Below are 55,627 nucleotides of genomic sequence, written 5' to 3'. Positions count from 1 at the left end.
ACGCCTGGGTTCGTGACAGCGGCCCGACCTTCGTCATCAATAACTATGGTGAAGTGCGCGGTGTGAACTGGGATTTCAACGCTTGGGGCGGTTTCGATGGCGGCCTGTATGCACCGTGGAACCGCGATTCGCAGGTCGGCGGCAAGATCCTCGAGATCGAACGCAGCCCGCGTTACCGCACCGAAGGTTTCGTGCTCGAAGGCGGTTCGATTCATGTCGACGGCGAAGGCACGCTGATCACCACCGAAGAATGCCTGCTCAACCGCAATCGCAACCCGCACCTGAGCCGCGAAGAAATCGAAGCCGTACTCAGCGACAATCTGTCTGTGGACAAGATCATCTGGTTGCCGGATGGCTTGTTCAACGATGAAACTGACGGCCATGTGGATAACTTCTGCTGCTACGTGCGTCCGGGCGAAGTGCTGCTGGCGTGGACCGATGATCCGCAGGATCCGAACTACCCGCGCTGCCAGGCCGCAATGAAAGTGCTGCAAAGCAGCACCGACGCCAAGGGCCGCCCGTTCACGGTGCACAAAATGCCGATTCCGGGGCCGCTGTACGCGACCGAAGAAGAGTGTGCCGGCGTCGATGCGGTGGACGGTTCGCAGGAGCGCAATCCTTCCGTGCGTCTGGCTGGTTCCTACGTGAACTTCCTGATCGTCAACGGCGGCATCATCGCGCCGAGCTTCGACGACCCGATGGATGCCCCGGCCAGGGAAATCCTGCAGAAGCTGTTTCCGCAGCACGAAGTCGTGATGGTGCCGGGCCGTGAACTGTTACTGGGTGGCGGCAATATTCACTGCCTTACCCAACAGCAGCCAGCGCCGCACAAAGAGTGAGTTGAGTCGTAACAGCTTGAGTTGATTCACAAATCAGCCAGGCAATGATTAGCTCGCTCAGCATCAAAGCAAGCCCGCGGCCCGTCAGGACCGCGGGCTTGTTTGTATCCGCCGGTCGACATTCGGGTCGCCTTGGCATACCTCTTGTATTGCTCCTGATGCACTAGGGAGGGCGGGGAACTTCAACAGTTCTGTCACAAACCTTGGATAACGTAGCCGCTCACGAACGGGGAGAGAGCGCTGAAATGAACGCCGAAATGAACGTAATCAGCGAGCGGACTGTGCATCCCATGGCCGTCAACGGCGAATCGCTCCAGCTTGTCGCGCACTGGTTGAAGTCCAATGGAACGCGTCAGATCAGACAACCTGATCCGCGCCGGATGATGATCGAGCGCTACCCCGCTGGCCTGTTCAGCGAGGCCGAGCTGGAAGCCTTGTGGGATGTGATGGAAGGATAAGAACAATAGGGATTGGTAAAAGCGCTGCCGGGATGGCGGCGCTTTTTTTGCCTGATTTTTATCCACAGGTATTCAAAGGTGGGAGCGAGCCTGCTCGCGAAGGCATCAGCACTGCCAATGACATTGTTGACTGATCCAGCGCTTCGCGAGCAGGCTCGCTCCCACAGTTCAAACTCCCTGTTTAATCCGTTTTTTCTGCAACCGCCGAGCAAAAAAATTACGTTTCTTAGACGTTTTTCGCCTATTTAAAGACGATTCTTGAAATTGACACACAGTTCAGGGCGCGGCTACGATTCGGCCCAACGCCTGTGGCTAACCGCCATGACTCAAAATAAGGAGCAGGCCCGCCATGACGTTAACGTCGGCGGGCTTTTTTGTTTCGGGGTGAATACAAGAGTGCAGAAAGCGCCGTTTCAGCCGTTCGACACAGCGCGTTTCAACCCGTAATAAGGAAAACAAAATGTTGAACAAGCGAATCAGTCTGATCGCACTGGGGATGTTGAGTGCTACACAGGCCATGGCTAACGACCAGGCCGAATCCAAGGGTTTCGTTGAAGACAGCAGCCTGAAAGTGCTGCTGCGCAACGCCTACATCAATCGTGATTACAAAGACGGTAACAAGGACAAGGCCGAATGGGGCCAAGCGGCCATCGGTACGTTCTCGTCGGGCTTCACTCAAGGCACCGTCGGTGTCGGCGTGGACGCTTTCGGTCTGTACGCATTGCGCCTGGACGGCGGCAAGGGCCGTAGCGGCGCCGGCGGCATCGATTTTTTCAGACAGGAAAATGATGGTCGCGCGAACCACGACATCGCCAAGGGCGGTGCTGCGATCAAGTTCCGAGTGTCCAATACCGTACTGACCTACGGCGACCAGATGCCGGCCCTGCCGGTGCTGAGCTACGACAACGTGCGTCTGCTGCCGGAAAGCTATACCGGTACGTTGATCACTTCCCGTGAAATCCAAGGCCTGGAATTGAATGCCGGTCGTTTCACCGCCGAGTCGCGCAAGAGCGATGAAGGCCGCGACAGCGGCGGTCTCAAGTCGATCAACGTGTTGGGCGGCAGCTATCAGTTCACCGAACACTTCAAAGGCGCGCTGTATGCGTCCGACGTTGAAGACGTCTTGAAGAAACAGTACGTGAACGCCAACTACGTGATCCCGTTCAACAAGGATCAGTCCCTGACCCTGGATTTCAACGGCTATCGCACCAAGCTGGACAGCTCCTATGTCCGCGAAAACGGTGTAACTGGCGACGACAACAAGATCTGGAGCCTGGCAGCCACCTTCGCCACTGGCCCGCACTCGTTCACCGTGGCGCATCAGCGTTCCACTGGCGACAGCAACTTGGGCTACGCCTATGGCGGCTATCAGAAAGACCAGGGTCGTGTCGGCGACGGCGGTAACTCCATCTACCTGGCCAACTCCTACTGGTCTGACTTCAACGCCGAAGACGAACGCAGCTGGCAGCTGGGTTACGGCCTGGACTTTGGTTCGTTCGGCGTTCCGGGTCTGAGCTACAACTTCGCTTACGTGCGCGGCGACAACATCACCACGTCTACCAGCGAAGGCGGCACCGAGCGTGAGATCTTCAACCAGTTCAAGTACGTCGTGCAAAGTGGCCCGGCCAAAGACCTGAGCGTGAAGTTGCGCAGTTCGATCCTGCGCGTGTCGCAGAAATCCAGCGAGTACAACGTCAGCGGTAACGAACTGCGTGTATTCGTGGACTATCCGATCAATATCTTCTGATGATCGATCCGCTGTAAGAAAAATGAGAAAACCCCGATTCGTTCGGGGTTTTTTTTCGGCGGTTTTTCAGCGAAAACCGCAAATAACCGGTGTTCTTGTCATGTAAAAGTCGTTTTTCAAGCGCTGCAGATTCCGTTTCAAGCAGTGCTTCAAATGCCTGAAATTCTTTCTCATGGACGCAAATTCTCCACCCAATAGATTAGGGCGTTCAACGCAGCGGAGAATTTGGTAATGATCGTTTTGAACAGAGAAGTGGGCGAATCGCTACGGCGCGACAAGTTTGTCAACGTCCAGGGTGGTGACTTCAATCTCTACGGTCATTTTGCCGACTTCGTCAGACTGACCAAGAGTTGGGAAAACATGGAGCCTGACAGTTACTACGGTCAGGCCGAAGCCGGCATGCGTTATCGTCGTTACAGCGACTTTGAATACAACCCGAAAACCCGTGAGCTCAAGCAACTTGAGCATCGCGCTTACGTGCAATCGAAAGAGAACAACGCTTACGTCGGTGGCGTGGTACGACACTTTCAGGACTTTTCCGAAGAAGTGATCTCTTCGCCGGTGATGCGCAGCCTGATCGACACCGATTTCGAAGTGTACAAAAGTGTCCTGCCGGAAGAGTTGCACGATGAAATCTGGCAGTGCCAGATCCATCAGATCCGCATTGAGATCAAACCCGGCAAGCAGCTGGAAATCACCCCTGAAGGCATTCATTGCGACGGCTATCCGTTCAGCGGCGTGCACTTCTGGGGGCGCAATAATGTCGAGGGCGCTGAGAGTCGTTTGTACGACATTCATCAGCAACAGCTGGCGGCGACCACCTACGAGGAAATTCTCGATACCACCTACTTCCTCGATCGCGACATGCGCCATTACGTGACCCCGGCGCGCAACACCCACACCCATGCCATGGCGTACCGGCAGATTCTGGCGATTTCCTTCTCGCGGCCCGGGACCGCTTTCGACATTGTTCGCTAATCAGATCACCCCAATCGACGGCGTCGAGTGCTCGACGCCAGTGGTACTGCGCCGCGCCACCGCCAAGGATGCGCAACGCATGGAGCGCTTCTTCCGCCAGTTCGACGAAGTGTCGTTCTGCGAATGGCAGGACGCCAAATGCCTGCGCGGCGTGTTGATCCAGAAAACCACCACGGCGTACCTGGCTTTCGATGTCGAGGGCGAGATCGTCGGCGCGGTGCTCGGCGGCATGCTCGGCAGTCGCGGCACGATCAACCATCTGGCCGTGAGCCCGCGTTACCGCAGCCAGGGCGTGGGCCAGCGTTTGGTCGAAGCAGCGTCGTCCGACATGAAACGGGTCGGGGTGCTGCGGATGTTTCTGTTCGTCGACGATGCTAACCTCGCGGGCAAGCGATTCTGGACTGCCCAGGGTTTTTGCGAGCCTCACGGCGAACGAACATTTGAGAGGGATCTATGAATGAAAGGTCCGGCAGCGCGCCGCTGATGGCGACTCATCAGCCGTCGCGCACGTTTGCCGAAGCCAGCCCGGTGGTCGCCGGGTATTTCACCGTGTCGTTTGTCTTCGGGTTGATGGCGGTCAACGCCGGCCTGCCGATGTGGCTGCCGGTGGCGATGTGCTTGTTTGTCTATGCCGGCGCTTCGCAGTTCGCCGCGCTGGCGCTGATCTCCAGCGGCGCATCGCTGACCACCATTGTGCTGACCACTTTCCTGATCAATGCGCGGCACATGCTGATGTCGGTGTACATGGCCAAAGCCCTGCGTGCATTGGGCTTGAGCCGCATGGAGCGTTGGGCTTACGCCGGTGGCCTGACGGATGAATCCTTCGCCTTTCACAGCGTCAAGCTCGGCACGGGCGCACCGGTCAACGTGCGTTACCTGATCGGTTTCAATCTGTTCTGCCACACCTCGTGGGTGCTCGGCGGTTTGCTCGGTGCGGTCTGCGCGCAGTACGCGGCGCACTTGATCAAATATCAGCTCGATTACGCGCTGACCGCGATGATGCTCTACGTGCTGGTCTCGCTGTGCAACACGCGTAACAAATTGATTGCAGCCGCTGCTGCCGTGGTCTGCATGGGCGCGCTGAGCCTGATCGGCAGTTCGCCCTTCAACGTATTTATCGCCACGTTTGTGGGCTGCGGAGTGGGTGTATGCCTGACCAAACGTTCCTGATTCTGGTGGTGGTGCTGATGATGGCGGTGACCTTCCTGCCGCGCGCCTTGCCGCTGCAGATCAACACCGAACACTGGCCGCCGTTCGTGGCGCGCGCACTGGAATATTTGCCGGTGGCGATCGTCGCTGCGATCAGCCTCACGCCCCTGTTGATCAAGGACCGGCAGATCCAGCTCGATCGCCCGGAATTCTATGCCGCGATTCCGACGTTGCTATGTGCGTATTTCAGCAAAAACCTCTTTCTCAGTGTGGCGGTGGGGACGGCTGCGTACATTGCGCTCGGCTCGTTCATGTAGCGGCAGATCAACGACGTCGTTCAGCGCCTGGTGGGACAACTCCGGATTATTCACCGCCAGGCGTACTTCGAGGAAATCCTCGAAACCGGGAAAAATCGTCAGGCCGTTCTTCTGCGCCGCTTCACGCGAGACCATGCCGACCGCATCCATCTGCGTGATCAACGACAGCGTCAGGGTTTCGCTGCAGGAATAGACCATGCGCTGGCCGTTCTCGTGGTTGCCAAGCCCGGCGTCGAGAAAACGCAAAAAGCTGTGGGAATACGGACAATCTTCCGCAGGACGCACCTGAAACTTGTTGCCCAGCAAGGTCAGCGGATCGTTTTCCTGACCGCAATGCGCACCGACCACCTGCACCTGCACATCCGGCAGGACGATGCTCGGCAGCCCCGGCCGCTGCGGGCCGATCAGCACGGCAAGGTCGAAATCTTCGTTCTTCAGCTTGCTGAGGTTTTCCATCGACTCGGCGTAGCTGAACTCCATCTGATAATCGGGAAACACCTCGATCAGGCGTCCGATCATGCGTCGGTTGAAATCAGGCGACAGGGTGTTGTTCAACGCCACCTTCAACGTCCGCTGCCCTGGCACCTTCAGCGCTTCGACCTTTTCTTCCATCTGTCGCGTGGCGATCAACACTTTGTCGATGTAGGGCGTGAGCTCCGTGCCTTGCGGCGTCAGCGTCAGGCCTTTGTTGGAACGGCGAAACAAGCGGAAACCGAACTGCTCTTCGACCTTGTTCAACTGTGCGGCCAACGCCTGCACGGTCAGGCACGAATGCTCGGCTGCAGCCGACAACGAGCCGGTCTGCACGATGCGCATGAGGTTGCGTAAGGTTCTGCTATCCATGGGTAATGCCCTCTGAAGTGGGCTGGGTATTGTTGTTTACGAAACGACCGAAACGGCGCCATATGCCGGCTATATTCCTGCACCTGAGCATAGTTGTCGCGGATTTAGTAGCGAATTGATTTCCCCGCCGATGGCTGGAGGCTGACAGAGGATCGGGGTTTTTGGTGGGATGGGGGTGATGGAGATCAAAAAATGTGTGCAAGCAGTATGGATTTTTCAGTCTGCACGGTTGTTCATCAGTGTATTAATTTTGAGTAAATGTACAGATATGTACTAACCTCAAGGCATGATGATTTCTCTGGAGGCGGCCAAATGCCAACTTCATCTACTGCGTTAAACCCACGCGAACAACTCGACGCCCCCGAAGCCGGCCGCGTTGCGCTGAAGTTCTTCTTCAACCTCATGGAGCACTGGGGCTGCAATGCCGAGCAACAACGCACCCTGCTCGGTGGAGTCGGCAACACCACATTCTATAAATACAAACACCTGCCAAACACACGCTTGCCCCATGACACCCTCGAGCGCATCTCTTATCTGATGGGCATTCACAAGGCGCTGAGCATCATCTTCAGCAATAGCCGCGAGCGCGCCTACGATTGGGTCAGCAGCCCCAACACGGCGGCACCGTTCAACGGCAAAACCGCGCTGGATTACATGCTGGCAGGCCGGGTGGTCGATATCGCCGATGTACGCCGCTACCTCGACGGAGTGCGCGGTTGAAAGCGCCGGCGCCGGTGGATGTGCCATGGCCGCGGGCGTATCGCATCGTCAACAGCAGCTTCCCGCCGATTGCACTGTTCGAAGACGTGCTCGACGCCGAGGACCTCGAAGTTGCCTACGCCATCGAAGCACTGACCAATGATCGGCTGGTCGAACAGGCCGGCGTCCTTGCCCGCGTACGTCCCGAAGATCGCCTGTCCGGCCCCGGTTCCAGCCCGGTGATGGCCGCGTTCACTCACGTCGGCAAACGCAGCCGTTTCAGTGACGGCACCTTCGGCGTCTATTACGCCGCCAGCAGCCAGAGTGCGGCCATCGCTGAAACCTGTTTTCATCAGGAACGTTTCCTCGCCGCGACCCAGGAAGCCGATCTCGAATTGACCATGCGCACTTACGTCAATCAGGTGGTCAAGCCGCTGCATGACGTTCGCCAAGGTTTCGAATATTTGCATCAGCCCGATCCGGAAGCCTATGGGCCATCACAGGTATTTGCGCGACAGTTGCGCGACGCCGAGTCGTGGGGCTTGCTCTATAACAGCGTGCGATTGCCCGGGCATGAATGCGTTGCGGCGTTCCGTCCGCCTGCGGTATCGATTCCGAAGCAGGGCAAGCATTTGCGCTATGTTTGGAGCGCAAACGAGCAGAGGATTTCGTATGTGCTCGAGATCAGTCAGATATGAAACGCAAAAAGCCCTCGCATCCGCGAGGGCCTTGTGAGCTCCAAACGACAGAAACAACAAAGCCCCTGCATTTCTGCAGGGGCTTTGTTTTGTATGGTGCCGGCACCAGGAGTCGAACCCGGGACCTACTGATTACAAGTCAGTTGCTCTACCAACTGAGCTATACCGGCGTGTGGGCGACGATTATAGCGATTGGGTTGATCCTGTAAACCCCTGAATTCAGACTATTTTTGCATTCCGGAAAAATCAGGCCCTGCGCAAATTAATGCGCAGCTTTTGTACCTCAAGCGCAGTAAGGCATTTATGCAGGGCGTACGGTTGAGTCTGGGCATTCGGGACCCTGCAGTTATTCACTCGGCTAGCCCAATATTCGTCGGTTATGTCGTTTTGATTGGCAGCTTATGCACAACTGAGGGGCGCTAGGACTGCTTGGGCGGGGTTTTGTGAACCCATTCTCATCTAGTTCGCAAATCCCTGTTTTACCGGTTTTTATTTATGTGAACAAAAAATGACCAGTCTTGTTAAGTCGACGAAACATGCGCAGATATTGGATCCACGGAAAATCCATCAACAGAGTTATCCACAGGCTGTAACGTTTTAAGCGAGTTCGCCGAGCAGCAGTAAGTTACGCGGTGTGAGTGAGGTATCGCAAAAGGTGCCGAGGCGTACGACGTATCCCTGTTCTGCGAGGAAAAGCGCCCGATCCAGATTCAGCCAAAGCTCCAGCGGTCGTCGGAACAAACCGCGGAGCAATTCCAGGTTGCGCACTTCGGCCAACCGCTGCCAACCGGCGGCTTCGAGTGTCGACCAATCTGGCGAGCCGACTGTGGATAACTCCTTCAGTGCTGCCAGATCAAGACAATAGTCCGCAAACGGTTTATCCAGCCAAGCGCTGGGCAATGATGGGGTTGGCAGGTATTCATCGACGCCGCGCAGTTGCCGTTGCAGCAGGTCGAAAGCCAGGCGACGAGCCATCGATGTGTCGCGCTGACGTCGGACGCGCGCACCGGCGGTGACGGTTTCGCTCATCGGCAACGCCAGATCTTCCAGCGCCAGCTGTAGGAGCGATGCCGATCCGGCGCAGGACAAGGCCTGATATTCGTTACGACTGATGCGGTTGTAGCAGCACGGCGCGATCGCCATTTGCCGGCAACCTGCGGCACTGGCCAGTTGCATCAAGCGCACATGCAGATCACCGCACGCGTGGAGGGCGACGGGGGTTTGTCCAGCGTTCAATACGGCTGGGGCATCCGCTGCGAGTACATCCTGTTCGATATGCAAAGCGTGCAGACGATGGCGCTGACTCAGTGACTGGCCGCTGGCGACCAAGAAAGGATCGTATTCAACGCAAGTCAATTGTTGCCCGGCACCCAACAGGCGCCGTCCCAGATGCCCTTTGCCGGAGCACCAGTCCAGCCAATGCGTCGGCTGCGAGGCAAAGGACAAGCGACCGGCAAACGCCTCGATCTGCTGCCACTTGCGCCCAGGCACATCGACATTCAAGCGATGCCCGGCAGCTTCAAGCGCACGCCCCGGCAACTCACCGACCGCACTCAATTCTGCCGACAACTTCGCCAATGAAGCGAACGGCTCTGGCGCATCGACAAGATCAGCAGGATGGTTATGCGCGCACTCTGCATCTTCCAGCGACCGCCCGCGTAGCCATGCAGACAACTTCGGGTAGGATGCTTCCCATGGAAGTTGTAGGTGAGTGAACGGCCGAGGTTTCCACAGCGCCTGATGCTTAATCAAAAAAGCATCCAGCGCGGTGAAGCGGGCGAGTAGGGCCTCGCCCGTCAGCACGTTGGAATTATCAGCGGCCTTGGCAGGCATCGACGCGCAGCCAGCGTTCCAGCAGCTTGAAGCCGCGTACCAGCACGTAAGCCATGACCAGATAGAACACACCGGCGGCGAAGAAGATCTCAACCGGCAGATAAGTGCGGGCGATGATTGTGCGGGCCATGCCGGTCAGTTCCAGCAGGGTCACGGTGCTGGCCAGAGCGCTGGCCTTGAGCATCAGGATCACTTCGTTACTGTAGGCCGGCAGGCCGATGCGCGCGGCACGGGGCAGGATGATGTAGAACATTGCTTTGGGCCGGGACATGCCCAAGGCCCGCGCGGCTTCGATTTCACCTGGTGGAATGGCCTGAATGGCTCCACGCAGGATCTCGGCGATGTACGCCGCCGTATGCAGCGTCATGGTCACCGTTGCACACCAGAACGGATCGCGCAGGTACGGCCACAACGCGCTTTCACGCACCGCGTCGAACTGCGCCAGACCGTAATAGACCAGGAACAGCTGCACCAGCAGCGGTGTGCCGCGGAAAAAGAAGATGTAGGCGTAGGGCAGCGAACGCACGTACCAACGCTTCGAAGAGCGCGCGATGCCCAGCGGAATGGCGAGCAGCAGGCCGGCGATGACCGCGATGGCGACCAGTTCCAGCGTCAGGGTCGCGCCCTGTGCCAGTTTCGGCAGCCACTTGATGATGACCTCCCAGTTCATTGCGCGCTCCTCGCAAAGCCGCGAGCGGCGCGTTTTTCCAGGAAGTGCATGCCGGTCATCGCCAGCACCGTCAGGCCGAGGTACATGATTGCCGCGACCATATAGAAGGTGAACGGTTGTTTCGACACGGTCACACCGATCTGCGCGTGACGCATGATTTCTTCCAGACCGATGACCGATACCAGCGCGGTGTCTTTCATCAGGATCATGAACAGGTTGCCCAGGCCCGGCAGGGCGATGCGCCACATCTGCGGCATGATCAAACGGGTGAAAATCCGCCACTTCGACAGGCCCAGGGCCTGGCCGGCTTCACGGTGGCCCTTGGGAATGGCCAGCAGGGCGCCACGAAACACTTCCGTGGCGTACGCGCCGAAGCACAGGCCCAGTGCGATCACACCGGCGGCAAAGGCGTTGAGTTGCAGGTCGGGGTTGCCGAAGTATTCACCGAGGGTGCGCATCAGGTTGACCGTACCGAAGTAGATCAACAGCACCCAGAGCAATTCCGGGACGCCGCGTACCAGCGTCGAATAAGTGCCGCCAAGCCATTGCAGCGGCTTGTATGGGGAAGTCTTGGCCAAGGCGCCGAGCAGGCCGAGCACCAGGCCCAGACACAGGGCGGTGAGGGCCAGTTGGACGGTCATCAGCGCGCCAGCGGCGAGCGCCGGGCCGAATCCGTAGAGGTCGATAATCATGGGTTTCTGTTCAAATTGCGGCAGGCAAAGTCGGGAGCCGGTGCCGCTTGATCACGGCGCCGGTCCCACAGGTCAGATCAATAGATGCTGAACGGGAAGTACTTGTCGTTGATTTTCTTGTAGGTACCGTCAGCGACGATTTCCTTCAGCGCGGCGTTCAGCTTGTTGCGCAGTTCGTTGTCGCCCTTGCGCACAGCGATGCCGATCTTGTCGCTTTCTACGACCGGGTCGCCCTTGAACTCGTAGTTCTTGCCGGCGTCGGTTTTCAGCCAGTCATAGTTGGCGTACTTGTCGGCGAGGATCGCGTCGACACGGCCAGATGTCAGGTCGAGGTAGGCGTTTTCCTGGGTGTCGTATAGGCTGACCTTGATATCGTCACCGTAGGTGTCTTCCAGCCAGGTGCCGGCCAGCGTTGCGCGCTGGGTGCCGATGGTCTTGCCCTTGAGCGAGTCCTTGTCGGTTTTGAAATCGACGTTTTTCGGTGCGATGAACTGCAGCTTGTTCGAGTAGTACGGATCGGTGAAGTCCACCGCGCCTTTGCGCTCTTCGGTGATCGACAGCGAGGAGATCAGGAAGTCGAATTTCTTCGCGTTCAGGGCTGGAATGATGCCGTCCCAGTCGGAAGTGACGACGGAGCATTCGGCTTTCATCTTCGCGCACAGGGCGTCGCCGATTTCCTTGTCGAAGCCGACCACTTGGCCGCTGGCGTCTTTATTGTTGAACGGCGGGTAGGCCGCTTCGATGCCCATCTTCAGGGTTTCAGCCATGGCACCGGCGCTGAATGCGAGGGTGACGGCGGCAGCCAGGAAGACCTTTTTGAAATTCTGCATGCATGTTGCTCCGTTAGCGGTTGCTAGACATGAATTGTTTGCAGCGCGCCGAAAGCGGGTTGTCGAACACCTGCTGTGGCGATCCTTGCTCTTCTATAAGGCCCTGATGAAGGAACACCACTTCGCTGGAGACCTGGCGGGCGAAGCCCATTTCGTGGGTCACGAGCAGCATGGTGCGGCCTTCTTCGGCCAATGCGCGGATGACACTAAGTACTTCCTGAACCATTTCCGGGTCAAGCGCGGAGGTCGGTTCGTCGAACAGGATCACCTTCGGCTGCATTGCCAGCGTGCGGGCGATGGCGGCGCGTTGTTGCTGGCCGCCGGACAATTGCGCCGGATAGGCGTGGCGCTTGTCAGCGATGCCGACCTTGGCCAGCAACGCTTCGGCGACTTCGATGGCCTCGGCCTTGCTCTGGCCGAGCACGCGGCGCGGGGCCTCGATGACGTTGTCGAGCACGCTCATGTGTGGCCACAGATTAAAGTTTTGAAATACAAAACCAATCTCCGAGCGCAGGCGATTGATCTGTTTGCCGTCGGCGGCGACCAGTTCGCCGTTCTTCGCGGCTTTGAGCTTGAGTTCTTCACCGGCCACCAGGATCTGGCCCTGGTGCGGGTTTTCCAACAGGTTGATGCAGCGCAGGAACGTGGACTTGCCGGAACCGGAAGAGCCGAGGATCGAGATCACGTCGCCGTCGCGGGCGGTCAGCGAGATGCCTTTGAGCACCTCCAGCTGTCCGTAGCGTTTGTGCAAGTTGCGGATTTCCAGCGCGGGCGTGGCCTCAGCCATGTGCGTTCCTCATATATGTTGCGCTCCTGCAGTTGGCGGGCCTTCCTGGCGAGGCGGCCAAGCTAGCATAGCGTTTCAATGGCAGCCAACAGCGCTACGAGCGGTAAACGGGTGGCATGTGGCGGGTTGTCGCATCGGCGCAGCAGACTGTCGCCCCATCAACAACCGAACGGGTGTCTGATCGTGCAAACCCGTGGGTGCCGCGTAAAAAAAGGCGCGATGTTGCCAGCTTTGGCGGGGTGTTGGAAGCGCTATCCGGCCGAACGTTCCTTATTCGCCCTTTTTCTGTGCGTCGCACACTTTTTCTGTGTGTTTCTGGTGCGCGGATTCGTCTTGAATGTGAGTCGCCGGGTAACGTTCTGGCGAATAGCCATTAAACTCAATGACTTGCATCGGATGCCGGAGCCCCCGGCACTCAAGGACTTGAAACATTTTGGCGCAAATATTGCGTGCAGAATAAGGAACAGGCCGTTGGATTATTTTTACGAGAAAGAATTTTCAGACGCGCCGGACGCACTCGCTTTCCTTGCAAAGGTAGTCTCTATGAGCAGTACCCCAAGCTCCACAGGCCTCGAACAGGGGCTCAAACCGCGTCATGTGACCATGTTGTCGATCGCCGGTGTGATCGGCGCCGGTCTGTTTGTCGGCTCCGGCCACGCCATTGCTGCCGCCGGCCCGGCCGTGCTGCTGGCTTACGCCGCCGCCGGTACGTTGGTGGTGTTGGTGATGCGCATGCTCGGCGAAATGGCCGTGGCTTCGCCGGACACCGGTTCGTTCTCGACTTACGCTGACCGCGCGATCGGTCACTGGGCCGGTTTCACCATCGGCTGGCTGTACTGGTGGTTCTGGGTGCTGGTGATTCCGCTGGAAGCCAACGCCGCCGCAACCATCCTGCACGCTTGGTTCCCGGGGGTGGACATCTGGGCTTTCGCTTTGGTCATCACCATGCTGCTGACCGTGACCAACCTGTTCAGCGTGAAGAATTACGGCGAGTTCGAGTTCTGGTTCGCCCTGATCAAGGTGCTGGCGATCATCGGCTTCATCGGCCTCGGCCTTGCAGCGATTTTCGGCTTCCTGCCGACCAGTCAGGTCAGCGGTGTGTCGCATCTGTTCGACAGTGGCGGCTTCCTGCCCAACGGCATGGGCGCTGTGCTGGGCGCGATACTGACCACCATGTTCTCGTTCATGGGCACCGAGATCGTCACCATCGCGGCGGCGGAATCGAAGGACCCAGGCAAGCAGATCTCCAAGGCGACCAACTCGGTGATCTGGCGGATCGGCCTGTTCTATCTGGTTTCGATTTTCATCGTGGTGGCGCTGGTGCCGTGGAACGATCCTACCCTGGCCAACCTCGGTTCCTACCAGACCGTACTTGAGCGCATGGGCATTCCCAACGCCAAGATGATCGTCGACATCGTTGTGCTGGTGGCAGTGACCAGTTGCCTGAACTCGGCGCTGTACACCTCCTCGCGCATGCTGTTTTCCCTCGGCAAGCGCGGCGATGCCCCGGCCATGTCGACCCGCACCAACAAGAGCGGCACGCCTTACTGGGCGGTGATGCTGTCCACCGGCGCAGCGTTCCTCTGCACCTTCGCCAACTATGTGGCTCCGGCCGCGGTGTTCGAATTCCTCCTGGCCAGCTCCGGCGCCATCGCCCTGCTGGTGTACCTGGTGATCGCCTTCTCGCAACTGCGCATGCGCAAGCAGCGCATGGCGCGCGGCGAGAAGATCGTCTTCAGCATGTGGCTGTTCCCCGGGCTGACCTGGGCGGTGATCCTCTTCATCGTCGCCGCGCTGACCATCATGCTGTTCCAGGAAGCCCACCGCGTGGAGATCCTTGCCACGGGCCTGCTGAGCCTGATGGTGGTGGCTGCCGGTCTGCTGGTATCACGCCGTCGCAAGCTGGAGAAGCGTGGTGCGGTGGTGTTGAACTGATCCGCAACCAGTAATGCAAAACGGCCGCTGTCAGGGATGACTAGCGGCCGTTTTTGTTTCTGAGCTTTCCAGTCAGGTTAAACCCAGTCCTCGATTCGCAAACCGGAAACGCGTTGAAACTCCCGTACGTTGTTTGTCACTACAATGAGTCCAAGTGAGCGTGCGTGGCCAGCGATCATTTGGTCGTATGGCCCGATCGGCGTTCCAGCCTTCGCGAGTTCAGATCGAACCATCCCGGCCTGTGCGGCTGCGTCGTTATCGAAAGGCAAGACATCCAGTCGCGCGACAAATCCTTCAACAATTCCCAGATTTTTCTCCGGGGCCGCCGACTTTTCAGCACCGTAAATAAGCTCCATAAGCGTGATAGCGCTGATGCACAACTGCCCGGAATGTCGATTGAAGGCTTCCCGGACAATTTGTGGTTTGTTCTTGATGGTGAAGATGCAGATATTTGTATCCAGCATGTACTTGATCATCAGAACGACTCGCGCTCCTGTTCAGTGGGTTGCTCACGGTTAGCCATGAAATCAGGGCTGACGCTGTCGCCATCAAACCAGCTATCCCAGCTTTCTCCAGCAGGCGTAATGACGCGTGTTCTGCCAATCGCGATGACTTCCACTCGTTTAACGTCGGCGGGCATCGCAACTGCCTTTGGCAGTCGGACTGCCTGACTTCTGTTGCTCATGAAAATTGTGGTCTGCTCCATATTCGAGCTCCCGGGTCTGTTCCTGTGATTAGCTCAGGATAGATCGTGCTGGGGATATGTCAATGGGATATACATCGTCACCGGACAAAGAGTAGCTAGGCCATCCAAACAAAAACGGCCGCTGTCAGGGATGACTAGCGGCCGTTTTTTGTTTCTGAGAAGGGCTTATTCGCTCTTGTCTTCCTGGGGCTCTACCGACTTGCCATAAGCATCCAGCGCCACGCCGAAATCCGTAATGAACTGCGGCTCGCTCAGCCAGGCCTGGGCCTGTTCGATGGTCATGCCGTCGGCCCACATGCGGTAGTCGATGAGCATATCGGCGGCCAGGTGGGTGGCGGCCATGCCTTCGTTGTCGGCGTTTTCCATGTCGAGCAGTTCAGGATGGTCGACGATGATGAAGGCCAGTTCGCGCAGCAGGGTCAGCAGCATTTCGTTGCGGCTGACGGCTTCGGCGTCGCGCATTTTGCTGAACATCGCCAGGGTGTATTCCGGGATCGGCTCGGCGAGGTGGCCGAGATCTTCGTCCTGATCTAGCGGTTTGCGCCCGACCATGCGGATCTGCTTGGCTTTGGCCTTGGCGCGTTTGGCGCGTTTCTGTTGCTTGTTCAGGGATGCCATGGGAGCTCAGTTCTTCTGTTGGGTTTGTGCAGCGATCGCGTCGGATGCCGCTACATAGTCAGCCTGGAATGCCGGGGATTCGATCCACGCCAGCGCGCCGGCCTCGTCGGTTTCCTGCGACCACTGGCGATACTCGATCAGCGCGGCGAGGATGAAATCCATCGCGCCTTCTTCACCTTCCTGCTCATAGACCAGTTCCAGCAGCGGATCTTCAAGGAACGCGGTGCACATGGCCTGTTGGCTGATCTTCTCGGCGTCGATCATTTTCTTGAACAGCTCGGTCAGGTCCACCGATTCGAAATCGATGCGGTCGTCGTTCGGGTCCAGCTCGACCGGCGCTTCGGCACGCTTGGTGCGGTTCTGCTTGGCCTTGGCTTTGGCCCGGGTGGCGCGTTTTTGCTGCTTGTTGGCGGAGGCCATGATGTGTTCCGTCGTGCGTTGAGAGGGGCTCAGCTGCGTGGCACTTGTCGGCCGGGTGTATCGGCGGCCAGTGCGCCGGTCTGCAGCCAGGTCAGAGCAATGGGCCATAGTGTGGCTTGGTATGCGCTGCGAAAAAAGCCGAAATGTCCGACTTGTCGTTCGCCGATGTCCTGCGGCGCAATGCGCAGATGGGTTTTTGCCGCGTTGCTGAAGTAGCCGAGCAGGCGTTCGATCGCCGGGATCGTTCCGTAAGGATCATCGCTGAGGCTGATGGCGAGGGTCTGCGCGCGGACGCCATCGAAGGGCAGGGCGCCCGCCTTTTTCATCAGTGCGCGACCGCTTGGGCGTTGCTCGTAACGTGCGGTGGGCGTGCTCCAGTCGCGGACTACGGCGGTTGGCGTGTCCTCCAGCCAACCTAGCCGTTTGCCGGGGAAATAGCCGCAGAGCAGCGCCATCAAAGGCATGACTACATGCCACTTGCCGAACATCCGCCAGCGCTGTTCAGGGGCGTAATCGCGCCAATAAGCGAACTGCGCACCGACGGTTACCAACCGTCGGATCACTTTGCCCGACTCCGCCAAGCCCGCCGCGCAACCACCGAAGCTGTGGCCAACCACATCGATTGGCTGACCGGGAAACTCCTGCTGCGCGCGTTTGAGCATCGCTTCGAAATCCAGCGCGCCCCAGTCGGTCCACGAGGCACGCAGCCCTTTGATCGATTCGCTGCGTGATTCGCCAATGCCCCGGTAATCGTAGGTCATCACATCGCAGCCATGGCTGAACAGGTAGGCCGCGAACCGTGAATAGTGCCGACAGCGCACCGAGGTAGCGGCGTTGATGATGACCACCGGGCGCTGTGGATCGGGCGAACTATGGCGCCAGGTCAAGCCGCCGAGTGCGTAGCCGTCGTCGGCAGTTTCCTTGAAGGACGTGCCTTCAGATGCAGTCAAAACTGGTTGGCTCAACTCTGCGTCTTCCAACTCGAATGGGGGCTTGCTGCCTATGGCGCTTGACCTCGGCGGTTAGGTGCCAACCATAGTCGCCGCGCTGATCAAGAACAATCCGGCCGGTTCATTCACTGGATTGAGTGAGCATGCGTTCTTCGATCAACGCCTGTTCGCGGTTGAGTTCAGCACGTAACTCTTCTTCGCTCGGCAGTATCGTCTTGTAGCTGCTGGCGAACAGTTGCTCATTGCCTTTGAGCATGGAATAGCGCGCCACCGAGTCATTGCTTTCCGCGCTCAGAATGATACCGACGGTTGGCTTGTCACCTTCGCTGCGCTTGAGCTCGTCGTACATGCGCACATACATGTCCATCTGCCCGACATCGCGGGCGCTGAGCTTGCCGCGTATCAGGTCGATGATCACGAAGCACTTGAGCAGGTAGTTGTAGAACACCAGATCGATATAGAGGTCGACGCCGTCAGTGCTGATGCGTTGTTGGCGGGCGACAAAGGAAAAGCCTTTGCCAAGTTCAAGCAGAAAGCTTTGCAAGTGGTCGATGAGTGCTTGTTCGAGTCCGCTTTCCCTGACTTTGCCTGCCGAGGGCAGGCCGAGGAATTCGAGCATGACCGGATCGCGAATGAATTCCCGCGGATTGCATTTCATCGCGTCGATGTTGGTCGTGGCTTCCTCGACCACCTCGGCTTTGTCCTGACTCATCAGCAGGCGCTCGTAGTAGAGCGTCAGGATCTGACGATCGAGGGCGCGGCTTGACCAGTTGAGGTCGGCGCATTCGTTCATGTACCACAGGCGCGCTTTCTCGCTTTCGACCCGCAGTAGCCGGCGGTAGTGGGTCCAGCTCAATTCGGGACGCAGTGCGTCTCGAATTGGAAATTTTTGATAAAACAGGCGCATCTTCCACAAATTGGTTTCATCAAACCCTTTCCCGAATTGCCCGCTCAGATCCTTAGCCAGTAGGCCAATCAATTTTTTCCCATATCCCGCACGTTGGGCTCCCTGTTGTTCAAACTCGACGATGTGCCGGCCGATTTGCCAACAGGTCTGCACCTGGATCGTATCGACCGCGCGCAGCACTTTTTGCCGCGCCTGGCGAATCAGTTCGCCCAGTTCGCCCAGCAGTGAATCGATTTTATGGTCTTGCGTATCAGCAGGTTTGAGCTGGCTCATCGGGTCTTCCGCATTCTGGAAACAGAGACGCAAGCATGCCGGGGAAGGCGGCGCAGGTATGTCGGGTGAACCTGCGAGTTCGGAAGGAAGGGTGGGACAGGCGTTGCAGGACTTTGCCACCGGAAGGCGCGTAACGGGGTAAATGTCCGTAGTCCATTTCGTACTTTTGCCCAGTCAATCGCCGCAGAGTTGGCGGCGCTGCGGTGAGCGATCTGGTGTTGCGCTGGAATGAAAGGAACAGGCAGGTAAGAGGCTGCTTCAAAAAAGCGCCCCAGTTGCATCATCGCGAGCGCTTGCCCTTCGGCCTCTGCTAACGCATCCGCCCTTTGCGATAAATCCACAGCCCGAACACACCGATGGCCAACATGAACGCGGTCCAGAAGCTCTGCCACATGAATTCGAACCAGTATCGCCGAGGTTGCAGTGCCAAGGTGTAGGTGCTGCGCGGTCCGCGATTGTTGGTGGTGATGGAACCGCTGACCCAGCTCTCGATAAGCATGTAGATCGACAGACACACGGCAAAGGCGATCAGCACTCCCGCGAGCACCGTCAGCCAGAATGTCCAGCGGCTCGGGCGATACGGCGGAGGATGCGGCAAGCGAATACGGGTTCTTTTCTGATTCATAAGCGAGGCTCGCGTGAGCCGGTCAGAAAACTGCCGGCTCTTGCAATTGTTCAGTCGGCATCTGCCGCAGGTTCGTCGGGCGTGCGGCAAGGTGGGCGCATTCGGCGATCACCTTGAGAATGCCGATCACCGCCGGGGTCAGCGTAGTGCCGAGGCAAATGCGCACGCCTGTGGAAGCCTGGCCGTCGGCGAAAAAGATGCCGCTGCCAGCCACGTGGCAACCACGCTCCGTGGCCAATTGCTGCAGCGCCGGCATGTCGGTGTGTGTCGGCATTTCGATCCAGTGGATGAAGCCGCCGCGCGGTGGGACGTAGAGGGTGCCGATCGGGAAATCCGTGCGCACCAGTGCTTCGACAAAACTCGCCAGCGAAGAGAGTTGCGACCTCAATCTGGCGCAGTGCTCGTCCATGTAGCCACGGCCGATGAATTCATTGAGAACATTTTGCGCCAGGCTGGAAACGGCCAGGTTGCGCGAAAACATCTGCGCGAGGATGGCATTGCGGTATTTGCCGGCCAGACACCAGCCGACGCGATAACCCGGCGCGATGGTTTTCGAAAACGACGAGCAGTAGATTGTCTGGCCGCTGCTGTCGTAGCTCTTGAGGGCGCGCGGCCGATCAGCTTCGGGCACCAGGTCGAAGAAGATGTCGTCTTCGATGATCGGCACATCCGCTTCCCGGGCGATCCTTGAAAGTCTCGCGCGCGCTTCGTCGGGCATGATGAAGCCACGCGGATTCTGCAGCGTCGGGTTGAGAAAGATCACTGCGACTTTTTTCTGTTTCAGCGCTTCCTCCAGATGATCGACATCCAGCCCCGTGCGGCCGTCGGTGCGGATCGGCAGGGCGCGCATGCCCAGGCGTTCGATGGTCTGCAGAATGCCGTAGTAGGTCGGGGTTTCGATGGCGACGGTAGCGCCTTTCGACGCGACGGCTTCGAGGGCCAGTTCCAGAGCGATGGTGTCGCCCGAGGTCACCAGAATGTCGTCCGGCCCGCAGACTACACCGCGGGTCAGCATCAGCCCGGCGATGCGCCGTCGCAGCGCTGGCAGGCCGGGTGGCGCTACCAGACCGCTCAGCGCGTTGTCAGTCCTGGCGGCCAGCACCGAGAGGCATTTGTTGAGCAACACGTTGGGCGTGAGATCGCTGTGCAGAACCGCCGAATTCAGCGATGCAGTGGTGCGCGACGCTGCTTTGGAGAGCATTGCGACCACCGCATGATTGACGGTGACACTGGAGAAATCGAAAGCGCCGGATGGTTTTGCCCGCCCTGACGCCGAGACGAAGTAGCCGACGCGCGGCACCGTCGTCACGTAGGCCTCGGCCTCGAGGTCGGCCAGCGCCCGCTGCACCGTGGTGATGCTGGTCTCGAACATCCGCGCCAGAACGCGGATTGACGGCAGTTTCGCTTCGGCCGCCAGGTCACCGCTGTCGATCTGGCGAATAATCCAGTCCTTGACTATCCGCCAGCGCTTGTCCGGCAAATCAAACCTGTCCATAAGTTCTCTGTGATGATTCGAAACAATTCACAGAAAGTAGAGCAAAACGATCCCCGTTGCAGCAACTATGACGATGTTCAGCGCCACCAGACCGAAGGCGAAGCGGATCAGGCTGTTTTCTTCCTGGCGGTTGGCACCGGCAAGTCCGGTGATCAATGACAGGATCGACAGCGAGCCAAGTGCGCCATGGCCGGCGGCGCTGTTGACCATTGCCGCCAGCCACGCCCCGTGTTCGCTGCTCAGCGCGGCAATGGACGGCATCACCAGCGTGTTGCCGCCGACGTTGGAACCGGTGACATAACCGGCAATCCCCGCCAGTAGAGCGATCGTCGGCGCCAGCGAAATACCCGACATGGATTGCAACGCGCTTTGCGCCTCGACGAGGAATCCGGCGTTGACCATCACCTGGGAGAGCAGCAGGAACAGGAAGATTGTCGTGACCGGAAACTTCGCCCGGTTGAACAGCGCTTGCCACGGGAAACCCGCGCCCACGGTTTGCCTGAACGCCATCAGCACGGTCACGATCAGCAGCGCCAGCCCTGGAGACGCCAGCGGCTTCCATGAAACGTGTTCGCCCCTGACGACCCACAGGCCATCCCAGCCCGACAGCACGAACAGTCCGCGCGACGCCACAATCACTCCCAGCAAGGCCAGATAAGGCCATGCCGCGCTCGGCCAGCGCACCAGTTTTTTCCGTTGCGCCCAGGAGATGCCCAGGCCAACGCAAGCCACGGCCAGCCCGGCCAGCACACCGGAAACTTCCGGGCCGAGCCACAGGTTGACGCCAAACAGCACGGCAACGAACAGGGCCGTCACGACAAGCAGCCCCAGCCACGCTGTCATCTTGCGGATGCCGGCCTGCCACAAGGCCAGCGACGCCAGGCAGAGGAACACTGGCGCGCTGATCAGCGCCGAATGGCTGCCGAGGGTTTGCGCCGGCAAATGCGCCAGCAGGGCACCGATCACCGTTGCCAGACCCAGTGTGCCCCACGGCATGATGACCATGCCGGCGAGGGCAATTTTCATCCCCGATTGGCGAGTGAAAAGCCCCATCAGCAGCGGCACCGTGGCGATCAGCGAAACGCCGAAGCCGGTCATCGCTTCCAGCAGCGGCGCCAGGCCCAGCACGATGAAAATCACCTGCGCCGGCGGTGTCCAGCCGAGTTCCTTGACCCATGCGCCGATGGCCTGCGGTGCACCGCCGCGCTCGACCAGAATGACGAAGGCCAGCCCCGGGACGATGACGCACGCGGTGCTGAGAAACAGGATCGTGGTGTCTTGAAAAATCGCCGAGGAGATCGCCGCCGACACCGGCCCGGCAGCGCCCAGAGCCCACAGCACCAGCACCAGTACCACACCGGCCAGCGCCGCTTGTACTGGTGGACGCCGGAGGATCAGGATCAGCGCGATCACCAGCGCGATCGGTGACATTTGCAGCAAGAGAGAGCTCATAGCGGTTTCCTTGGCTTAATCGTGCGTCTGTCCGCTGTACTCGGTCGCCCGCATGGACGCGCGCTGGCAGAACGTCTGATACCACTCGCTCAGGCGTGCTTGCGCCGAGAAGTCCGAGAGTTGACGGAAAGCGATCCAGTCCAGCGCGGTCGCCAAGGCGATGTGGCCGACGGTGATCGGACCATTGAGGTCGACGTGCTCTTCGATGAAGCGATACGCCTCCTTGAGTTTGTACGCCTGACCCTCGGCGTACGCTGGATAGCGCAAAGCCTCGGGGCGCCGCTCGACTTCCCAGCGCAGCTTGATGCCGACGTCGCACATGCCCTGCGCCAATGCCTGCAGGCGCAGCGCCTTGTAGCGCTCGGGGCCGCTGGCCGGGATGAATTTACGGCCGTTGCTCAGGTCATCGAGGTATTCGCAAATCACGATTGAATCAAACAGTGCGCTGTCGTCCGGCAGCATCAGCACCGGCACTTTGCCCAGCGGATTGGCCTGGTAGATGGTCGCGTTTGGCGAAGTCGGACTGGTTTCGTGATGAATCACCTCCAGGCTCGACGCGATGCCGAGTTCGTGAGCCAGCACCAGTACCTTGCGGGCGTACGGCGAATGCGTCTGATAGTAGAGTTTCATGCGCGAGTTCCTGTCTCAAGGATGGCGGTGGCGACTCGATGGGCGTCCATGAACAGCCGCGAAGGTGCGCCCGCCGAGGTGACGTAGTGGTTGTAATAACAAGAGCCTTCGGCGAGCGGTCCCAGCACCCAGATGTCATGCACCGCTTCGCCGCTGTTCGACCTCGGGTTGCACGCCGCGTCGACATCGATGCCGTCGATGCCCGGCACATCGGTGCGCGGACGCACAAGGCCCAGGCGCGCGAGATCACGCACCGGCGCGCAGTCGCTGTGGGTGACGCCGCTGCTCTGGACGTAACCGGCGACGCGCTTGAAGTGTTCGATAGCCGGGCGTGAGCCCGGCTTGAGGAAGGTCAGCAAACCGGCATCACACAGCGCGAGCAGATCGGCGTGGCGCTCCTTCTGCGGGCCGGCGACCAGACGATTGATCGCTTTGTGCCAACGGCCATAGAACTGCCGATGCGAATCTTCGGTGAGCCCGTCGAAATCCACCGCCTCACGCAGCCGGTCACGCAAGTCGCGCCAGACTTCAATGGCGGCTTTGATCGGCGACGTGCCTCGCCCCAGGCGTGCTTCATGCAAGTCGGCTTCGAGGGTGTCGTAAATCCATGCGTGATAGTTGTAAGGCGTCACGCTGTCGGGCAGTGCGTGGCAGATCAGCTCCAGCGGATTGATTGCCCCGGCAATCGCTTCGAACTTGCGCAGCAAAGCTTCGCAGGCGACAACACCTGCTGGGCCGGCAACGCTGACGGTTCTGAGCTGCTCAAGCAGCTGTTGTGGCGCTGAGGGTTTATGCAGGACGGCGACCGCAGCGGCACGCATCTCCAGCAGCATCAGCGGCAGAATGTCCCGTTCGAAATCCAGCCGGCGGTTGTGCGCGTTGACCCGCAACGACTCGATGCGCTCGCTGGTCAGCAGCACGGCGCTATGGCGGGGGCAGCCGATCAAGCCATTGGGACGCGTGCGAAACGGCAGCCCGTCCCGCGACTGGATGAAGATCACCGGCTCCTGACCCGAAGGCTGGTAAGTGTGACTGCCATCAGCCATGGGTTTGTAGATCCCCCCTCTGCCAGCCGTCAGCGCCGCCAGGGTGTCCATGGCGCCCAGGCCCAGCCCTTCGATCAACACCGTTTCGCCGGGCTCGACGGTGGTAAGGCTGCCCGGCAGCGGGTAAACGTTGTCGACCCGGTTCTGCCCCGCTAGGCCCAGGCGTCCGGTGTGGCCGACGGTCAGAACCAGGCGATCCACCGTCACCGCAGCGCCTTGGGCGGTTAGCAGAAGGTATTGCTGATTCTCGCGGCGCTCGACCGCCGTGACCTGATGCCGATGCAGATTGACCGTGACCCAGGCGGGGGCGGTCGCGAGGATCCGCGTGAAGGCGTCGGCCAGATAAGCGCCGAGCAGGTGCCGTGGCAGAAAATCCTCCGGCTCGACGTCGCGACCGTCTGCGGCGAGCAGGCCGCTGTCGGGGTCAACCTTGACGCGCTGCGCTCGGCACCACGCGAGAAAGTCCGGCCCTGGCCGTTCCCGGGCGTCGGTCAGATCACCGAACGCTGCTGCGTCGGGAAATACCCCGAGCTGACCGGCGACGGTGTTGAGCAACAGGTAGTCCGGTTGATCGGGCCAGTGCGCGCCGCTGCCGAGCACGTTGGGCTCGAAGATGTCGATGAACACCGGTTGTTCCGGGCGTTCCTCGGCGCGGCTCAACAGGCGCTCGAATACCGACAATCCGCGCGAACCGCAGCCGATCAGGCCGATGTGCACAGGCGCCTTCACCATCTGCGCTCCTCGCCAAAAAATGACGGGATGGCAATTGCCGTACCGGCCGCCACCGCAATGTCGTGGATCATCCGGCCAATCGCGAGATCGAGAATGCCCATGCCGAATGGCGAATAGATCAGCGGTTTGTCCTGGGCGACATGCAGGTCACTGCGAATCAGCTGCGCCACTGTGCCGGTGACAAAGTCGCGATGGCCATATTGCTGCTCGGCCAGATGCGGTGAGGTATTGGCCTTCAGGCAATGGGTGATGTCGTCGAAGTAGTTGTAACTTTCCTCGATGATTTCGGCGCCGATATCCCGCAGCGAGATGTTCAGAACAATCTGCCCCGGGCGGAACGTGCCCTGGCCTTTTACGTACGGCTCGCCCGCGCTGGTGGCGAACACCACGATGTCGGCAGTCAGCGCTTCTTCGAGCGACAGCAGGCGTACATCCGGTAGGCCCAGTTGTCCGCCAAATTCCGCGAGGGCTTGCGCCGATTCCGCGTTGAGATCGTGAATGCCCACGCTGTCGAAGGACCAGTCGTCGGCGACGAAAGTCTCGAGGATATTTCTTGAGATTACCCCGCCACCAATGATCGACAGTGTCGCCGCGTGGCGATTCTGGCCATTCAGCCACCAGGCACCCAATACCGCCGACGCCGCCGTGCGCACGGCGCTGATCAGTGCACCTTCGAGCAGGGCGTAGGGATAACCGGTCTGCGGGTCGTTGAGAATCAGCACGGCAGATGCGCGCGGAATGCCTGACTTGATGTTGTCGGGATAACTGGCAATCCACTTGATCCCGGAGACGGATTGATCGCCCTCGCTGTCGACGATGGCCGCCGGCAGCGCAATGATCCGGTTCGCCGGTTGCGCAGGGAAACGCAGGAAATAACTGTCGGGGTTAACGGTTTCGCCACGCTCGTGGGTCAGGTAGGTCTGCGCCACCATGTCGATGGTTGCATGCCGCAGCCCGTTGAGGATGTCTTTGACGACAGCGCCGGGGATCACGTGGAACGGCTGGATCGGATTCTGTGTGGTCATGAGGATTACGCCGAGAGTGCCAGAGCGATTTCAGGGAAAAGGGGCTGCAGTGCGGTTGCGCCGATCCGCTGGGTGACCCAGTCGTCGGAATAGATGGTTTCGAGATAGCGCTCACCCATGTCGGGGGAGATCGCCACCACGACATCGTCGGGCCGGATATGCGGCGCCCACTGGCGGATGCCGGCGAGCACAGTCCCGGTGGAGCCGCCGAAGAGCAGGCCGTAGCGTTGCGCCAGCCAACGGCAGACCTTGATCGTCTTTTCCTCGGGAATCGACAGGAAGTCGTGAATGCCCGACGACTCGAATATCTCCGGCAGGCGGCTGGTGCCGAGCCCCGGAATATGGCGCGTGCCGCCCGGCAGGCCGAACGTCACCGAGCCGACGGTATCGACGGCAATGACTTTGGTCTGTGGATGATGTTCGGCGAAGTAGTTCTTGCAGCCCATCAGCGTGCCAGTGGTGCCAGCGCCGACGAACAGGTAATCCACCTGGGGAAACTTGCGCGCGATGGACCTGGCAGTCGCTTGATAGTGGGCGAGGGGGTTGGTCGGATTCTTGTACTGGTTGAGCCAGATGTAGTCGGCGTTGTCAGCGACCAGTTGCTCGATCAGACGAATCCGCGAATTCAGATATCCGCCGTTCTCGTCGCGTTGATCGACCATGAGCATTTGCGCGCCCAGGGCTTGAATCAGCTTGCGGTTCGGCGCGGAAATATTCGGGTCGATTACGCAAACGAACTGGTAACCCTTGGCGGCGCAGACCATGGCCAGCGCAACGCCCAGATTCCCCGACGAGGATTCGATAAGGCGGGTCTTGTGGTTGATCAGTCCGCGGACTTCAAGATCAGTGATCAGCGCGTGCGCGGTCTTCAGCTTGATGGAGCCGGCGGGATTCAGTCCTTCGATTTTCAGCTGGATCGTTGCGCTGCAAAGATCGCCGATCTGCACATAACTGTCTTCATTGATAAGTTGCTTGATCATACGTCGTCCGTTTCGCTCTTTTGCCGGGCGCACGGGGGCGCCAGCATTCATCCTGGAATGTTTGAAAAGCACTAACTGCAGTTCGCCTGTGGGTTGGGTTCAGATTTTTTTGCTGGACAGGAAGTGACCTTGCGGGCGACGCCGATCGATTCAAAAAATCAGGGTTTGCGCTCTGAGGGCTACAGGAGTCCAGAGTGTTGCGGGGCGCAAAGTAGAGCCAGTCATTGGCTCGCCAAGGCTTGCGCAAAGTATTGGCGAAACGCCATCTGCGCGGAGAGATACAGATTTCTGGTTTTTTCCAGTACAGCTGGAATCCAGGTGTATCGAAGGGGGAAGTGAGGTGGGAGATCAAATCGCAGGCATAAAAAAACCCTGAATCTTGCGATTCAGGGTTTTCGGTATTTGGTGCCCAGAGACGGAATCGAACCGCCGACACGGGGATTTTCAATCCCCTGCTCTACCGACTGAGCTATCTGGGCAACGGGGCGCATTAAAAGGGTTTTTCGGATTTACGTCAACGACTTTTTGAAAATTTCTTAAATTAATTCCGTCGCTTACGAAATATACCGGTTATTCGGCTGGCGGCACGTAGCCTTCGGCCTTGGCGTATTCCTCGCCGGAGAAGTACTTGTCCATTTCGCCCTGCAGGTATTTGCGATCTTCGGCGTTCATCATGTTCAGGCGCTTTTCGTTGATCAGCAGGGTCTGGTGTTTCTGCCAGTCGGCCCAGGCCTTGGCCGAGACGTGGTCGAAAATGTCCTGGCCCTTGGCACCCGGGAATGGGGCGCGTTCCAGCGCGGGCAGTTCTTCTTTGTACTTGCGGCACATTACGGTGCGGGTCATGGCGATTCTCCTGCATTCAAGACGGCGGCCGCGCGCTCAAGCAAGGTCTTGACCGGGGCAGCAAGGCCCAGGCGCGGCGGGGTGGCGAGGTTATACCAGAGCCAGTCGGCCTCGGCCACGTGATGGCTGGCTTCCTGCACGTGAACCAGCCACGGTTCGATGGACAACTGGAAATGGCTGAAGGTGTGAACCAGGCTCGGCAGCGCCTGCTGCTGGCCCATGGTCAGCGAGTGCTGATCGGCCAGATGTTGCAGATCTTCCAGATCATCCAGCTCCGGCAGGCTCCACAAACCGCCCCACAGTCCCGTCGACGGGCGGCGATAAAGCAGAATCGCACCTTCGCCGTTGGCCAGCATTGGCATCAGCGTGCGTTTCTGCGGGATGGCCTTGCGCGGCTTGGGAATCGGATAACGGGTTTCCAGGCCAAGCATGTGCGCTTCACAGCCACGCTTGAGCGGGCACAGCAGACAGCTCGGCTTGCTGCGCGTGCAGAGTGTCGCGCCAAGATCCATCATCGCCTGGGTGTAGGCGTTGACCCGATCGTGCGGGGTGAAGCGCTCGGCGTTGGCCCAGAGTTGTTTGGCCACCTTCGGTTCGCCGGGGTAGCCCTCTTGCGCAGTGAAGCGCGCCAGCACGCGTTTGACGTTGCCATCGAGGATTGGCGCGCGCAGGCCCATGCTGATGCTGGCGATCGCCCCGGCGGTGGACAGGCCGATGCCCGGCAGCTCGGTGAGTTTTTCCACGTCGCGCGGGAATTCGCCAGCGTACTGGCTGACGACGATCTTCGCGGTCTTCTGCAGATTGCGTGCGCGAGTGTAGTAACCCAACCCGGTCCACAGGTGCAGCACCTCGTCTTCCGGGGCTGCGGCCAGCGCTTCGACTGTTGGCAGCGCCGCCATGAAGCGTTCGAAGTAATTGAGCACCGTGCTGACCTGAGTCTGCTGCAACATGATCTCGGACACCCAGACCCGATATGGATTGATGTCCTGCTGCCACGGCAAATCGTGGCGGCCATGGCGGTCGAACCACTCCAGCACCGCCGTGGAAAATTGCTCTGCTGTCATCGCTTGAACAGCCCCTTCAACGCGTCTTTCAATTCCGGGCTGACTTTATCGCCCAGTTTTTCGTCGATTTTCTCGCTGAGCTTGTTGCCAGCCATCTTGCTGGCCACCTGACCGAGACGGTCATTGTCGACGCGGCAGGCCTTGGCGCCCAGTTCCAGCGGGCCACGGCAGCGCAGTGGCCACTCAATGCCGACGAATTTCTCGCCGACCTGACAGGCCGGGTCGGGCATGGCGCTGGTGTCGCCCTCGACGATGATGCCGACGCGGTAGTCCATGCCGAGCACGCGCAGGTCGATGTCGCCGTCACCGTTGACGGTCATGCCGGGGATGCGCACTTTCAGGTCGGGGTTGCTGGCGACGCCGTTGCGCACGGTCAGGTTGCCCTTGAGCTCTTCGAACGGCGTGTCCTTGCCCCGTGGCTCGCCGCTGAGGGATTTGCGATTGAGGGTGGCGATGCCTTTGCACAATTGCTGTTCAAGGTTGGCGTTGAGCAGCACGCCGTTGTTGATGACGAAACTGGCGTTGCCGTTGAGCGTGTCGATCAGCGCCTGCTGGCTGTTGCCGCTGCCGGTGAGGCTGCTGGTCAGCGTTACCAGACCTTTGACCGGCGGATTCTTGCCTTGGCTTTCGATGATTTTTTCCGCCGGCACGCGGTTGAGCCGGGTCTGCAGGTTGAGCACCGGCGCGCTTGGGCGCACGTCGAGTGTGCCGTTGGCGACGAAGCCGCCGTTGTACAGATCACCGCTCAGGTTAGTCAGCGTCAGCAGGCCGCCCTGGCCGGTGGCTTTGAGCGCGGCGTTCTGGATCGGCAGTTTGTCGAGGGTCAGTTGGCCGAAAGTCAGATCGGCATCGACGTCGAGTTTGGCCAGGCGTTCGACCGGCAGCAGGCGCTCGGTGCTCCAGGCGGTTTTGCTCGGTTTGTCCGGCAGCGGCGTGGTACCCGCGACGGCGCCGGCCTCGGTGCTGGCGACTTCGGCCTGACGGGTTTGCGTGGCGTTGTTAGCCTGAGCCGATTTCGGTGGCAGGTAGCGGTCGACGTTGAACGTGTCGGCCTTGAGAATCGCGCGCAGCGACTGTTTGGCGAAGTCCTCGATGGCGATGCGGCCGCTGAAGCTGCTGTCATCGAGTTTCAGGTTGATGTTGTCGAACGACAGACTGGTCGGAGTGGCAGCAACGCGGCTGACCAGTTCGACCTTGCTCAGGCTGCCTTCGCCCATCGCCGGCAGTGTCTGGCCGATGCTGTCGACGAATTTCGCCAGATCGAACTGGGCAATGGAAATGCCGCCGCTGATCTGTGGCGTCTTGTCGAGGTCGTTGGCTTTCAGCTCACCCAGGGCACGCAACTGGTTGGCGGAAATCTTGATGCCGGTCCATTCGGCGACGTTCGCTGCCTTGTCCAGCAGCAACTGACCTTGAGCGGAGAAGGTCATGGTCTTGCCTTGCAGCGGATCGCCAGCGAGCTCGCCGGTCAGCTTCAGGTCTTCAAACTTGTAGCGTTGCAGGGCGCGCTCGAAGCGCAGCTCGCCGTTGAGCTCGGTGCGCACGCGCAGTACCGGTTGGTTGGTGCCAAGGAACGCGGTGGCTTTCACCGGGATATTGGTCGAATCGTGTACCGGGCCGGTGCTCAACTGAATGCTTTCGGCACTGAACTGCTTGCCGGTCAGCTCATCGGTGTATTCAACGCGGGCGTTGTTGACGGTCAGGCTGTCGATGTCGAGGCGGATCGGTTGCGCCGGTTTTTCCACGGCGACGGTCGGCTCGCTGGCGGTCGCGCCCGCTGTGGCGGGTGGCGTCGAGCCCGGCGCCACAGGCACCTTGCCGATGTCTTCCCAATTGCCGTGGCCGTTTTTGTCGCGGTTCAGGCGCAGGTTGAGGCCTTCGACGCGCACGTCACTCATCTGTACTTCGCGGCGCAACAGCGGCAGCACGCGCACGGACAGGCCGAGCATCTGCAAGTCGGCAAACGGTTCGGCAGGTTTGGCCAGGGTGGCGACGCTGGCTTCGTGCAATTCCAGGCCGAGCCACGGGAACAGGCTCCAGCCGATATCGCCATTGAGCGTCAGCTCGATGTGGGCCTTGTCGCGGGCAATCTGGCGGATCTCGTCTTTATAGTCGTTGGGATCGAAGAGGTGGGTCAGGGCAAAGCCTGCCGCCACAATGATCAGCAACAGCCCGAGAAGTACCAGACCCAGGATTTTGCCGAACGCTTTCATGGGCGAGTCCTTGTAGTTACTCGAATTGGTCATATGGCCGGGGAGTATAGCGCTGCCGGCACCCGGTTCGGTGTGGCGTCATCTGCCGAGGGTCGGCGGCGGCACCTGCAACTTCGCCACCGGGCCTGCGCTTGAGGATGCCCGGCGGGCGCCAGAGGGTGCAATTCGTCCCCCGCTTGCGACGCCATTTTTTGCGCTTGGTTCATCAGTCGTTCAGTCACGCCCAGGCGACGGGTAACTTTTCACACGCATAAATGGGACAAGTAGCAAACGGCGTGGTGCCTTTGCAGACGCGGGGTTGGCGGCTTCCCGAGTCGTACGAGAACAGATGACTTGAAAAAAGGTGATATCAGTTTGGTTTTTCTGTCACCTGAGAATGGTAACCTTCGCCAGTTCGTCCGCCCGTCTGCGACTTAACGTCGCGCCTTCAAGGAGCTTCACCTAAAAAAACGGTCATGCCTGCGTGCATAAGGCCGAGGGTGAGCAGTGGCTGGCGAACCATACTAACAATTGGGGGATACACAATGAGCACGAGCATCACGGCGGACGGCCTCAAAGCCGACCAGCCTGCGTTCCTGTCCAAGGAACGCATCATCGCCAAGCCCGGTTTCAACCGCTGGCTGGTTCCACCGGCCGCTTTGGCCATTCACCTGTGCATCGGCATGGCCTACGGCTTCTCGGTGTTCTGGTTGCCGCTGTCCAAGGCACTCGGCGTTACCGCGCCGGTGGCTTGCGCGCCGGACATGAGCTTCATCGCACAGGTATTTTCGTCGAACTGCGACTGGCCGATCTCCATGCTCGGCTGGATCTACACGCTGTTCTTCATCTTCCTCGGCTGCTCGGCAGCGATCTGGGGTGGCTGGCTGGAACACGCCGGTCCACGCAAGGCTGGCGTTGTATCGGCCTTGTGCTGGTGTGGCGGTCTGCTGATTTCCGCGCTGGGTATCTATACCCACCAGATCTGGCTGATGTGGATCGGCTCGGGCGTGATCGGCGGTATCGGTCTGGGCCTGGGCTATATCTCGCCGGTGTCGACCCTGATCAAGTGGTTCCCGGACAAGCGCGGTATGGCGACCGGCATGGCGATCATGGGCTTCGGTGGCGGCGCGATGGTCGGCGCACCATTGGCGACTGCACTGATGAGCCACTTCGCTTCGCCGGAAGGCGTGGGCGTATGGCAGAGCTTCGTGGCCATGGCGGCCATTTACTTCGTGTTCATGATCGGTGGCGCACTGTCCTACCGCGTGCCGCCAACCGGCTGGAAACCTGAAGGCTGGACCGCTCCGGCGAAGAAAGCTTCCAACGCGATGATCACCAACCGTCACGTTCACGTGAATGTAGCGTGGAAAACTCCGCAATTCCGTCTGGTCTGGCTGGTGCTGTGCCTGAACGTGTCGGCGGGTATCGGTATCCTCGGCATGGCTTCGCCACTGTTGCAGGAAGTGTTCGGCGGCAAACTGCTGGGCGTTGATGTGCCGTTCGGTCAACTCGACGCTGGCCAACTGGCCTCGATCGCGGCGATCGCAGCTGGCTTCACTGGTCTGCTGAGCCTGTTCAACATCGGTGGCCGCTTCTTCTGGGCTTCGTTCTCGGACTACCTGGGCCGCAAGAACACTTACTTCGTGTTCTTCGCGCTGGGTTTTGCCCTGTACGCGCTGATTCCGAACATGGGCCATCTGGGCAACGTTGCGCTGTTCGTGGCGGCGTTCTGCATCATCCTGTCGATGTACGGCGGTGGTTTTGCCACCGTTCCGGCGTATCTGGCCGACCTGTTCGGTACGCAGATGGTCGGTGCGATCCACGGTCGTCTGCTGACTGCCTGGGCCGCTGCCGGCGTGCTCGGTCCGGTGCTGGTCAACTACCTGCGTGAATATCAGTTGAGCATCGGCGTGGAACGCGCTGCCGCTTACGACATCACCCTGTACATCCTCGCCGGCCTGCTGGTGCTGGGCTTCTTGTGCAACCTGATGGTGCGCCCGGTGGCCGACAAGTACTTCATGACCGACGCCGAACTGGCCGCCGAACAGGCGCTGGGCCACGACAAGGGTGCCGATGCCAGCACCGTTCTGGAGTGGAAAGCGGCGCCGGGCACCAAGCCTCTGGCGATCGCGGCATGGCTGGTGGTGGGTATTCCGTTGGCGTGGGGTGTGTGGGTGACCCTGCAGAAGACGGCGGTACTGTTTCACTAAGGTCATTTACCTTTGATCGTTCCCACGCTCTGCGTGGGAATGCCTCCCGTGACGCTCTGCGTCACATTTGAAGCGGACGCGGAGCGTCCGGGGCTGCACTCCCACGCAGAGCGTGGGAGCGATCATCATCCCTTCTCGCTTGTATGGACATGTCTACCCGCGACAGCCGGGCGTTCTATCCGTCAGGCATCTCACCTCTCGTGTTTCTGTTTGCCTCCTGCGTGCCTATAATGGCTGCCTTTTTCGCCCAATGATTTTGCGGAGCTGGTGATGGCCGAACGTAAGGCGTCTGTCGAGCGCGACACTCTGGAAACCCAGATCAAAGCCTCGATCAACCTTGATGGCACCGGAAAGGCCCGATTCGATATCGGTGTACCTTTTCTTGAGCACATGCTGGATCAGATCGCCCGTCACGGGTTGATCGACCTGGATATCGAATGCAAGGGCGATCTGCATATCGACGACCACCATACGGTGGAAGACGTCGGTATCACCCTCGGCCAGGCGTTTGCCAAAGCCATCGGCGACAAAAAAGGCATCCGTCGCTACGGCCATGCCTACGTGCCGCTCGATGAAGCGCTGTCGCGCGTGGTGATCGATTTCTCCGGTCGCCCGGGCCTGCAGATGCACGTGCCGTACACCCGCGCTACCGTCGGCGGTTTCGACGTTGACCTGTTCCAGGAGTTTTTCCAGGGCTTCGTCAACCACGCGCTGGTCAGCGTGCACATCGACAACCTGCGCGGCACCAACACCCACCACCAGATCGAAACCGTGTTCAAGGCTTTCGGCCGCGCGCTGCGCATGGCCGTCGAGCTGGACGAGCGCATGGCCGGGCAAATGCCGTCGACCAAAGGCGTTCTGTAATGCAGACGGTTGCAGTTATCGACTACGGCATGGGCAATCTGCACTCGGTGGCCAAGGCTCTTGAGCACGTCGGCGCTGGCAAGGTGCTGATTACCAGCGATGCGAACGTGATTCGCGAAGCCGACCGCGTGGTATTCCCGGGCGTTGGCGCGATTCGCGATTGCATGGCGGAGATCCGTCGCCTCGGCTTCGATTCGCTGGTCCGTGAGGTCAGCCAGGATCGGCCGTTCCTCGGAATCTGTGTCGGCATGCAAGCCCTGCTCGATACCAGCGAAGAGAACGCCGGCGTCGACTGCATCGGCCTGTTTCCGGGCGCGGTGAAATTCTTCGGCAAGGATCTGCACGAAGACGGCGAGCACCTGAAGGTCCCGCACATGGGCTGGAACGAGGTGAAGCAGAACATCAGTCACCCGTTGTGGCATGACATCCCGGATCTGGCGCGTTTCTACTTCGTGCACAGCTACTACATCGCCGCCGCCAATGCGCGGCAGGTGGTAGGCAGCGGTCATTACGGTGTCGATTTCGCCGCAGCGCTGGCCGACGGTTCGCGTTTCGCCGTGCAGTTCCACCCGGAGAAAAGCCATACCCACGGCCTGCAACTGCTGCAGAACTTCGCTGCGTGGGACGGTCGCTGGTAAATGGCTGTCAAGAAATCCAAACCGCCGATTCTGACCCTCACTCCCGAGCAGGAGAGCGAGGCCAATCGCAAGATTCAGCGGTTCATGGAAGATCGTTTCGAATTGGACCTGGGGTCGTTCGAGGCGGCGGAAATTCTTGAGCTGTTTACCCGCGAGATTGCTCCGCACTATTACAACAGGGCGATTTTCGATGTGCAGGCCCACCTCAAGGAACGGTTTGAAAGCATCGAAAGCGACCTGTGGGCGCTCGAAAAAAATTAAGAGCAGCGGCAAGCGTCAAGCTGCAAGCTGCAAGATATAGACGCGCGTGCGCGCTCGCAGCTTATGGCTTGCAGCTTGCCGCTCTTTTGACGAAGGAAAAAGCATGCTGATTATTCCCGCTATCGATCTCAAAGACGGTGCCTGCGTACGTCTGCGCCAGGGCCGCATGGAAGATTCCACGGTGTTCTCCGATGACCCGGTGAGCATGGCTGCCAAGTGGGTGGAGGGCGGTTGCCGCCGTCTGCATCTGGTCGACCTGAATGGCGCGTTCGAAGGCCAGCCGGTCAACGGGGAAGTGGTCACCGCGATCGCCAAGCGTTACCCGACCCTGCCGATCCAGATTGGCGGCGGTATCCGTTCGCTGGAAACCATCGAGCATTACGTCAAGGCTGGCGTGAGCTACGTGATCATCGGCACCAAAGCCGTGAAAGATCCGGCGTTCGTCGCTGAAGCCTGCCGCGCCTTCCCGGGCAAGATCATCGTGGGTCTGGACGCCAAGGACGGCTTCGTCGCCACCGACGGCTGGGCTGAGATCAGCACTGTGCAGGTCATTGACCTGGCCAAGCAGTTTGAAGCCGACGGCGTGTCCTCTATCGTTTATACCGACATCGCCAAAGACGGCATGATGCAGGGCTGCAACGTACCGTTCACCGCTGCGCTGGCCGCTGCCACCAGGATTCCGGTGATCGCTTCCGGCGGCATCCATAACCTGGGTGACATCAAGTCGCTGCTCGACGCCAAGGCACCGGGCATCATCGGCGCGATCACGGGCCGCGCGATCTATGAGGGCACTTTGGATGTTGCAGAGGCTCAAGCTTTTTGTGATGGCTACGCGGCCAGATAAAAGCAGCTTCAAGTTGCAAGCTGCGAGCTGCAAGTTAGAAGCGCGACCGCAATCCGCCCTTTCTTGCAGCTTGAAGCTTGAAGCTTCTTAATCGGAGATTAAGTCTTATGGCATTGGCCAAACGCATCATCCCTTGCCTGGACGTGGACAACGGCCGGGTCGTCAAAGGTGTGAAGTTCGAGAACATCCGCGACGCCGGTGACCCGGTGGAAATCGCCCGTCGCTACGACGAGCAGGGCGCCGACGAGATTACCTTTCTCGACATCACCGCCAGCGTCGATGGTCGTGACACTACGCTGCATACCGTCGAGCGCATGGCCAGCCAGGTGTTCATTCCGCTGACCGTCGGCGGTGGCGTGCGTACCGTGCAGGACATCCGCAACCTGCTCAATGCTGGCGCGGACAAGGTGTCGATCAACACTGCTGCCGTGTTCAACCCGGAATTCGTAGGCGAAGCCGCGCAGCATTTCGGCTCGCAGTGCATCGTCGTCGCCATCGACGCCAAGAAAGTCTCCGGCCCCGGCGAAACCCCGCGCTGGGAAATCTTCACCCACGGCGGGCGCAAGCCGACCGGCCTCGACGCGGTCGAGTGGGCGAAGAAAATGGAAGGCCTCGGTGCTGGCGAAATCCTCCTGACCAGCATGGATCAGGACGGCATGAAAAACGGCTTCGACCTCGGCGTGACCCGCGCCATCAGCGACGCGCTGGGCATTCCGGTGATCGCTTCCGGTGGCGTCGGCAATTTGCAGCATCTGGCCGACGGCATTCTCGAAGGCCATGCCAGTGCGGTGCTGGCGGCAAGTATTTTCCACTTCGGCGAATACACCGTGCAGGAAGCCAAGGCCTACATGTCGCATCGCGGCATCGTCATGCGCTAAAGCGTACAGGCCAGTGGACAGCATGGCGCGCCCAAGGCACTCTTGGGCACGCCATGGATTCCGGTAGCCCGACATGATCAAACGCCTGCTTGTTGTTCTCGCCAGCGCCTCGTTGTTGTTCATCAGCAATGCCCGGGCCGAAATCAGTCCCGACACCGATCTGGTGCTGCTCACCGAGAACTTCCCGCCGTACAACATGGCGAAGAACGGCAAGAATTTCGCCCAGGGCGACAACATCAACGGTATTGCCACGGACATCGTTCGCGAGATGTTCCAGCGCGCCGGCCTCACTTACAGCCTGACCCTGCGTTTCCCCTGGGAACGTGTCTACAAGCTCGCCCTGGAAAATCCCGGTTACGGGGCCTTCGTCATGGCGCGCCTGCCCGATCGCGAAAGACTGTTCAAATGGGTCGGCCCGATCGGCCCGGATGACTGGATCCTGCTGGCCAAGGCTGACAGCAAGATCACCCTCGACACCCTCAACGACGCGCGCAAATACAAGATCGGCGCCTACAAGGGTGATGCGATTGCCGAGACACTCACCAAGCAAGGCCTCAAACCGGTGGTGGTGCTGCGCGATCAGGACAACGCTAAAAAGCTGCTCAACGGTCAGATCGATCTGTGGGCCACGGGTGATCCTGCCGGCCGTTATCTGGCGCGGCAGGATGGCGTGACCGGCCTGAAGACCGTACTGCGCTTCAACAGCGCCGAGTTGTACCTGGCGCTGAACAAGGATGTTTCCGATGAGGTGGTCAACAAGCTTCAGACCGCGCTGGATCAACTGCGCAAAGAAGGCGTGGTCGATGAAATCATGGCGCGCTATCTGTGACCACATCCAGATCAGGCGATGGCAGCGCTTCTACGTTGGTGCTGTCGATGCCTGTCTCAGCGGGGATATCCGACGTCAGCGATGGGCACGAACTGACTGACTCGATGGATTGCGGCGGGTATTGCGTCAGCAGAACGCTGGAGTCGTCGGTATAGCCGAAATCGACCGCCACTTGAGTACCGTCTTCCCTCACCAGTTCGTAATGGCTTTGCATCTGATAGACCGCTACGGCTGATTGTTTTGGCACCATGGCAATCACGATCTGCGGTCGCAGCTCGTGCCAGCCGTTGGAAGACGCTTCAGTGTGGGTCAGGGCCTTCGGCAGGCAAGCCGAGAATCTGGTCATGCGGATGTCGCTCAGAGGCGCGGATGGCCAGGCTTTTACAATTTCCATCGCGGTGAAGCTATGGAACATCCGCATCGTCACGGCGCTCTGCGCGCGCGGCGCAGTCCATTTTGTCGCGCGGTATGTGTCTGCCTCATTGCGCTCATAACCGATGAGCACGTATTGGTCGGTCCTCTTGAGTGCGTAGTAAGGTGAGTTGCGAAACTGCTCACCGGGATGCGCATGGTCTCGCACCGCGAACCAGGGCAGGCGGGCAACATGTGTGACTGTGGCGGGTTCGCTTTCGGCTGGCTTGGCATAGCCACCGAGAACCGGAACCTGCGGTGGTTCGCTCAGTTGCACAGGGATCTGCATGCGCAACGCGTACGCCGATGAAGGTGCCGCAGGCTTGCTGTAGCCCTGAATGCCGGCGAATGTGCCCGCTGCAAACAGGATTTCGCCTGCTGCCGCAGTCGGCGGTTCGATGGCGTAGGCACTGAAACTCATTTTGGCGCCGCTACCTTTGTCATTCCAGATCAACTCGCCGAGGTTCGCCGTGACGACGAGGTCGACCCTGACGCAGCGCACTGAGTTGAGCGAAGGTTTGCAATGATCGGTGGTGCAGACTTGCCCCAAGGCGACGTAACCGACAGGTGCCAAAGGGCGCCAGATCGACAGGCGCGCAACATTGGGCGCCCCGGTTTCTTTCCAGACCAGTTCAAAATCGACAGGGCGCGCCAGTGCCTTGCCTCTGGCGTTTTCGACTCCTTTCAAATCCCTCTCGCAGACTACGGCCGCGACTACTTCGCCGTTGATATTGGCATCGCCGGGGATCAGCATATCGCCCAGCGGGAAATAGCCCGGCAGTGCATCCGGAGCGGGGGCAGGGCGCCAGAAGGTGGCGGGTTTCGCTTTCGAGCCGTTGCTGCTCCAGACCCGATTGAACTCCGTGGTGAAGTTGATCAGCAGGTTGTCCTGGATGATCGGTTCCATTTGCCGTGGCAGCGCTGCGATATTGTCTTCGATAGTCATGATGATTCCTGATAGTTGAAAGCGACGCGAGGGCGTCGCGACCTGTTGCAGGTCGCACTATCGGAAACGGGGACGGTTATCGGGTGGTAACTATGTATGTGCCAGCGTCACAGGGTTTTACCGGTAAACGCCATCCTTGCCATGCCCAGCCATGGCGCGGTTGCTGCGCACGCTGATCATCTGCCGGATATCGATCCAGTCGATGCCTTGCGCTTTGAGTCTGGGTAATTCGCGCTCCAGCACCGCCAGGGTCTGCGGATACGGATGGCCGATCAACACCGCTGAGCCCTGTTTGTGCGCCAGGGTGATCGCGGTCTGCAACTGATTGGCAATGGCCGCTTCGGTGCGCTCATCATCGAGAAACACGTCTCTGGAAACGCTGGCCAGATCGATTTTCTGCGCCTGCTGCGCAGCGACCGTTTGAGCGCTGGTGCGGCTGTCGACGAAGAACTTGTGCCGACGCTGCAATTCGCCCATCAACCACGCCATCGCCGCAGGCTGCGCGGTCATGCGGCTGCCCATGTGATTGTTGATGCCGGCGGTGAACGGGACTTTTTCAAACGCGGCATTCAGGCGTTTCTGCAGCTCTTCGATGGGCAGTTCGGGGTGCCAGGCGTACGGCCCGGTGGCCGGATCCATGGGCATGTGCAGGATGACGATCTTGCCGGCGCGATGGGCTTCGCGGGCAAATTCGGTGGCGTGGGGGGTGTCGGGCATGATCGCCGCCGTGACCGGGCCGGGCAGGGCGAGCACGCGGCGATCCCGGGGCAGGTTCTGCCCCAGGTCATCGATGATCAATGTCAGGTAGGCTTTGTGCGGCGAGGAGCTGGCGGGCTCTGCTTGGGCAAAACCCGCCAGACAGCACAACAGGACGCAGAGTGCGCGGAGCAACATCCTCAGCGGCCGGAGGTGATGCTCAGGCCTTTGAGCAGGCTCAGGGCCTGGGCCAGCTGGTAATCGTCATCCTGCGGCATCGCTTTGGCCTTGCCGCCGGAACCGCTCGGTTTGTCGGCGCCGCCGTTGCCGTTGCCCAAGTGACCTTGCAGATCGGCTTCCTTGAAGTATTCGCTGTCGGCTTCGTTGGTGATCTTCGCGCGGCGCACTTCGATGTCCGGCACGATGCCCTGAGCCTGGATCGAGCGGCCGTTCGGCGTGAAGTACAGCGCGGTGGTGATCTTCAGCGCGCGGTCGTTGTTCAGCGGCAGCACGGTCTGCACCGAGCCCTTGCCGAAACTGGTGGTGCCCATGACCACGGCACGTTTCTGGTCCTGCAGGGCGCCGGCGACGATTTCCGAAGCTGAGGCACTGCCACCGTTGATCAGCACGACCATCGGCACCGCTTCGCTTTCGTCCTTGCCGGTGGCGGAGAAGCGCAATTCGGAGTTGGCGATGCGGCCCTTGGTGTAGACGATCAGGCCTTTGGTGATGAAGTGGTCGACCACTTCCACTGCCGATTGCAGTACGCCGCCCGGGTTGTTGCGCAGGTCGAGAATGATGCCGTTGAGCTTCTTGCCGTTGTCCTTGCGCAGTTTGGCCAGAGCCTTGGAGACTTCTTCGCCGGTCTTGACCTGGAACTGGGTGATGCGGATGTAGCCGTAGCCCGATTCCAGCAGTTGCGCCTTGACGCTTTTCACCTGAATCACTGCACGGGCCAGGGTCACATCGAACGGCGTGCCGCCATCGCGAACCAGGGTCAGGGTGATTTTCTGGCCGATCTTGCCGCGCATCTTGTCGACGGCTTCGGTCATGGTCTGGCCGCGGGTTGGCTGGCCGTTGATCTTCACGATGAAGTCGCCAGCCTGAATGCCGGCCTTCGACGCCGGGGTGTCGTCGATCGGCGAGACAACCTTGATGAAGCCGTCTTCGGCGCCGACTTCGATGCCCAGGCCGCCGAATTCACCGCTGGTGCTTTCCTGCAGCTCGGTGAAATCTTCCGGGCCAAGGTAGGCCGAATGCGGATCGAGGTTGCTGAGCATGCCCTTGATCGCGTTTTCCAACAGGGTCTTGTCGTCTACAGGCTCGACGTACGCGGCTTTGATCCGGTCCATGACCTCGGCGAAGGTGCGCAGCTCTTCCAGCGGCAGCGGCGCCTTGGCGGTCGCGGCAGTGCCTGCCGGAGCGACGGTCGGGGCCGGTTGTGCGGCGAACGCCAGAGGCGCGCCTATCACCAAGGCGATCGTCAGGGCCAGCGAGGTAAGGCGGGACAAATGCAGCATGTCGAACGAACTCCTGAATTAGATGGTGCGCTTATCCTTGCGCACGACACCATTGCGCCGGATCACTCGGGTGACCCTGCTGACGAATTGCGAAATACAGCGCTGGCGTGTCCTGACCGCCACTGTTACCGACAGTGGAAATCGACTCGCCAGCCTTGACCACATCACCCGCCGACTTGAGCAGCGTCTGGTTGTGGCCGTAAAGACTCAGAAAACCGTTGCCGTGATCGAGGATCACCAGCAAACCGGCACCGCGCAGCCAATCGGCGAACACCACGCGCCCACCGTGTACGGCGTGCACCTGGCTGCCGGCGGAGGCGCTGATCATCACGCCATCCCACTTGGTGCGGGCGTCGTCGCCACGGCTTTCACCGAAGCGCGCGAGTAATCGACCATCAACCGGCCACGGAAGTTTTCCCCGGGTTGCAGCAAAAGGCCCGCCAAAGGTTTCGCCGCTGCTCGATACCAGCGCGCCGGGGCTTGATCTGGCGGGTTTTCGTGGGGCGTCGCTGTTATCAGCCTGCGCCTCACGCAAACGCTTTTTTTCCGCTTCCTGCTGGGCGATCAGCGCTTTCTGCCGCGCTTCTTCTGCCTCACGAGCCTGACGGGCCAGGGTTTCTTCAATGGTTTTAAGGACTTTAGACAGGTCTGCCTGATCCTGCTCGCGGGCGGCGAGTTTCTGGTCGCGGGCCTTGACGTCGTCATTGAGTTTGGCAAGGACCTGCTGGCGTTCCTTGCGGACTTTCTCGAGTGCTTCGCGCTGCGTGTCGAGGTCGCTTTTCTGCACCAGCAACTGCGCTTGCTGCAGGCCGATGTCTTTTTCGACATTGGCCAGCTGGCGCAGGGTTTCGTTGAAGTTCTTCAACTGCTCCAGGCGTGCCTGGCTCAGGTAGTCGTAATAGGTGAGGGTGCGGGCGAACTTCTCGGGGTTCTGCTGATTGAGCAGCAGCTTGAGGTATTCCTGGCGGCCGTTCTGGTACGCCGCTCGGGCCTGGATGGCGATCAGTCGCTGCTGTTCAGTGCGCGCGCTCTGGAGTTTTTTTTTCTCTGCATCGAGCCGCTGTAGCTCGGATTCGCTTTTCTGCAGTTCTTTCTGCAGCGCGTCGACCTGCTTCTGCAGCTTGCCCATCTCGGTTTCAGTGCCCTTGAGCTCTTTTTGCACGCCGGACTTTTCTTCCTGCAGCTTGCCCAGGAGTTTTTTCAGCTCGGCGATATCCTGACGCGTGGCCTCCAACTGCTGTTGGGTTTGCGCGCGCTCGTCGGCGAAGGCCGGCTGGAGCAGACAGGTCAGAGCAAGGGCGATCAGGACGCGAAGCATAGGGGCGGGCGGCACCAGGGTAGAGGACGGCCTAGTATGCCCGCCCGAGGCTGCAAAAAAAACGCCCAATTGGGGCTGTGTGATAACTGGACAGAAAAACACTCCACACCAATGCAGGAGTGACCTGTGGCGAGGGGATTTATCCCCGTTCGGCTGCGCAGCAGTCGTAAAACCAGCACATGCGGTGTAGCAGAGATACCGCGGTGTTCGATTTCAGGGCGGCTGCGTCACCCAGCGGGGCGCTGCGACGGTTCGCTAAATCCCCTCGCCACAAAGTCTCTTGCAGCAGGTTTCGCCGTTTTCTGGATTCGCGTTACACCAGGATCGAAGTCCCGGTCATCTCCGCCGGTTTTTCCAGACCCAACAGCATCAGCATGGTCGGCGCTACGTCCGCCAGCACGCCGCCTTTGCGCACTTTCAGGTCGCGTTTGCCGACGTAGATGAACGGCACCGGCTCGGTGGTGTGCGCGGTGTGCGCCTGACCGGTGGATTCATCAGCCATTTGCTCGACGTTGCCGTGGTCAGCGGTGATCAGTGCTTCGCCGCCGACCTTTTCCAGCGCCTCGACGATGCGACCGACGCAGGTGTCCAGGCACTCGACCGCCTTGACCGCCGCGTCGAAGACACCGCTGTGGCCGACCATGTCGCCGTTGGCGTAGTTGACCACGATCACGTCGTAGCGCTGGTTTTCGATGGCGTCGACGATACGATCAGTGACTTCCGGGGCGCTCATTTCCGGCTGCAAGTCATAAGTCGCGACTTTCGGCGACGGGATCAGGATGCGCTCTTCGCCCGGGAACGGTTCTTCGCGACCGCCGGAAAAGAAGAAGGTCACGTGGGCGTATTTTTCGGTTTCAGCAATGCGCAGCTGGGTCTTGCCGTTTTTTGCCAGGTAATCACCGAGAACGTTTTCCAGGCTGCCGGCGGCGAAGGCCGACGGTGCCGGAATGCTTGCGGCGTACTGGGTCAGCATGACGAAACCGGCCAGTTTTGGCTGGCGGGCGCGCGCGAATTCCTTGAAATCGTCTTCGACGAACACGCGGGTCAGCTCGCGGGCGCGGTCGGCACGGAAGTTCATGAACACCACGGCGTCGCCGTCTTCAACTTTCACCGGCTCACCGATGGAAGTGGCTTTGACGAATTCGTCGCTTTCGCCACGGGCGTAGGCGGCTTCGAGACCTTCCTGAGCGGTGGCGGCGTTGAATTCGCCATTGCCGTCGACGATCAGGTTATAGGCCTGGGCGACGCGATCCCAACGGTTGTCACGGTCCATGGCGAAATAGCGGCCGATGATGCTGGCGATCCGGCCTTTGCCGAGGGCCTGGAAAGTCGCGTCGAGCAGTTCGATCGACGAAGCGGCGCTTTTCGGCGGCGTGTCGCGGCCATCGAGGAAGGCGTGCAGGTAGATTTTTTCGGCGCCGCGCTTGAAGGCCAGTTCGGCCATGGCGATCAGGTGATCCTGGTGGCTGTGCACGCCGCCATCGGACAGCAGGCCCATGAAGTGCACGGCTTTGCCGGCGGCCACGGCTTTATCGACAGCGGCGCAGATGGTCGGGTTTTCGAAGAATTCGCCGTCGCGGATCGCTTTGGTCACGCGGGTGAAGTCCTGATACACCACGCGCCCGGCGCCGAGGTTCATGTGGCCGACTTCGGAGTTGCCCATCTGGCCGTCCGGCAGGCCGACGTCCATGCCGCTGCCCGAAATCAAGCCGTTCGGCACCGTGGCCCACAGACGATCCAGCACAGGTTTCTTCGCCGCGAACACGGCATTGGATTCGGGGCTGTCGCTGTGACCGAAGCCGTCGAGAATCATCAGGACCAAAGGTTTGGGCGTAGTCGTCATGGAATCCACTCGTGGCTGATAAAGAAGAGGGCGATGGAAAACGGAGTTGGAGTTTAAAGCGAAGTTCCGACCGCGTCACCGCCGGACGGGGTTTGGCCGACCATAGTGGCTGTGTATACTGGCCGACATTTTAACGCCCTGGAACCTCCTTCGATGGTTGCTCACCTGATTGAATTTGCCACTAACCACTACATTCTTGTCGGTATCTTCGTCGTACTTCTGGCTCTGTTGCTGGCGCACACGATGCAGGGCGGCGGCAAGAGCCTGAGCACCGGCGAGCTGACCGCACTGGTCAATAAAGACGCAGGCGTGGTGGTGGACATCCGTCCGGCCAAGGATTATGCCGCGGGCCACATCGTCGGCGCGGTGAACATCCCGCAAGACAAACTGGCTGCCCGCGTCGGCGAGCTGGAAAAACACAAGGCCAAGACCATCATTCTGGTCGATGCCCTCGGTCAGACCGCCGGCACCCACGCCCGCGAGCTGATGAAGTCCGGCTTCACCGCCGCCAAGCTGTCCGGCGGCATTTCCAGCTGGAAAGGCGACAACCTGCCGCTGGTGAAATGACATGAGCGAAGTCATCGTCTACTCCAGCGATTACTGCCCTTACTGCTCGCGCGCCAAGCATCTGCTCGCCAGCAAAGGCGTGGCCTTCGAAGAGATCAAGGTCGATGGCAAGCCGCAGCTGCGTGCCGAAATGACCAAAAAGGCCGGGCGCACGTCCGTGCCGCAGATCTGGATCGGCGCAAAGCACATCGGCGGTTGCGATGATTTATACGCCCTGGAACGCGCCGGCAAACTCGACGCGCTGCTCAAGGGCTGAACGGCTGCACCCACGTACAGCACTCCCTAAAAGACCCAAGATCGATAAGGATCTGAGATGACTGACCAACAGAACACTGCAGCCAGCGAAGAAGAAACCGCACCGCAATTTTCCTTGCAGCGCATCTACGTACGCGACCTGTCCTTCGAAGCCCCGAAAAGCCCGGCGATCTTCCGCCAGCAGTGGGATCCGGCGGTCGGTCTGGATCTGAACACTCGCCAGAAAGCGCTGGAAGGCGATTTCTACGAAGTGGTGCTGACTCTTTCCGTCACCGTGAAAAACGGTGAAGAAGTGGCCTTCATCGCTGAAGTGCAACAGGCCGGTATCTTCCTGATCAAGAATCTGGACGCGGCTTCGATGAGCCACACCTTGGGTGCGTTCTGCCCGAACATCCTGTTCCCGTACGCCCGCGAAACCCTGGACAGCCTGGTTACCCGTGGCTCGTTCCCGGCGCTGATGCTGGCCCCGGTGAACTTCGATGCCCTGTACGCGCAAGAGCTGCAGCGCATGCAGGAAAGCGGCGAGACCCCGACCGTTCAATAACGATTCAGCCTCACCCATGTGGGAGCGAGCCTGCTCGCGAAAGCGGTCTGTCAGACACATCAATGTTGACTGACACTCCGTAATCGCGAGCAGGCTCGCTCCCACATTTGTTTTGCGGCGTTACTTGAAGTCGTTCTGCCGCCACGCTTCGTACACGGCGACCGCCACGGTGTTGGACAGGTTCAGGCTGCGGCAGCCTTCGCGCATCGGCAGGCGCAGGCGCTGTTCGGCGGGCAGGGCGTCGAGCACGTCCGCTGGCAGGCCACGGCTTTCCGGGCCGAACAGAAACGCGTCGCCGGGCACGAACGCGGCATCATGGAACGGCCGCGAACCCTTGGTGGTGAAGGCCAACACGCGCGGGTTGCCCAGACTTTCCAGACAACTGGCCAGGTCAGCGTGACGCTGCAACGTGGCATATTCGTGGTAGTCGAGACCGGCACGGCGCAGGCGCTTGTCGTCCATCTCGAAACCCAGTGGTTCGATCAAATGCAGGTGGCAGCCGCTGTTGGCGCACAGCCTGATAACGTTGCCGGTGTTCGGCGGAATTTCTGGTTGAAAAAGGATGACGTGAAACATGCACGGCTCCGAAGGTAAAGATGAGCGGCATTCTACGCCGCCTGTGGACAACCGTTCGAAACTATTCCCGCGAGTCATCGGCTCGCTGGCGATTGTCGGCTTGATGATCGGCTTGATGATCGGCCGGCTGACCACGCCGGATCCGAGCGTGCTGGAGCAGGTCGAGGTTACCGATGGCGGCTTGGTGGTGTGGTTCAACAATGAGCCGAAGCTGCACGGCGAGATCATCGACGGCACCGTCGCGCTGCTGTTTCAGGCCGAAGGTCGACCGCAGAAAGGCCAGCTCAGGCTCAACGGCAAGGACGTCAACTGGCGCATGCGCAAGAGTGATGGCGGATTGTTGCTGACGGTGCTGGCAGCGCGTCCGTTGCGGGGCGACTGGGTCGGCAGCGAGGTCGATGATCGCTGGCGACTGGAGATCCGTTTGAGCGAGCCCTAGCGGCACTTCTTCATCACTGGGGCGCGCTCCCACACTTTTTGAGGTCGTTTCCCACTGCGACCGTCTTCCTTTCCCATCTCCAGCACGTGCTCGTGCACGCTATCGTTCGCCCCTACAAACGGCAGGATGCCGAAACCCGTCGTCCCCTTGCAGGAATGCAGGGGGCGTCTTTTTCAAGGATGAAAATATGCCAGTCAAACCCCCTCGCGGTGGCGGTACCCACGTGGACGCCTCGGGCAGCCCACATCGGTCTGCAGACGTGGACACTTCGCTTCCCGGCCACTCGGGTCGCACAGGCGTCGATGTGGATATTGCTCAGCACCATTTGCTGCCGCGCGCCGGATCATCCACCGACGCCACCCTGGATGCCGTGCCCCCCGCCGCGGCCGTTGTAGTTCGCGCAATCGCGGAGGGTATTGGCCCGACCGCCACCCAGCCTTCGCTGGACAATTACGTCACCAACGCCCGAGCGATACTTCCACAGGTCAACAGCGAAGGTTTGCGGGTGATCAGTCGGCGAACCTACGCAGACCTGGCCAACGGTGACCTGGTGCCTGTCGCCGTGGATCCTGCGACGGGCTTGTATCGAGCCCGGCGGCCAAGCGAGTTGCTCCCATCCGGGCCGGTAATGCTGCGCGATGTGGGCAGCGGACTTTGGTATGCGCGTGAAGTCTTGGAACCGACTACCCGGGAGCAGATCCGCAAGTACCTCCCCGACACGACCGACGAAGACGCAGATGCCTTCATCGCCCGGTTTGATGACAAGGACGTGGCAGAGCTTGAGCTCAAGCATATCCAGCTTGGGCTTGCGCTATTGGACTCGACGGATTTTGACCTGCCGATCAGTCGAGGTTCCATTTCATCGGACAACGAGTTTCATGAGGCGCGAAATATGTGGGCGACGTTTCGCCAGTTGTACCGATGGCAAGGCCAGCCCGAGCAGCGCGTCTACCGTGATGGGCGGCTCGTGGGCTTCAAGCTGGAAATCGATCTGACGATTTGGCCAGTTGCAAAGCCGCTTTCCTTGAAGTTCGGCTCAGTGGTTTCTCTGACTTTAAGAGGCCGTGGCCGGCTGGATCCGGACGTGTTTTGCGCACAATTTCCCAACCTTGAAAGTCTGACGATTACCAGTCAGGAAATCGGAGTGCAAGGCCGGTTTCAAGGATGGGACGTGATTAATTGGGTGCCTTCAAAATTCAGTCTGGATTCGCGCTTTGCCGAGCAATTGAAAAGATTCCCGCGTCTGCAAAGGCTGCACTTGCAGGACTGTGAATTGACGTCTGACTTTTCCGTACGAGGCCTTGCCAGGCTACATGAGCTATGGCTTTGCAATACATTCGAGGCCCCGGTGAATAGCCTCGACATGCAAATGCGGCATCAGGAGCAAGTCACCTTTTTGCAAGTGGCAGCTGACCTCAGAGGGATGACTGAACTGCGAGTGCTGGATCTGAGCCGCACCGGAATACACCTGCTGCCTTCCGGTCTTGAGGCCATCGACGTGGCGTCGAAGCTTGAAGTGTTGAGACTGGGGGGCAATCCGCTTGCGAACAGCCTTTCACTCGAAAACATGACCGCGCTGCAGGAGCTGGATCTTTCCAACACAAGATTGCAACGATTTCCCGAGGGCATTACCGACAGGATTCCCGCAAGAGAACTGAATCTTGCGGACAATCACATCAGGTCGATTCCCGAATCCGTGGAGCTCAGAGCGGGCTTCAATCTCATCGGCAATCCGATCACGGACCCGGCCTCGCTACGGCGGTTGATACGAGCACGTGCCGAGACAGGCACCGATATCTGGCTTGGGCAGGAAAGCAGCGATGGGTCTGCCGATCTCTGGCTACGCAATGTGCCACAGGACCAGATAGCGGAAAAACAAGCGCTGTGGGACAGGCATAACGCCGCAATGCCAATAGCAGTGACCGGCATTCTTCGTCGGCTGAGTCGAACGCCCGAGTTTCACGTCGAACGCCCGCTGCTGCAGCGGCGTGTGTGGTGGTTTCTGGAAATGTATGACCGGGCCGACGCTACTGAGCGGGCCAGGCTCGACGCCATTCTTCATACGGAAACGAGTCCCGGGAGGATGCTGGACCGGCTGGAGAATGAAATCCGCAGCTATGACGCAGGGCGACAGAATCAACCGCTGCACCCTCTGCCCAAGCGTCCGCGTATTGCTTAGGGGGATGTAAACAGCGGGCGGCACGATGCCGACACTACTACCCCCTGCACAAAAGCCGGGGCAACTTTTCAAGGATGAAAAAACATGCCAGTAAAACCACCTCGCGGGGGCAGCACCCACGTTGATACGGATGTCCACACGTTCCCGAAGCGAAGCTCTGATAAGGATTTCATAGCGGCGGATGTACCCGTCCGCGATGGCACGGTCCCCTGGGCTGGCCTCGATGATCTGAAGTCGCGAAGCACCAAACCTGGCGACGACGCAGGCCCGGTTGCGATCCTGCCGGCGCCGGTGCTCGAAGTTCGCCCGGCGCCGCACCTTGCTGCAAGCCCCGCTGTCATAAACCGGTCACTGGAGACCTACCGGATAACGTCAGCGATCGAGCTGCCTGATGCTGATAGCGAAGGCTTCAGGATGTACAAAAATCGCTGTTATGTTGACGTACCTGACAGTGGCCTCGTTCTCGTCGCAGTGGATCCGGATACGGGGTGGTATCGCGCTCGACATTCCAGGGAGTTGTTCCCTTCCGGCCCATGGATGTTGCGCGATAGCGAGAGCGGCATCTGGCATCCGCACAGCGACTTCAGCACCCGCACCAACCCCCTGACCGCCAAAAGCCTGGACGGCTTTCATGCCGGGCCGGATCTCAGCGGCGCGCAATCGGGCAGCGACGGCGTGATACGTCACGAAGGCAGGCTCTATGTGGTCATCCATGAACAGGCGTATCAGGTCATGCAGGATCTGGATGCCTCCCGTCCGGAATACAGGGTTTGGCGCCTGGTCAAACCCAACGATCCCGTCGCTGCCGACAGCGCGAATATCTACCGCGCCAGCCTTGGCGGTGAAACCCTGGCTATCACCCGCAGCGAGCAGAACGCTTGGGTTTCCATGCTCACCGGTTTGCGCGGTGGGATGGACGGCGCTGCACAGGCGCCTGCCAACCCGTTCAACTTTCATCGCCCCTGGCTCACCGGCGCCGGCCCCTCAGGGGCACAACCGCCGGTTCTGGTTGCGACCACACGGGCGCAGGTCAAACGCTATTTTGCTGACGCGACGGATCAACATGCCGATGATTTCATTGCGCGATATGGAGAAGCGGGGGTGGCGGAAGTGGAACTCAAACGGCTTCAGTTGGAGTTTCCTCGGTTGGACCGTGAGATCACTGCCTGGGAGACGGGCTACAAAGGCAAGGACAATGCAGAGCGCACGCGCCGGCTGGCAATAGGTGCCAACATGCGCCGGTTGTTCAAGTGGCAGGGAGAACACTCGGAAAAAGTCTACCGAGACGGGCGGCTGGTCGGTTTCAAGCTGGAGCTCGACCTGGGAAGTCGGGGCAATCTCGCGCCGCCGGGTTTTTCGGTTCCGCTCAGAGCCGTCGTATCCCTGGTCCTGGAGGGAAGTCCCTCAAGAAGTCTGGGCAATGTGTTCTCGATGCTTTCCCACATTGAAACCCTCGAAGTACGCAGATTCAAAGGCAAGAGTCATGAACTGTTAAGCGAAATCGGTAAACTCCCGGCGTTGAAAGTCCTGACGATGCAGGAAGCCACACTCTGGCTCCCGTCGGTCACTCTTGAACATTTCACGCAACTGATCCGTTTGCGGGAGCTGAGCCTGACGCACTGCAGTATCTGGCCGCCTTTTTCGGTGCGCGGCATGACCGAGTTGCGGGTCTTGCGCGCACGTTCCTGTGGCCTGCGTCGTCCGCCTGACGGGGTGGGTGAATTGCCCGCGGCGTCAAGGTTGGAGGTGCTTGATCTGTTCCATAACCCCGATCTGACAGACGCGCCTGATGTGACTCATATGTCCGCATTGCGAGAGTTGAATCTGGCCCATAGCTACATATCTTCGCCGCCGCCCGGGCTTGATTTGCCCAGCGGTCCGACGCGGCTGGAGAAACTGGATTTGTCGCAAAGCCGGCTGGCTGTGGCGCCTTCACTGCGGGGAATGACGGCGTTGCTGGAGGTCGATCTCAACCGTACTCGTATAAAGAGTTTCCCGGACGGCGTTACATCCGATATTCCCAGGACGCGTCTGGATCTGGCCCATACCGGGATCAGCGCAATTCCTGAAAACATTGAGCTGAGAAAGGGTTTTGACCTCACTGGCAGCCCGATTGCCGACCCCGCTTCTCTGCGACGTCTGATAGCTGCACGTCGGCAGACGGGTAGCGATCTATGGCTGGGAAGAATCGAGTCTGATTTGGGGATCCATCACTGGATGCACCATGTTCCCCAAGCGCGACACGCTGAAAAGTCTGCGCTGTGGGATGCATTTGTCCTTGAAGCGAACTCCGCAATGATGAAAAAAATCAGAAATCTGGTGCGTACGCCGGAATTTCAGGTTGAGCGGCTGCTTTTGCAGCGCCGGGTCTGGTCGTTTATCGAGCGTTTCCAAAACGCCAGTTACGGTGAGCAAAGAAGTTTGCTGCGTATTGCAACTGATGAAGCCAGCCCTGGAAAAATGCTGGACAGGCTGGAGGAGGAAATAAGGAGGTCTGACCCGACGTGGCAAAACCAGCCCCCACATCATGCGCCCGGGCGCCCGAGACTCGAGTAGGGGCGGGGGCGCTGCAGTGTAAAAGCGGGAATCCCTGACCTGCCTGTATCAGGGTTCCCAAAAGCATGGGCGTCGCGTTCAGCGTCGGCCCGGTGTAAAGAGGGAACCCCCGGCCTGCCTGTACCAAGGATCCCAAAAGGGTGGACTCATCCGTTGCGGTCTGAGCCCGATGTAAAGAGGGGAATCCCCGGCCTGCCTGTACCAAGGTCCCCGAAACGGGTGGTGAAACGAATCACCTGAGATAGGTATTGCAGGGTGCGTGCCAGGTTTAAATTTGCTGAAACAAAAAACGCTTTGGGAAAGCGAAAGCCCCGGAATACGGGGCTTTCGCTTATTTGAAGTCTGGAATTTTCAACACTTTGCAACTGGGCGATGAGCATCGGGCTCTGCGCGATCCCGGGTCATCGTGCATTGATGCGGTGCATGCTGCGCAAAAAGCTTCGTCGGAACGCCGCCAGGAGCAGGCTCGTTCCCACAGGGGAAGCGCATTCCAATTGTGGGAGCGAGCCTGCTCGAGAATGGGTTCAGCGGAGAACCGGAGACTTAACCCTCTTCCCCCTCATCATCATCCCCACCATCAACCTTCATCCCCAGTTCCTTGATCTTGCGCGTCAAGGTGTTCCGCCCCCAACCCAGCAGCACCGCCGCATCACGCCGACGTCCTGCGGTGTGCTTCAAAGCAGTCTCGATCATGATCCGCTCGAACGCCGGCACTGCGCTGTCGAGCAGGCTCGACTGGCCACGGGCCAGGGCCTGATCGGCCCACTGGCGCAGGGCCTGTTCCCAGTTGGTCACTGGCGCCGAATCCTGCGGCAGGTTGAGCAGTTCCGGTGGCAAGTCACTGATGTGCACTTCACGGCCGGAGGCCATGACGGTGATCCAGCGGCAGGTGTTCTCCAGCTGGCGCACGTTGCCCGGCCACGGCAGGTTTTTCAGGTATTCCTCGGTTTCGCTTTTCAGCAGCTTCGGCTCGACCGCCAGTTCCTGCGCGGCGCGGCTGAGGAAGTGCCGGGCCAGGGTCGGGATGTCTTCGCGACGATCCGACAGGCGCGGGATGTGGATGCGGATCACGTTGAGGCGGTGGAACAAGTCCTCACGGAATTTGCCGGCGTGGACGAGCGTTTCCAGATTCTGGTGGGTCGCGGCGATGATGCGTACATCGACTTTCACCGGCACATGGCCGCCGACGCGGTAGAACTCGCCATCGGCCAGCACGCGCAGCAGACGGGTCTGGGTGTCCGCCGGCATGTCGCCGATTTCATCGAGAAACAGCGTGCCGCCGTCCGCCTGTTCAAAACGACCGCGACGCAAATTCGCCGCGCCGGTGAACGCGCCTTTCTCGTGGCCGAACAGTTCCGATTCCATCAGATCCTTGGGAATCGCCGCCATGTTCAGGGCAATGAACGGCGAAGCCGCGCGTGGGCTGTGACGGTGCAGGGCGTGGGCCACCAGTTCTTTACCGGTACCGGATTCGCCGTTGATCAGCACGGTGATGTTGGAGTGGCTCAGGCGCCCGATGGCGCGAAACACTTCCTGCATCGCCGGCGCTTCGCCGATGATTTCCGGGGTGCGGGTCAGGGCTGGCACAACCTCCAGGCCTTGCTGTTCCTGGGCATGCTGATTGGCGCGTTTGACCAGCGATACCGCCTCATCGACGTCGAAAGGCTTGGGCAGGTACTCGAAAGCACCGCCCTGATAGGAGGCGACAGCGCTGTCCAGATCGGAGTGAGCGGTCATGATGATGACCGGCAGCCGTGGGTGCTGTTCGCGAATCCGCGCCAGCAGATCCAGGCCACTGGCGCCCGGCATGCGGATATCGGAAATGATCACGTCCGGCTGCTGCCGGGCCAGACGACTCATCACGCCATCGGCGCTGTCGAAGCTCTGGGTGGTCATGCCTTCCTGCTGCAAGGCCTTTTCCAGGACCCAACGGATAGAACGGTCGTCATCGACGATCCACACGGTTTCACTACGGCTCATGTCGATGTGGCTCCTTGTTCCAGTGGCAGGAAGATCGAGAAGGTGGTGTGGCCTGGATGGCTCTCACACTCGATCAGGCCCTGGTGCTGACTGATGATGTTCTGGGTAATGGCCAGGCCCAGCCCGGTACCGTCCGGGCGGCCGCTGACCATGGGAAAGAAAATGGTTTCCTGCAGTTCCGCCGGGATGCCCGGGCCGTTGTCGATGATCTCGATCTTGGTCACCAGACGATGGCGGATGTGGCCGATGGTGAACTGGCGCATGGCGCGGGTGCGCAGGCTGATGCGGCCCAGGCGCAGCTCGTTCTGGCTGCTGATCGCCTGCATCGCGTTGCGCACGATGTTCAACACCGCCTGAATCATTTGCTCGCGGTCGATCAATACGTCGGGAATGCTCGGGTCGTAATCACGCACCAGGGTGATGCAGCCCTGGCTTTCGGCTTCGACCAGATGACAGACGCGTTCGAGCACTTCGTGGACGTTGCACATGGCCAGCGACGGCAGTTTGTTCGAGCCGAGCATGCGATCGACCAGATTGCGCAGGCGGTCGGCCTCTTCGATGATCACATTGGTGTAGTCACGCAGGCTTTCTTCGGGCAATTCGCGAGCGAGCAATTGCGCAGCGCCGCGGATGCCACCGAGGGGGTTCTTGATCTCGTGGGCGAGGCCGCGCACCAGCATCTTGCTGGTTTCCTGCTTGGACAGCTGGGCCTCTTCCTTGGTGATCCGCAACAGGCGATCACGTGGGTGCACTTCAAGCAAAAGCAAAGTCTCGCCGTTGCTGAGGATTGGCGTCACCGCGTAATCCACGGTCAGCGTCTGGCCGGTGAGGGCGGTGAGCATCGCTTCACGCTTGGTGAAAGGGTGCGCCTGCTCCACCGCCTGGCGCAGGGAATTGAGCGCCTCGGGGGATTCGGTGAACAGCTCGCTGATGAACTGGCCGTGACTGCGCTGACCGCTGACCGCCAGCAGCATTTCCGCCGCCGGGTTCATGTACTCCAGGCGCAGCTCGGCGTCGAGCAGGATGGTCGCCGTGGTCAGGTTGTCGAGCAGCAAACGGTGAATAGCGTCGCTTATGGTCATCTGGACCCCTTTTGGAGCAAGGCGTGCGCGAGAACAAAGCGCTGATATCGGGAAAATGCAAAAACCAAACCAAGGCTCCGAAAAGAAGCGTTTAAGCCCTGAAACAGGCGTTTGACGCGCGTTTGTATGGCATGAAGCCAGCTCAAACGGGAAGTTTCGAACCAAAATGGGTTGGGTTGTGGGCGGGATGCAGTTTAGTGCACCAATAGAGTGCGCGCGGCCAGCGGGCGTTAAAAGAAGCGCAGAAAGGGGTTTTTCGGCTCAGCAGGTTTGTCCTTGAGCGGGCATTCCGGGCGCACACCATAGTCGTCGGCGACACAGGGTTTGACCTGACGTTTCTGCGCCAGGGAAATGCGCAGCATGTGGAACGGCTGATTGGCGGTGCGTTCCACGGTACGCCCGGCGGCGTCGAGGATTTCGATCGAAAGGCTGTGGCTGCCGCGATCGATATTGCTCAGCGCAAATACCGGGCTGACGCCGGGCTCGCCAATGGCCTTGCCATCCAGCAGCAAGCGATAACGATGGCCGCTTTGCAGGCCGGGCTCGCTGGTGACGCTGACGATCAGCTCGCCGGCGCTGTTGCGCAAAGTAGCATCGGGCTCCGGGATCAGAATGCGCAGCATGTCGTAGTGAAAGGGCGCTGGTTCGGCGGATTTTTTCGCGGTGCTGACCGGCGCTGCGGTGCTGGCAGGGACCGGCATGCGATTGCTCGTCGCGATCGGCACTCGCTTGGCGTTGGCGCGCGGCTGGTCGGTGTAGACGCGGTTGCCCTGTGCGTCGATGTAGGTAAAGACCTCCGCCGAGGCGGACGTCGACATCAACACCAGGATGAGTGCCAGCCCCGCGCGAATCACGGCGTATGCACCCGTTGCACGGTGAAGACCGCGGGTGGGCTCTGCTGGATGACAGTCTGGCCGTCGATCACTTGCACGGCCAGGCGATGCTCGCCGCGATCGATGTTGATCAATTGCAGGACCGGCACGTTGCTCGGCTGGCCATAGGGCTGGTCGTCGAGTAGCAGCCTTAATTGATGCGGCGGTTGCAGGCGCGGTTTGATCAGGACATTGACCGTAAAGGTGCCGTTATTGGCGCGCAGGGCCTCGTCAGTGGGCAGACCGGCGAGTTCGAGGATTTCATAGGCGTTGCGCGCTGGTTGCGGTTGTTCTGCGTGGGGTGCCTGCGGCGCGCTCGGTGCTTGCGGCTCGACCCGATTGAGTGGCGGCAGCTCGACCGGTTGCGCCTGCACGCCGTCCGGCGGCTGATTGCTGTACGCCGTGTTGCCGTTGGCGTCGGTGTACTTGTAGATCTGCGCGGCGGCGGGCAGGGCGATCAGCAGCAGAATGTAGAGAAACGTGCGACCCATGAAATCGACCGGGATTGGAAACGATGGGTAGCAGCATAGGACAGGTGGGGCGGTTGGCCAAAACCGTTAATAACTGGAATTGAAAAGACTGGTAGCCAAAACACGGATCGTTCCCACGCGGAGCGTGGGAACGATCAATGACACACCGCTTTCGCGAGCAGGCTCGCTCCCACAGGGTAAATGAACTGCGCCGAGCAATAAAAGAGGCCTCCCGAAGGAGGCCTCTTTTGTCACGCCACTTACGCAGCGCTACCGGATCAGCAGCTGTAGTACAGCTCATATTCCAGTGGGTGTACGAAGGTGCGAACCTTGATTTCTTCTTCCGATTTCAGCGCGATGTAAGCGTCAATGAAGTCGTCGGAGAACACGCCGCCCTTGGTCAGGAAGGCGCGGCC

Annotated in this window: 56 protein-coding genes, 2 tRNA genes and 1 pseudogene (2 of these 59 cut by a window edge); 23 read left to right on the top strand and 36 right to left on the bottom strand. The window is 59.9% G+C overall.

Annotated elements, in window-relative coordinates; all coding sequences use genetic code 11:
* From aguA to JWU58_RS25910, 7 genes are all read left to right on the top strand, one after another.
* On the top strand, positions 1-839 hold the 3' portion of the coding sequence (gene aguA / locus JWU58_RS25940) for an agmatine deiminase (RefSeq protein ID WP_123444063.1). It extends 268 nt beyond the left edge of the window; 839 of the gene's 1,107 nt are visible here — the last part of the coding sequence; its start codon lies off the left edge, out of view; it ends in the stop codon at positions 837-839.
* Between the two features lie 245 nt (positions 840-1,084).
* On the top strand, positions 1,085-1,297 hold the full coding sequence (locus JWU58_RS25935; protein ID WP_123444062.1) for a hypothetical protein: 213 nt from the start codon (positions 1,085-1,087) through the stop codon (positions 1,295-1,297).
* Positions 1,298-1,757: 460 nt separating this feature from the next.
* The gene (locus JWU58_RS25930) at positions 1,758-3,044 is read left to right on the top strand and encodes an OprD family porin (protein WP_123444061.1); all 1,287 of its coding nucleotides are present in this window, start codon (positions 1,758-1,760) and stop codon (positions 3,042-3,044) included.
* 231 nt (positions 3,045-3,275) lie between these two features.
* Positions 3,276-4,022: a 2OG-Fe dioxygenase family protein gene (locus JWU58_RS25925; protein ID WP_016772154.1), complete on the top strand. Its 747-nt coding sequence runs from the start codon at positions 3,276-3,278 to the stop codon at positions 4,020-4,022.
* Between the two features lie 79 nt (positions 4,023-4,101).
* On the top strand, positions 4,102-4,479 hold the full coding sequence (locus JWU58_RS25920; protein WP_003220700.1) for a GNAT family N-acetyltransferase: 378 nt from the start codon (positions 4,102-4,104) through the stop codon (positions 4,477-4,479).
* On the top strand, positions 4,476-5,192 hold the full coding sequence (locus JWU58_RS25915) for an AzlC family ABC transporter permease (protein ID WP_016772152.1): 717 nt from the start codon (positions 4,476-4,478) through the stop codon (positions 5,190-5,192). The genes JWU58_RS25920 and JWU58_RS25915 overlap by 4 nt, the downstream gene beginning before the upstream one ends.
* The gene (locus JWU58_RS25910) at positions 5,171-5,488 is read left to right on the top strand and encodes an AzlD domain-containing protein (protein WP_024011198.1); all 318 of its coding nucleotides are present in this window, start codon (positions 5,171-5,173) and stop codon (positions 5,486-5,488) included. The genes JWU58_RS25915 and JWU58_RS25910 overlap by 22 nt, the downstream gene beginning before the upstream one ends.
* Here the strand turns inward: JWU58_RS25910 and JWU58_RS25905 are convergent.
* Positions 5,405-6,331: a LysR family transcriptional regulator gene (locus JWU58_RS25905; protein WP_016772151.1), complete on the bottom strand. Its 927-nt coding sequence runs from the start codon at positions 6,329-6,331 to the stop codon at positions 5,405-5,407. The two genes, JWU58_RS25910 and JWU58_RS25905, sit on opposite strands and share 84 nt — an antisense overlap.
* 312 nt (positions 6,332-6,643) lie before the next feature.
* On the opposite strand from JWU58_RS25905, the gene JWU58_RS25900 reads away from it, so the two are divergent.
* Entirely contained in the window at positions 6,644-7,051 is a 408-nt protein-coding gene (locus JWU58_RS25900) for an MbcA/ParS/Xre antitoxin family protein (protein WP_123444060.1), read from the top strand.
* Positions 7,048-7,728: an RES family NAD+ phosphorylase gene (locus JWU58_RS25895; protein ID WP_206421228.1), complete on the top strand. Its 681-nt coding sequence runs from the start codon at positions 7,048-7,050 to the stop codon at positions 7,726-7,728. Before JWU58_RS25900 ends, JWU58_RS25895 begins: the two co-directional genes overlap by 4 nt.
* 94 nt (positions 7,729-7,822) lie before the next feature.
* Here JWU58_RS25895 and JWU58_RS25890 read toward each other — a convergent pair.
* The 6 genes from JWU58_RS25890 to JWU58_RS25865 form a co-directional block, all read right to left on the bottom strand.
* Positions 7,823-7,898 (bottom strand) — tRNA-Thr (locus JWU58_RS25890).
* A 427-nt stretch (positions 7,899-8,325) separates the two neighbouring features.
* Positions 8,326-9,561 (bottom strand): methyltransferase, encoded by a 1,236-nt coding sequence (locus JWU58_RS25885; RefSeq protein WP_206421227.1) that lies wholly within the window; start codon positions 9,559-9,561, stop codon positions 8,326-8,328.
* Positions 9,542-10,231, bottom strand: coding sequence for an ABC transporter permease (locus JWU58_RS25880; RefSeq protein WP_016772145.1), 690 nt, complete (start codon positions 10,229-10,231; stop codon positions 9,542-9,544). The genes JWU58_RS25885 and JWU58_RS25880 overlap by 20 nt, the downstream gene beginning before the upstream one ends.
* Positions 10,228-10,923: an ABC transporter permease gene (locus JWU58_RS25875; protein WP_122705208.1), complete on the bottom strand. Its 696-nt coding sequence runs from the start codon at positions 10,921-10,923 to the stop codon at positions 10,228-10,230. Before JWU58_RS25875 ends, JWU58_RS25880 begins: the two co-directional genes overlap by 4 nt.
* Positions 10,924-11,000: 77 nt before the next feature.
* Positions 11,001-11,753: an ABC transporter substrate-binding protein gene (locus tag JWU58_RS25870; protein WP_024011208.1), complete on the bottom strand. Its 753-nt coding sequence runs from the start codon at positions 11,751-11,753 to the stop codon at positions 11,001-11,003.
* 13 nt (positions 11,754-11,766) lie between these two features.
* Positions 11,767-12,540, bottom strand: coding sequence for an ABC transporter ATP-binding protein (locus JWU58_RS25865; protein ID WP_024011209.1), 774 nt, complete (start codon positions 12,538-12,540; stop codon positions 11,767-11,769).
* 543 nt (positions 12,541-13,083) lie between these two features.
* Here JWU58_RS25865 and gabP point away from each other — a divergent pair.
* Positions 13,084-14,475, top strand: a complete 1,392-nt coding sequence (gene gabP, locus JWU58_RS25860; protein WP_151551241.1) for a GABA permease — start codon at positions 13,084-13,086, stop codon at positions 14,473-14,475.
* 77 nt (positions 14,476-14,552) lie between these two features.
* Here gabP and vapC read toward each other — a convergent pair whose 3' ends face one another.
* The 18 genes and pseudogenes from vapC to JWU58_RS27380 form a co-directional block, all read right to left on the bottom strand.
* On the bottom strand, positions 14,553-14,951 hold the full coding sequence (gene vapC, locus JWU58_RS25855; protein WP_206421226.1) for a type II toxin-antitoxin system tRNA(fMet)-specific endonuclease VapC: 399 nt from the start codon (positions 14,949-14,951) through the stop codon (positions 14,553-14,555).
* Positions 14,951-15,181, bottom strand: a complete 231-nt coding sequence (vapB, locus tag JWU58_RS25850) for a type II toxin-antitoxin system VapB family antitoxin (RefSeq protein ID WP_076565118.1) — start codon at positions 15,179-15,181, stop codon at positions 14,951-14,953. The genes vapC and vapB overlap by 1 nt, the downstream gene beginning before the upstream one ends.
* 165 nt (positions 15,182-15,346) lie before the next feature.
* On the bottom strand, positions 15,347-15,799 hold the full coding sequence (locus JWU58_RS25845) for a hypothetical protein (protein WP_016772138.1): 453 nt from the start codon (positions 15,797-15,799) through the stop codon (positions 15,347-15,349).
* A gap of 6 nt (positions 15,800-15,805) precedes the next feature.
* Complete coding sequence (locus JWU58_RS25840; RefSeq protein WP_016772137.1) at positions 15,806-16,219, bottom strand: hypothetical protein; 414 nt, start codon at positions 16,217-16,219, stop codon at positions 15,806-15,808.
* 29 nt (positions 16,220-16,248) lie between these two features.
* Positions 16,249-17,169, bottom strand: a complete 921-nt coding sequence (locus JWU58_RS25835) for an alpha/beta hydrolase family protein (protein WP_241196143.1) — start codon at positions 17,167-17,169, stop codon at positions 16,249-16,251.
* A gap of 121 nt (positions 17,170-17,290) precedes the next feature.
* Positions 17,291-18,349, bottom strand: coding sequence for a PDDEXK nuclease domain-containing protein (locus JWU58_RS25830; RefSeq protein ID WP_206422226.1), 1,059 nt, complete (start codon positions 18,347-18,349; stop codon positions 17,291-17,293).
* A gap of 310 nt (positions 18,350-18,659) precedes the next feature.
* Positions 18,660-18,974, bottom strand: coding sequence for a hypothetical protein (locus tag JWU58_RS25825; RefSeq protein ID WP_206421224.1), 315 nt, complete (start codon positions 18,972-18,974; stop codon positions 18,660-18,662).
* Between the two features lie 22 nt (positions 18,975-18,996).
* On the bottom strand, positions 18,997-20,469 hold the full coding sequence (locus JWU58_RS25820) for an aminotransferase-like domain-containing protein (RefSeq protein ID WP_206421223.1): 1,473 nt from the start codon (positions 20,467-20,469) through the stop codon (positions 18,997-18,999).
* A gap of 27 nt (positions 20,470-20,496) precedes the next feature.
* A complete protein-coding gene (locus JWU58_RS25815; RefSeq protein WP_206421222.1) occupies positions 20,497-21,921 on the bottom strand; it encodes an L-lactate permease in 1,425 nt (474 codons plus the stop codon).
* Between the two features lie 15 nt (positions 21,922-21,936).
* Positions 21,937-22,551 (bottom strand): glutathione S-transferase family protein, encoded by a 615-nt coding sequence (locus JWU58_RS25810; RefSeq protein ID WP_130900474.1) that lies wholly within the window; start codon positions 22,549-22,551, stop codon positions 21,937-21,939.
* The gene (locus JWU58_RS25805) at positions 22,548-24,329 is read right to left on the bottom strand and encodes an FAD/NAD(P)-binding protein (protein ID WP_206421221.1); all 1,782 of its coding nucleotides are present in this window, start codon (positions 24,327-24,329) and stop codon (positions 22,548-22,550) included. The genes JWU58_RS25810 and JWU58_RS25805 overlap by 4 nt, the downstream gene beginning before the upstream one ends.
* A complete protein-coding gene (sbnB, locus tag JWU58_RS27465) occupies positions 24,323-25,354 on the bottom strand; it encodes a 2,3-diaminopropionate biosynthesis protein SbnB (RefSeq protein WP_338139255.1) in 1,032 nt (343 codons plus the stop codon). The genes JWU58_RS25805 and sbnB overlap by 7 nt, the downstream gene beginning before the upstream one ends.
* Positions 25,355-25,359: 5 nt before the next feature.
* A complete protein-coding gene (gene sbnA, locus JWU58_RS27460; protein ID WP_338139254.1) occupies positions 25,360-26,334 on the bottom strand; it encodes a 2,3-diaminopropionate biosynthesis protein SbnA in 975 nt (324 codons plus the stop codon).
* Positions 26,335-26,737: 403 nt separating this feature from the next.
* Positions 26,738-26,813, bottom strand: a tRNA-Phe gene (locus JWU58_RS25795).
* A 91-nt stretch (positions 26,814-26,904) separates the two neighbouring features.
* Complete coding sequence (locus JWU58_RS25790; protein WP_016772129.1) at positions 26,905-27,177, bottom strand: oxidative damage protection protein; 273 nt, start codon at positions 27,175-27,177, stop codon at positions 26,905-26,907.
* On the bottom strand, positions 27,174-28,241 hold the full coding sequence (mutY, locus tag JWU58_RS25785) for an A/G-specific adenine glycosylase (protein ID WP_024011219.1): 1,068 nt from the start codon (positions 28,239-28,241) through the stop codon (positions 27,174-27,176). The genes JWU58_RS25790 and mutY overlap by 4 nt, the downstream gene beginning before the upstream one ends.
* Complete coding sequence (locus JWU58_RS25780; RefSeq protein ID WP_123444047.1) at positions 28,238-30,454, bottom strand: AsmA family protein; 2,217 nt, start codon at positions 30,452-30,454, stop codon at positions 28,238-28,240. The genes mutY and JWU58_RS25780 overlap by 4 nt, the downstream gene beginning before the upstream one ends.
* A 78-nt stretch (positions 30,455-30,532) precedes the next feature.
* A pseudogene (locus tag JWU58_RS27380) lies at positions 30,533-30,750 on the bottom strand (acetyl-CoA sensor PanZ family protein); the annotation flags it as partial.
* 228 nt (positions 30,751-30,978) lie between these two features.
* On the opposite strand from JWU58_RS27380, the gene JWU58_RS25775 reads away from it, so the two are divergent.
* From JWU58_RS25775 to JWU58_RS25745, 7 genes are all read left to right on the top strand, one after another.
* Positions 30,979-32,643, top strand: coding sequence for an OFA family MFS transporter (locus JWU58_RS25775; RefSeq protein WP_016772126.1), 1,665 nt, complete (start codon positions 30,979-30,981; stop codon positions 32,641-32,643).
* A 270-nt stretch (positions 32,644-32,913) separates the two neighbouring features.
* Positions 32,914-33,507: an imidazoleglycerol-phosphate dehydratase HisB gene (gene hisB, locus JWU58_RS25770; protein ID WP_016772125.1), complete on the top strand. Its 594-nt coding sequence runs from the start codon at positions 32,914-32,916 to the stop codon at positions 33,505-33,507.
* Positions 33,507-34,145 (top strand): imidazole glycerol phosphate synthase subunit HisH, encoded by a 639-nt coding sequence (gene hisH, locus JWU58_RS25765; RefSeq protein ID WP_016772124.1) that lies wholly within the window; start codon positions 33,507-33,509, stop codon positions 34,143-34,145. The genes hisB and hisH overlap by 1 nt, the downstream gene beginning before the upstream one ends.
* Complete coding sequence (locus tag JWU58_RS25760; RefSeq protein ID WP_206421220.1) at positions 34,146-34,406, top strand: DUF2164 domain-containing protein; 261 nt, start codon at positions 34,146-34,148, stop codon at positions 34,404-34,406. It abuts the gene before it with no gap.
* A 103-nt stretch (positions 34,407-34,509) separates the two neighbouring features.
* On the top strand, positions 34,510-35,250 hold the full coding sequence (hisA, locus tag JWU58_RS25755) for a 1-(5-phosphoribosyl)-5-[(5-phosphoribosylamino)methylideneamino]imidazole-4-carboxamide isomerase (RefSeq protein WP_039756586.1): 741 nt from the start codon (positions 34,510-34,512) through the stop codon (positions 35,248-35,250).
* A 107-nt stretch (positions 35,251-35,357) separates the two neighbouring features.
* Positions 35,358-36,128 carry an imidazole glycerol phosphate synthase subunit HisF gene (gene hisF, locus JWU58_RS25750; RefSeq protein WP_016772122.1) on the top strand — a complete coding sequence of 257 codons (771 nt, stop codon included), beginning with the start codon at positions 35,358-35,360 and terminating at the stop codon, positions 36,126-36,128.
* A gap of 73 nt (positions 36,129-36,201) precedes the next feature.
* Positions 36,202-36,957 (top strand): substrate-binding periplasmic protein, encoded by a 756-nt coding sequence (locus JWU58_RS25745; protein WP_206421219.1) that lies wholly within the window; start codon positions 36,202-36,204, stop codon positions 36,955-36,957.
* On the opposite strand, the gene JWU58_RS25740 is transcribed toward JWU58_RS25745, so the two are convergent.
* The 5 genes from JWU58_RS25740 to gpmI all read right to left on the bottom strand — a co-directional run bounded on the left by JWU58_RS25740 (position 36,938) and on the right by gpmI (position 43,691).
* Positions 36,938-38,314, bottom strand: a complete 1,377-nt coding sequence (locus JWU58_RS25740; RefSeq protein WP_206421218.1) for a Vps62-related protein — start codon at positions 38,312-38,314, stop codon at positions 36,938-36,940. The two genes, JWU58_RS25745 and JWU58_RS25740, sit on opposite strands and share 20 nt — an antisense overlap.
* Positions 38,315-38,431: 117 nt before the next feature.
* Positions 38,432-39,208 (bottom strand): divergent polysaccharide deacetylase family protein, encoded by a 777-nt coding sequence (locus tag JWU58_RS25735; protein WP_206421217.1) that lies wholly within the window; start codon positions 39,206-39,208, stop codon positions 38,432-38,434.
* 2 nt (positions 39,209-39,210) lie between these two features.
* On the bottom strand, positions 39,211-40,530 hold the full coding sequence (locus JWU58_RS25730) for a S41 family peptidase (RefSeq protein WP_039756590.1): 1,320 nt from the start codon (positions 40,528-40,530) through the stop codon (positions 39,211-39,213).
* Between the two features lie 31 nt (positions 40,531-40,561).
* A complete protein-coding gene (locus JWU58_RS25725; RefSeq protein ID WP_206421216.1) occupies positions 40,562-41,848 on the bottom strand; it encodes a murein hydrolase activator EnvC family protein in 1,287 nt (428 codons plus the stop codon).
* Between the two features lie 313 nt (positions 41,849-42,161).
* Positions 42,162-43,691 carry a 2,3-bisphosphoglycerate-independent phosphoglycerate mutase gene (gpmI, locus tag JWU58_RS25720; RefSeq protein ID WP_206421215.1) on the bottom strand — a complete coding sequence of 510 codons (1,530 nt, stop codon included), beginning with the start codon at positions 43,689-43,691 and terminating at the stop codon, positions 42,162-42,164.
* A gap of 153 nt (positions 43,692-43,844) precedes the next feature.
* Between gpmI and JWU58_RS25715 the strand changes: the two genes are divergently transcribed.
* The 3 genes from JWU58_RS25715 to secB are packed head-to-tail and all read left to right on the top strand — an operon-like array spanning position 43,845 to position 45,057.
* Entirely contained in the window at positions 43,845-44,258 is a 414-nt protein-coding gene (locus JWU58_RS25715) for a rhodanese-like domain-containing protein (protein WP_016772116.1), read from the top strand.
* A 1-nt stretch (position 44,259) separates the two neighbouring features.
* A complete protein-coding gene (gene grxC, locus JWU58_RS25710) occupies positions 44,260-44,514 on the top strand; it encodes a glutaredoxin 3 (protein ID WP_016772115.1) in 255 nt (84 codons plus the stop codon).
* A gap of 57 nt (positions 44,515-44,571) precedes the next feature.
* Complete coding sequence (secB, locus tag JWU58_RS25705) at positions 44,572-45,057, top strand: protein-export chaperone SecB (protein WP_016772114.1); 486 nt, start codon at positions 44,572-44,574, stop codon at positions 45,055-45,057.
* A 120-nt stretch (positions 45,058-45,177) separates the two neighbouring features.
* On the opposite strand, the gene JWU58_RS25700 is transcribed toward secB, so the two are convergent.
* Positions 45,178-45,633, bottom strand: a complete 456-nt coding sequence (locus JWU58_RS25700; RefSeq protein WP_206421214.1) for a tRNA (cytidine(34)-2'-O)-methyltransferase — start codon at positions 45,631-45,633, stop codon at positions 45,178-45,180.
* Here JWU58_RS25700 and JWU58_RS25695 point away from each other — a divergent pair.
* The 3 genes from JWU58_RS25695 (at position 45,632) to JWU58_RS25685 (ending at position 50,807) form a co-directional block, all read left to right on the top strand.
* A complete protein-coding gene (locus JWU58_RS25695) occupies positions 45,632-46,072 on the top strand; it encodes a hypothetical protein (protein ID WP_016772112.1) in 441 nt (146 codons plus the stop codon). The two genes, JWU58_RS25700 and JWU58_RS25695, sit on opposite strands and share 2 nt — an antisense overlap.
* Positions 46,073-46,259: 187 nt before the next feature.
* Positions 46,260-48,251, top strand: coding sequence for a leucine-rich repeat domain-containing protein (locus JWU58_RS25690; RefSeq protein ID WP_241196142.1), 1,992 nt, complete (start codon positions 46,260-46,262; stop codon positions 48,249-48,251).
* An 84-nt stretch (positions 48,252-48,335) separates the two neighbouring features.
* Positions 48,336-50,807, top strand: coding sequence for a leucine-rich repeat domain-containing protein (locus JWU58_RS25685; RefSeq protein ID WP_206421213.1), 2,472 nt, complete (start codon positions 48,336-48,338; stop codon positions 50,805-50,807).
* Positions 50,808-51,350: 543 nt separating this feature from the next.
* Here the strand turns inward: JWU58_RS25685 and ntrC are convergent.
* From ntrC to glnA, 5 genes are all read right to left on the bottom strand, one after another.
* Positions 51,351-52,787, bottom strand: coding sequence for a nitrogen regulation protein NR(I) (gene ntrC / locus JWU58_RS25680; RefSeq protein ID WP_016772108.1), 1,437 nt, complete (start codon positions 52,785-52,787; stop codon positions 51,351-51,353).
* Positions 52,784-53,869: a nitrogen regulation protein NR(II) gene (glnL, locus tag JWU58_RS25675; RefSeq protein ID WP_024011230.1), complete on the bottom strand. Its 1,086-nt coding sequence runs from the start codon at positions 53,867-53,869 to the stop codon at positions 52,784-52,786. The genes ntrC and glnL overlap by 4 nt, the downstream gene beginning before the upstream one ends.
* A gap of 230 nt (positions 53,870-54,099) precedes the next feature.
* On the bottom strand, positions 54,100-54,687 hold the full coding sequence (locus JWU58_RS25670) for a DUF4124 domain-containing protein (RefSeq protein ID WP_206421212.1): 588 nt from the start codon (positions 54,685-54,687) through the stop codon (positions 54,100-54,102).
* 32 nt (positions 54,688-54,719) lie between these two features.
* A complete protein-coding gene (locus JWU58_RS25665) occupies positions 54,720-55,232 on the bottom strand; it encodes a DUF4124 domain-containing protein (RefSeq protein ID WP_206421211.1) in 513 nt (170 codons plus the stop codon).
* A 257-nt stretch (positions 55,233-55,489) separates the two neighbouring features.
* Positions 55,490-55,627 carry the end of a type I glutamate--ammonia ligase gene (gene glnA / locus JWU58_RS25660; protein ID WP_016772104.1) on the bottom strand. 1,269 nt of this gene lie beyond the right edge of the window, so 138 of the gene's 1,407 nt are visible here — the last part of the coding sequence; its start codon lies off the right edge, out of view — the gene reads right to left on this strand; it ends in the stop codon at positions 55,490-55,492.

Origin of the sequence: Pseudomonas atacamensis (assembly GCF_017167965.1) — a bacterium.
Classification (GTDB): domain Bacteria; phylum Pseudomonadota; class Gammaproteobacteria; order Pseudomonadales; family Pseudomonadaceae; genus Aquipseudomonas; species Aquipseudomonas atacamensis.
The sequence above is the reverse complement of the archived record's forward strand: the minus strand, read 5'-3'. Positions and strand labels throughout refer to the sequence as shown.

Excerpts from the sequence above, each read along its gene's own strand:
- JWU58_RS25790 (WP_016772129.1), bottom strand. The coding sequence starts at position 27,177 with ATGACCCGCACCGTAATGTGCCGCAAGTACAAAGAAGAACTGCCCGCG.
- gabP (WP_151551241.1), top strand. The coding sequence starts at position 13,084 with ATGAGCAGTACCCCAAGCTCCACAGGCCTCGAACAGGGGCTCAAACCG.
- JWU58_RS25825 (WP_206421224.1), bottom strand. The coding sequence starts at position 18,974 with ATGAATCAGAAAAGAACCCGTATTCGCTTGCCGCATCCTCCGCCGTAT.
- JWU58_RS25820 (WP_206421223.1), bottom strand. The coding sequence starts at position 20,469 with ATGGACAGGTTTGATTTGCCGGACAAGCGCTGGCGGATAGTCAAGGAC.
- JWU58_RS25730 (WP_039756590.1), bottom strand. The coding sequence starts at position 40,530 with ATGCTGCATTTGTCCCGCCTTACCTCGCTGGCCCTGACGATCGCCTTG.
- JWU58_RS25735 (WP_206421217.1), bottom strand. The coding sequence starts at position 39,208 with ATGTTGCTCCGCGCACTCTGCGTCCTGTTGTGCTGTCTGGCGGGTTTT.
- JWU58_RS25915 (WP_016772152.1), top strand. The coding sequence starts at position 4,476 with ATGAATGAAAGGTCCGGCAGCGCGCCGCTGATGGCGACTCATCAGCCG.
- JWU58_RS25685 (WP_206421213.1), top strand. The coding sequence starts at position 48,336 with ATGCCAGTAAAACCACCTCGCGGGGGCAGCACCCACGTTGATACGGAT.
- mutY (WP_024011219.1), bottom strand. The coding sequence starts at position 28,241 with ATGACAGCAGAGCAATTTTCCACGGCGGTGCTGGAGTGGTTCGACCGC.
- JWU58_RS25745 (WP_206421219.1), top strand. The coding sequence starts at position 36,202 with ATGATCAAACGCCTGCTTGTTGTTCTCGCCAGCGCCTCGTTGTTGTTC.
- JWU58_RS25900 (WP_123444060.1), top strand. The coding sequence starts at position 6,644 with ATGCCAACTTCATCTACTGCGTTAAACCCACGCGAACAACTCGACGCC.
- JWU58_RS25830 (WP_206422226.1), bottom strand. The coding sequence starts at position 18,349 with ATGAGCCAGCTCAAACCTGCTGATACGCAAGACCATAAAATCGATTCA.
- sbnA (WP_338139254.1), bottom strand. The coding sequence starts at position 26,334 with ATGATCAAGCAACTTATCAATGAAGACAGTTATGTGCAGATCGGCGAT.
- JWU58_RS25885 (WP_206421227.1), bottom strand. The coding sequence starts at position 9,561 with ATGCCTGCCAAGGCCGCTGATAATTCCAACGTGCTGACGGGCGAGGCC.
- JWU58_RS25760 (WP_206421220.1), top strand. The coding sequence starts at position 34,146 with ATGGCTGTCAAGAAATCCAAACCGCCGATTCTGACCCTCACTCCCGAG.
- gpmI (WP_206421215.1), bottom strand. The coding sequence starts at position 43,691 with ATGACGACTACGCCCAAACCTTTGGTCCTGATGATTCTCGACGGCTTC.
- hisF (WP_016772122.1), top strand. The coding sequence starts at position 35,358 with ATGGCATTGGCCAAACGCATCATCCCTTGCCTGGACGTGGACAACGGC.
- ntrC (WP_016772108.1), bottom strand. The coding sequence starts at position 52,787 with ATGAGCCGTAGTGAAACCGTGTGGATCGTCGATGACGACCGTTCTATC.
- JWU58_RS25780 (WP_123444047.1), bottom strand. The coding sequence starts at position 30,454 with ATGAAAGCGTTCGGCAAAATCCTGGGTCTGGTACTTCTCGGGCTGTTG.
- JWU58_RS25870 (WP_024011208.1), bottom strand. The coding sequence starts at position 11,753 with ATGCAGAATTTCAAAAAGGTCTTCCTGGCTGCCGCCGTCACCCTCGCA.
- JWU58_RS25670 (WP_206421212.1), bottom strand. The coding sequence starts at position 54,687 with ATGTCGACGTCCGCCTCGGCGGAGGTCTTTACCTACATCGACGCACAG.
- JWU58_RS25865 (WP_024011209.1), bottom strand. The coding sequence starts at position 12,540 with ATGGCTGAGGCCACGCCCGCGCTGGAAATCCGCAACTTGCACAAACGC.
- JWU58_RS25880 (WP_016772145.1), bottom strand. The coding sequence starts at position 10,231 with ATGAACTGGGAGGTCATCATCAAGTGGCTGCCGAAACTGGCACAGGGC.
- vapC (WP_206421226.1), bottom strand. The coding sequence starts at position 14,951 with ATGATCAAGTACATGCTGGATACAAATATCTGCATCTTCACCATCAAG.
- sbnB (WP_338139255.1), bottom strand. The coding sequence starts at position 25,354 with ATGACCACACAGAATCCGATCCAGCCGTTCCACGTGATCCCCGGCGCT.
- hisB (WP_016772125.1), top strand. The coding sequence starts at position 32,914 with ATGGCCGAACGTAAGGCGTCTGTCGAGCGCGACACTCTGGAAACCCAG.
- JWU58_RS25805 (WP_206421221.1), bottom strand. The coding sequence starts at position 24,329 with ATGGTGAAGGCGCCTGTGCACATCGGCCTGATCGGCTGCGGTTCGCGC.
- vapB (WP_076565118.1), bottom strand. The coding sequence starts at position 15,181 with ATGGAGCAGACCACAATTTTCATGAGCAACAGAAGTCAGGCAGTCCGA.
- JWU58_RS25775 (WP_016772126.1), top strand. The coding sequence starts at position 30,979 with ATGAGCACGAGCATCACGGCGGACGGCCTCAAAGCCGACCAGCCTGCG.
- JWU58_RS25815 (WP_206421222.1), bottom strand. The coding sequence starts at position 21,921 with ATGAGCTCTCTCTTGCTGCAAATGTCACCGATCGCGCTGGTGATCGCG.
- JWU58_RS25700 (WP_206421214.1), bottom strand. The coding sequence starts at position 45,633 with ATGTTTCACGTCATCCTTTTTCAACCAGAAATTCCGCCGAACACCGGC.
- JWU58_RS25935 (WP_123444062.1), top strand. The coding sequence starts at position 1,085 with ATGAACGCCGAAATGAACGTAATCAGCGAGCGGACTGTGCATCCCATG.
- JWU58_RS25840 (WP_016772137.1), bottom strand. The coding sequence starts at position 16,219 with ATGGCCTCCGCCAACAAGCAGCAAAAACGCGCCACCCGGGCCAAAGCC.
- glnL (WP_024011230.1), bottom strand. The coding sequence starts at position 53,869 with ATGACCATAAGCGACGCTATTCACCGTTTGCTGCTCGACAACCTGACC.
- JWU58_RS25875 (WP_122705208.1), bottom strand. The coding sequence starts at position 10,923 with ATGATTATCGACCTCTACGGATTCGGCCCGGCGCTCGCCGCTGGCGCG.
- JWU58_RS25930 (WP_123444061.1), top strand. The coding sequence starts at position 1,758 with ATGTTGAACAAGCGAATCAGTCTGATCGCACTGGGGATGTTGAGTGCT.
- JWU58_RS25905 (WP_016772151.1), bottom strand. The coding sequence starts at position 6,331 with ATGGATAGCAGAACCTTACGCAACCTCATGCGCATCGTGCAGACCGGC.
- JWU58_RS25725 (WP_206421216.1), bottom strand. The coding sequence starts at position 41,848 with ATGCTTCGCGTCCTGATCGCCCTTGCTCTGACCTGTCTGCTCCAGCCG.
- JWU58_RS25665 (WP_206421211.1), bottom strand. The coding sequence starts at position 55,232 with ATGGGTCGCACGTTTCTCTACATTCTGCTGCTGATCGCCCTGCCCGCC.
- JWU58_RS25810 (WP_130900474.1), bottom strand. The coding sequence starts at position 22,551 with ATGAAACTCTACTATCAGACGCATTCGCCGTACGCCCGCAAGGTACTG.
- JWU58_RS25910 (WP_024011198.1), top strand. The coding sequence starts at position 5,171 with ATGCCTGACCAAACGTTCCTGATTCTGGTGGTGGTGCTGATGATGGCG.
- grxC (WP_016772115.1), top strand. The coding sequence starts at position 44,260 with ATGAGCGAAGTCATCGTCTACTCCAGCGATTACTGCCCTTACTGCTCG.
- JWU58_RS25920 (WP_003220700.1), top strand. The coding sequence starts at position 4,102 with ATGGAGCGCTTCTTCCGCCAGTTCGACGAAGTGTCGTTCTGCGAATGG.
- hisH (WP_016772124.1), top strand. The coding sequence starts at position 33,507 with ATGCAGACGGTTGCAGTTATCGACTACGGCATGGGCAATCTGCACTCG.
- JWU58_RS25845 (WP_016772138.1), bottom strand. The coding sequence starts at position 15,799 with ATGGCATCCCTGAACAAGCAACAGAAACGCGCCAAACGCGCCAAGGCC.
- JWU58_RS25715 (WP_016772116.1), top strand. The coding sequence starts at position 43,845 with ATGGTTGCTCACCTGATTGAATTTGCCACTAACCACTACATTCTTGTC.
- JWU58_RS25695 (WP_016772112.1), top strand. The coding sequence starts at position 45,632 with ATGCACGGCTCCGAAGGTAAAGATGAGCGGCATTCTACGCCGCCTGTG.
- JWU58_RS25925 (WP_016772154.1), top strand. The coding sequence starts at position 3,276 with ATGATCGTTTTGAACAGAGAAGTGGGCGAATCGCTACGGCGCGACAAG.
- secB (WP_016772114.1), top strand. The coding sequence starts at position 44,572 with ATGACTGACCAACAGAACACTGCAGCCAGCGAAGAAGAAACCGCACCG.
- hisA (WP_039756586.1), top strand. The coding sequence starts at position 34,510 with ATGCTGATTATTCCCGCTATCGATCTCAAAGACGGTGCCTGCGTACGT.
- JWU58_RS25740 (WP_206421218.1), bottom strand. The coding sequence starts at position 38,314 with ATGACTATCGAAGACAATATCGCAGCGCTGCCACGGCAAATGGAACCG.
- JWU58_RS25690 (WP_241196142.1), top strand. The coding sequence starts at position 46,260 with ATGCCAGTCAAACCCCCTCGCGGTGGCGGTACCCACGTGGACGCCTCG.